Origin of the sequence: Citrobacter sp. RHB21-C05 (genome assembly GCF_013889015.1) — a bacterium.
Taxonomy (GTDB): Bacteria; Pseudomonadota; Gammaproteobacteria; order Enterobacterales; family Enterobacteriaceae; genus Citrobacter_A; species Citrobacter_A sedlakii.
Map to the genome: position 1 here is coordinate 3,672,050 of NZ_CP057611.1, position 57,671 is coordinate 3,729,720.

Genomic DNA, 57,671 nt, shown 5'->3' on the forward strand with positions numbered 1-57,671 from the left:
GCATGGACCGCTTTGCGCTGCGCTACCGCGCGCGTAAATTTCAGAGCGAGCAGTACCGCATGCCGTGGAGCGGCCTGCGCGGCCAGCGTACCAGCCTGATTCCACACCAGCTAAACATCGCCCATGACGTGGGTCGCCGCCACGCGCCACGCGTTCTGCTGGCGGATGAAGTCGGTTTAGGCAAAACCATTGAAGCCGGCATGATCCTTCATCAACAACTGCTGTCCGGCGCGGCGGAGCGCGTACTTATTATCGTTCCCGAAACCTTACAGCATCAGTGGCTGGTTGAGATGCTGCGCCGTTTCAACCTGCGCTTCGCCCTGTTCGATGATGAGCGTTACGCCGAAGCACAGCACGACGCTTACAACCCGTTTGAAACGGAACAGTTAGTGATCTGCTCGCTCGATTTCGCCCGCCGTAACAAACAGCGCCTGGAGCATCTGTGCGACGCCGAATGGGATCTCATGGTCGTTGACGAAGCGCACCATCTGGTCTGGAGCGAAGACGCGCCAAGCCGCGAGTATCTGGCGATTGAGCAACTGGCAGAACGCGTGCCTGGCGTTCTGCTGCTGACCGCCACCCCGGAGCAACTGGGGATGGAAAGCCACTTTGCCCGTTTACGTTTACTCGATCCGAGCCGCTTCCACGACTTCGCCCAATTTGTCGAAGAACAGAAGAACTACCGTCCGGTAGCCGACGCCGTCGCCATGCTGCTGGCAGGTAACAAACTCAGCAATGACGAACTGAATATTTTGGGCGAGCTTATCGGCGAGCAGGATATTGAGCCGCTGCTGCAAACGGCAAACAGCGACCGCGATGGCGCGCAAAGTGCCCGACAGGAACTGGTCTCCATGCTGATGGACCGCCACGGCACCAGCCGCGTCCTGTTCCGTAACACCCGTAACGGCGTGAAAGGCTTTCCGAAACGCGAGCTGCATACCATTAAGTTGCCGCTGCCGACGCAGTATCAGACGGCGATTAAAGTGTCCGGCATCATGGGCGCCCGCAAAAACGCGGAAGACAGAGCGCGCGACATGCTGTATCCGGAACAAATTTATCAGGAGTTTGAAGGCGATACCGGTACCTGGTGGAACTTCGACCCGCGCGTAGAATGGCTGATGGGCTATCTGACCAGCCATCGCTCGCAAAAAGTACTGGTCATCTGCGCCAAAGCGACCACCGCTCTGCAACTGGAACAGGTGCTGCGTGAACGCGAAGGCATCCGCGCCGCCGTGTTCCACGAAGGCATGTCGATTATTGAACGCGACCGCGCCGCCGCCTGGTTTGGCGAAGAAGACAGCGGCGCCCAGGTGCTGCTGTGCTCTGAAATCGGTTCTGAAGGTCGTAACTTCCAGTTTGCCAGCAACCTGGTGATGTTTGATCTACCGTTTAACCCGGACCTGCTGGAACAGCGTATTGGTCGTCTCGACCGTATTGGTCAGGCCCACGATATTCAGATCCACGTGCCTTTCCTGGAAAAAACCGCCCAGTCGGTGCTGGTACGCTGGTATCACGAAGGACTGGACGCGTTTGAACATACCTGCCCGACCGGTCGCGCCATTTACGATGCGGTTTACAACAACCTGATTGGTTACCTGGCGGCGCCGGAAGAGACGGACGGATTCGACGATCTGATCAAAACCTGTCGCGAGCAGCATGAGGCGCTAAAAGCACAGCTGGAACAGGGGCGCGACCGCCTGCTGGAGATCCATTCCAACGGTGGCGAGAAAGCGCAGCAACTTGCTGAAAGCATTGAAGAGCAGGATGACGACACCAGTCTGATCGCCTTTGCCATGAACCTGTTTGATATCGTCGGCATTAACCAGGACGATCGCGGTGAAAACCTGATTGTGCTGACGCCGTCCGACCATATGCTGGTGCCGGACTTCCCGGGCCTGCCGGAAGATGGCTGCACCATCACCTTTGAACGTGATGTGGCGCTGTCGCGGGAAGACGCGCAGTTTATTACCTGGGAGCATCCGCTGATTCGTAACGGCCTGGATCTGATCCTCTCCGGCGATACCGGCAGCAGCACCATTTCGCTGCTGAAGAACAAGGCGCTGCCGGTCGGCACGCTGTTGCTGGAACTGGTATACGTCGTCGAGGCGCAGGCACCGAAGCAGCTTCAGCTTAACCGCTTCCTGCCGCCGACGCCGGTGCGCCTGTTGCTGGATAAAAACGGTAATAACCTGGCCGCGCAGGTGGAGTTCGAAACCTTCAACCGTCAGTTGAGCGCCGTTAACCGTCACACCGGCAGCAAACTGGTTAATGCGGTGCAGCAGGATGTGCATGCGATTCTGCAACAGGGCGAAGCGCAGGTTGAGAAATCTGCCCGTGCGCTGATTGACGCCGCGCGTCATGAAGCTGATGAAAAACTGTCGGCAGAACTTTCGCGTCTGGAAGCGCTGCGCGCCGTCAATCCAAACATCCGCGACGATGAGCTGGCGGCGATTGAGAGCAACCGTCAGCAGGTGCTGGAAAGCCTGAACCAGGCCGGATGGCGACTTGATGCGTTACGTCTGATTGTCGTTACGCATCAGTAACGGAGCTGAAGATGGGAATGGAGAACTACAATCCGCCGCAGGATCCCTGGCTGGTGATTCTGTACCAGGATGAACACATTATGGTGGTCAACAAGCCGAGCGGCTTGTTGTCCGTGCCGGGGCGTCTTGACGAGCATAAAGACAGCATCATGACGCGCATCCAGCGCGACTATCCACAGGCAGAGTCGGTGCACCGACTGGATATGGCCACCAGCGGCGTGATTGTCGTTGCGTTAACCAAAGCGGCGGAACGTGAACTGAAGCGCCAGTTTCGCGAGCGCGAGCCAAAAAAACAGTACGTCGCGCGGGTGTGGGGACATCCTCAGCCCGCCGAGGGGCTGATTGATCTACCGCTTATTTGCGACTGGCCAAACCGGCCAAAGCAGAAGGTCTGCTACGAGACCGGTAAAGCGGCGCAAACCGGGTATGAAGTGGTGGACTATGCGGCGGATAACAGCGCCCGCGTGGTGCTCAAACCCATCACCGGACGCTCGCATCAGCTTCGTGTCCATATGCTGGCGCTCGGTCATCCGATCCTCGGCGATCGCTTTTACGCCACCCCGGAAGCGCTGGCAATGGCGCCGCGACTGCTGTTGCACGCCGAAACGCTCACCATTACCCATCCCGCTTACGGCAACAGCATGACGTTTAAAGCGCCTGCCGATTTTTAACTGTGCTTATGTGCTTACCGGATGGCGCAGCGCCATCCGGTAAACGACTCACTTAAATCCTTTCTGGTCTTTGATTAATTCATATGCTTTCTGAATTTCCTGCGCTTTCTGCTTCGCCATCTCCATCATTTCTGGCGGTAACCCTTTAGCGACCAGTTTGTCCGGGTGATGTTCGCTCATAAGCTTACGGTAAGCGCGTTTGATGGTGGTTGCATCATCAGAGGGCTTCACCCCCAGCACGTTACAGGCGTCCTCCAGCGTCGGACCGCGCTGCGTCTGCTGCCAGCCACCGCCGGATTGCTGCCGGTAACCACCGCCAAACTGCGCGCCGCCCTGCATCATACGCAGGAATTGCTCAAACTGAACGCGGGAAATGCCCAGCTCTTCGGCAATCACATACAGCACTTCGCGTTCGTTCGGGTGCAGCGAGCCGTCGGCAAATGCCGCCTGGATTTGAATCTCCAGAAACATACGAATCAGGTCGAAACGACCAAAACAGACGCTACGAAACTGACGCATTTTTTCACGCAGTGGGTAATTGTCTGATTTTCCGACGCGGAACGCGTTTTGCGCCGCAGATCGCGATTCGCCATGTAAATTCATTCGATCCATAAGCACATTTGCCACATGGATATCCGCTTCGGTCACCCGTCCTTTTGATTTCGTTAAGTGCCCCATCACCTCAAAGGTAGTGGCAAAAAACAGCGCCTGACGTTCACGCTGGTTGGCAAACCACGCCATTTTTCGGCTGCGGGCTTTGTCAAACATATGGCCGATTAACAGCCCGAGAACCACGCCCCAGAAGCCGCCGCCCATCATCAGAGCCACGGCCACGCCAATAATTTTTCCCCAGTACTGCATAAACTCCCCAATTTGTCTCACGCCTGGTGAGGTTATGTCCCGCAAAATAAGCCGCTTTTTACCGTTTCACGGCAACGGTCAATTGTGGGACATCGCCTATAATTTGCATTATCATACCTGTCATTCACAGCCGTGACTAACACCACAGACGCTATCCCGGCAGGATTAACACTAGCACTACGAACATGAGTAAGTTAGGCTGTGGCGGTTTGTCACGCGCGACGCTACTGATGATGGAACAATAAAATACAACGTATGAAAAAACGTATTCCCACCCTCCTGGCCACCATGATTGCCACCGCCCTGTACAGTCAGCAGGGTCTGGCAGCCAGCCTCGCCTCACAATGTATGTTGGGCGTGCCAAGCTATGACCGTCCTCTGGTACAGGGCGAGACGAATGAACTCCCTGTCACCATTAATGCCGATCATGCGAAAGGAAATTATCCCGATGACGCGGTGTTTAGCGGCAATGTGGACATCATGCAGGGCAACAGCCGACTGCAGGCCGATGAGGTGCAGTTGCATCAGAAAGCCGCGCCAGGCCAGCCAGAGCCAGTACGCACCGTCGATGCGCTCGGTAACGTCCATTACGACGACAACCAGGTGATCCTCAAAGGGCCGAAGGGCTGGGCAAACCTGAACACAAAAGATACCAACGTCTGGGAAGGTGATTACCAGATGGTGGGCCGTCAGGGCCGCGGTAAAGCCGACCTGATGAAACAGCGCGGTGAAAACCGCTATACCATCCTTGAGAACGGCAGCTTCACCTCCTGTCTGCCGGGTTCTGATACCTGGAGCGTGGTCGGTAGCGAAGTGATCCACGACCGTGAAGAACAGGTTGCGGAAATCTGGAACGCCCGCTTTAAAGTGGGTCCGGTTCCGATTTTTTACAGCCCGTACCTGCAATTGCCGGTGGGGGATAAGCGTCGCTCAGGTTTCCTGATCCCGAACGCGAAGTACACGTCGAAAAACTATTTCGAGTTCTATCTTCCTTATTACTGGAACATCGCGCCAAATATGGACGCGACGATCACGCCGCACTACATGCACCGTCGCGGCGGGATAATGTGGGAGAACGAATTCCGCTATCTGACGCAAGCGGGCGCAGGCCTGATGGAGTTCGACTATCTGAACTCTGACCGCGTCTATGACGATGAGCATCCCAAAGACGATAACTCGCGCCGCTGGCTGTTTTACTGGCAGCATTCGGGGGTGATGGATCAGGTGTGGCGCTTCAATGTCGACTACACCAAAGTCAGCGACTCCAGCTACTTTAACGATTTCGACAATAAGTACGGTTCCAGTACCGACGGTTACGCCACGCAGAAATTCAGCGTCGGTTACGCGGTAGAAAACTTCGACGCCACCGTGTCGACCAAGCAGTTCCAGGTCTTTAGCGATCAAAATAACAGTAGTTACTCCGCAGAGCCTCAGCTGGACGTTAACTACTATAAGAATGACGTCGGTCCGTTTGACACCCGTATCTACGGCCAGGCAGTGCATTTTGTCAACACCAAAGACAACATGCCGGAAGCGACGCGTTTGCACCTGGAGCCAACCATCAATCTGCCGCTGTCAAACAAGTGGGGAAGCCTCAACACCGAAGCGAAACTGATGGCGACGCACTACCAGCAAAAGAACCTCGAGAATTATCCGCAATATGATGATTCGGTGAACCGCGTTATGCCGCAGTTCAAGGTTGACGGCAAAATGGTATTCGAACGTGATATGAACATGCTCGCGCCGGGATACACCCAGACGCTGGAGCCGCGCGCGCAGTATCTGTACGTGCCGTATCGCGATCAGAGCAAAATTTACAACTACGACTCCTCTTTGCTGCAGTCTGACTATACCGGTCTGTTCCGCGATCGCACCTATGGCGGCCTGGACCGTATCGCCTCGGCGAATCAGGTCACGACCGGCGTCACATCCCGCGTATATGATGACGCGGCGGTTGAACGTTTTAACGTTTCTGTTGGTCAAATCTACTATTTCACCGAGTCTCGCACCGGCGATGACAACATTAAGTGGGAGAATGATGACCAAAAAGGCTCTCTGGTATGGGCAGGCGACACATACTGGCGTATTTCTGAGCGCTGGGGACTGCGTGGCGGTATTCAGTACGATACCCGTCTGGACAGCGTCGCGACCAGCAGTTCCAGTATCGAATACCGTCGCGACGAAGACCGCCTGGTTCAGTTGAACTACCGTTACGCCAGCCCGGAGTATATCCAGGCTACGCTGCCGAGTTACTACTCGACGGCTGAGCAGTACAAAAACGGTATCAACCAGGTGGGCGCTGTCGCCAGTTGGCCGATCGCCGACCGCTGGTCTGTCGTTGGCGCTTACTACTACGATACCAACGTGAATAAACCTGCCGACCAGATGTTAGGTCTGCAATATAACTCCTGCTGTTACGCGATCCGCGTCGGTTACGAGCGTAAGCTGAACGGCTGGGAAAACGAAAAAGAACACGCGGTATATGACAATATCATTGGATTCAACATCGAACTTCGCGGTCTGAGCTCCAACTACGGTCTCGGCACGAAAGAGATGCTGCGCTCCAACATATTGCCGTATCAAAGCACTCTGTAATAGATTGATTTACCACGTAATCCGCAGTGCGGTTAATTGAAATGGAAAAAGTATGAAGAACTGGAAAACGCTGCTTCTCGGTATCGCCATGATCGCGAATACCAGTTTCGCTGCCCCGCAGGTGGTCGATAAAGTCGCAGCCGTTGTAAATAACGGTGTGGTGCTGGAAAGCGACGTTGATGGCTTAATGCAGTCTGTCAAACTGAACGCGAGTCAGGCCGGTCAACAGCTTCCGGACGACGCCACGCTGCGTCACCAGATCCTGGAACGTCTGATTATGGACCAGATCGTCCTGCAGATGGGTCAGAAGATGGGCGTAAAAATCTCTGATGAGCAGCTTGATCAGGCGATTGCCAATATCGCCAAACAGAACAACATGACGCTGGATCAAATGCGTAGCCGCCTGGCCTACGACGGGTTGAACTATTCGACCTACCGTAACCAGATCCGTAAAGAGATGATCATTTCTGAAGTGCGCAACAACGAAGTGCGCCGTCGTGTCACTATTCTGCCGCAGGAAGTCGAGGCGCTGGCGCAGCAGGTGGGCAACCAGAACGATGCCAACACCGAGCTGAACCTCAGCCATATCCTGATCCCGCTGCCGGAAAATCCGACCTCTGACCAGGTGAATGAAGCGGAAGCGCAGGCGCGCTCGATTGTCGATCAGGCGCGTAACGGCAATGACTTCGGCAAACTGGCGATTACCTACTCTGCTGACCAGCAGGCGCTGAAAGGCGGCCAGATGGGCTGGGGTCGTATTCAGGAACTGCCAGGCATTTTCGCTCAGGCGCTGAGCACTGCGAAGAAAGGCGACGTGGTTGGCCCGATTCGCTCCGGGGTAGGTTTCCACATCCTGAAAGTGAACGATATGCGTGGTCAGAACCAGAGCATTTCGGTGACCGAAGTTCATGCCCGTCACATTCTGCTGAAACCGTCGCCAATCATGACCGATCAGCAGGCTCGCCAGAAACTTGAGCAGATTGCGGCAGACATTAAGAGCGGGAAAACGACCTTTGCCGCCGCAGCGAAAGAGTTCTCCCAGGATCCGGGTTCCGCCAACCAGGGCGGCGATTTGGGCTGGGCTGCGGCAGATATTTTCGATCCGGCCTTCCGCGATGCGTTAACCCGTCTGAACAAAGGCCAGATGAGCACGCCGGTACACTCTTCCTTCGGCTGGCATCTGATCGAACTGCTGGACACGCGTAACGTCGATAAAACCGACGCCGCGCAAAAAGATCGCGCTTACCGCATGCTGATGAACCGTAAGTTCTCGGAAGAAGCGGCAACCTGGATGCAGGAACAGCGCGCCAGCGCCTACGTTAAAATCCTGAGCAATTAATGACGGTTGCTCAACGCGTTGTCATTACTCCCGGCGAACCCGCCGGGATCGGCCCGGATCTGGTGGTTCAACTGGCGCAACGCGACTGGCCGGTTGAACTGGTTGTTTGCGCCGACGCCGCGATGTTAACAGACCGGGCAAACCAGCTCGGTCTACCGCTTTCCCTCCTCCCTTATTCTCCCGATACGCCAGCCAAAGCTCAGACCGCCGGTACGCTGACATTGCTGCCGGTGGCGTTGCGCGCGCCGGTCATCGCAGGACAGCTCACCGTGGAAAACGGTGAATATGTCGTGCAGACGTTGGCGCGCGCCTGTGACGGCTGCCTGGAGGGAGAATTCGCCGCGCTGATTACCGGCCCGGTGCACAAGGGCGTTATTAACGATGCGGGCATCCCGTTTACCGGGCACACCGAGTTTTTTGAAGCACGTTCGCAGACACAAAAAGTCGTGATGATGCTGGCCACTGAAGCGCTGCGCGTCGCGCTGGCAACCACGCATTTGCCGCTTCGCGACGTCGCCGATGCCATTACGCCTGCACTGCTTCATGAAGTGATCGGCATTTTGCATCACGATTTACGCACCAAATTCGGTGTCGCCGAGCCGCGGATCCTGGTCTGTGGCCTGAATCCACATGCCGGTGAAGGCGGCCACATGGGAACCGAAGAGATCGACACGATCGTTCCGGTGCTGGATACGCTGCGCGCTCAGGGGATGAAACTGACCGGCCCGTTGCCCGCAGATACGCTGTTTCAGCCGAAATATCTGCAACATGCGGACGCGGTGCTGGCAATGTACCACGATCAGGGTCTCCCCGTGCTAAAATACCAGGGATTTGGCCGCGGAGTGAATATCACGCTGGGCCTGCCCTTTATCCGTACGTCGGTAGACCACGGCACTGCCCTTGAACTGGCGGGCCGGGGTGATGCTGACGTCGGCAGTTTTATTACGGCGCTTAATCTCGCCATCAAAATGATTGTTAATACCCAATGAATAATCGAGTCCATCAGGGCCACTTAGCCCGTAAACGCTTCGGGCAAAACTTTCTCAACGATCAGTTTGTGATCGACAGCATTGTTTCCGCCATCAACCCGCAAAAGGGTCAGGCGATGGTTGAAATCGGCCCCGGTCTGGCCGCGCTGACGGAGCCGGTTGGCGAACGTCTTGACCAACTGACGGTTATTGAACTTGACCGCGATCTGGCAGCGCGTCTGCAAACCCATCCGTTTCTGGGGCCAAAGCTGACCATTTATCAGCAGGATGCCATGACGATGAACTTCGGCGAACTGGCGGAGAAAATGGGCCAACCGCTGCGCGTGTTCGGCAACCTGCCGTATAACATCTCCACGCCGCTGATGTTCCACCTGTTTAGCTATACTGATGCCATTGCCGATATGCACTTTATGTTGCAGAAGGAAGTGGTCAATCGTCTGGTTGCAGGACCCAACAGTAAAGCGTATGGTCGATTAAGCGTCATGGCGCAGTATTACTGCAACGTGATCCCGGTGCTTGAAGTGCCGCCGTCCGCCTTCACGCCGCCGCCTAAAGTCGATTCCGCCGTGGTGCGCCTGGTGCCGCATGCGACGATGCCGTATCCGGTCAACGATATTCGCGTGTTAAGCCGCATCACCACCGAAGCGTTTAACCAGCGCCGTAAAACGATTCGCAACAGCCTCGGCAATCTGTTCAGCGTCGAGGTTCTGACGGAGCTGGGCGTCGATCCGGCGATGCGAGCGGAAAATATCTCTGTCGCGCAGTATTGCAAGATGGCGAACTATCTGGCCGTAAACGCGCCGTCGAAGGAGAGCTAAGCATGATCAATTCGCCCCGAGTGTGTGTTCAGGTACAAAGCGTCTATATTGAGGCGCAATCTTCACCTGATGATGAACGTTACGTTTTTGCCTATACCGTAACCATCCGCAATCTGGGGCGAGCGCCAGTGCAGCTATTGGGACGCTACTGGTTAATTACCAATGGTCATGGCCGTGAAACCGAAGTCCAGGGAGAAGGCGTGGTGGGCGTTCAGCCGCACATTGATCCTGGCGAAGAATACCAGTACACCAGCGGTGCGGTGATTGAAACGCCGCTGGGCACTATGCAGGGTCATTACGAGATGATTGATGAGAACGGCGTCGCCTTTACCATCGATATTCCTGTTTTCCGACTCGCCGTTCCAACACTCATTCACTAAAACAATAGCTATGGCAACATACCTTATTGGCGACGTTCACGGTTGCTACGATGAACTGATCGCATTGTTAGACCAGGTAAAATTTACCCCCGAATCCGATACCCTCTGGCTTACCGGTGATTTAGTCGCTCGCGGCCCCGGCTCGCTGGACGTGCTGCGCTATGTGAAGTCACTCGGCGACTGCGTACGCCTGGTGCTGGGCAATCACGACCTTCATCTGTTGGCGGTGTTTGCCGGAATAAGCCGTAACAAACCCAAAGATCGGTTAGGCCCCCTGCTGGAAGCGCCCGACGCTGACGAATTGCTGAACTGGCTGCGCCGCCAGCCGCTGTTACAGATCGACGAAGAGAAAAAGCTGGTAATGGCCCATGCGGGGATTACGCCGCAGTGGGATCTGCAGACGGCGAAAGAGTGCGCGCGCGATGTCGAAGCCGTGCTGTCGAGCGACTCTTATCCTTTCTTCCTTGATGCGATGTACGGCGACATGCCGAATAACTGGTCGCCAGCGCTAACAGGACTGGCGCGTCTGCGTTTTATCACTAACGCCTTTACCCGTATGCGGTATTGCTTCCCGAACGGTCAACTGGACATGTACAGCAAAGAGTCACCCGAAGACGCGCCCGCGCCGCTAAAGCCGTGGTTCGCCATTCCCGGTCCGGTAAGTGAGGAATACAGCATCGCCTTTGGGCATTGGGCCTCGCTGGAAGGCAAAGGTACGCCGGAAGGGATTTATGCGCTGGACACCGGCTGCTGCTGGGGCGGAGAGTTGACCTGTCTGCGCTGGGAAGACAAGCGTTATTTTGTCCAGCCGTCGAATCGTCAGATGGATATGGGCGAAGGCGAAGCGGTCAACGCCTGACGATACGTGCCGGATGGCGTTGCGCTTATCCGGCCCACACGAGATTGACCGGTCGCAGGCAACCCTCCGGCATAAAGCGGATTAACGACGTTCCAGGATCTCGAAGCAATAGCTGTGAGAGTTCTGTGCATCGGCATCGTGAAATTCGCTGAACACCGATTCCCAGTCGTCCGGATCGTAATCCGGGAAGTGCGTGTCCCCTTCCACCTCCGCGTCGATATGCGTCAGGTACAGCTTGTCCGCTTTCGGCAGGAACTGCTCATACACGCGTCCACCGCCAATCACCATAATCTCTGGCGCATCGCCGCAGGCAACCAGCGCGTCATCAACGGATTTTACCCACTGAACGCGGTCGTCTGTGCCCGGCTGGCTGCTGATGACTATATTTTTACGTCCCGGCAGCGGACGTCCGATGGATTCCCAGGTATGGCGTCCCATCACTACAGGCTTATTTAAGGTATTGCGTTTAAACCAGGCGAGATCGGCAGGCAGATTCCACGGCATGGCGTTTTCCATGCCAATAACGCGATCTACCGCTAACGCAGCAATCAGACTGATCATTTATTCATTCCCGGATACAAAAAAATTGTCGCCACTATACGTAAAGAGCAATCTTTCGTCGACTGACGAAAAGAGGAAGAACACGAAAATTTTCCGTTCTGCTGGCGAGTCCACGTCTTGCGGGTGGACTCGCTGCATTACAGTAATTTAAAAACAGCGACTTAGTAGTAAAGTTTGCGGTACATCACACTTTTACCCCGGTTGGCGGTTTAACGTCCGGCTCATCGGCGATGTCGCCGGTGTGCTTGCCTTCCTCCGTTCCCTGCCAGCCGTGACGCTGTACCAACGACAAATGTTCACGGTCCTCGGTGATGATTTCGCTGAGCATCGCGCTGGTACGTTTATACACTGCCGCACGAGAAGTGGTATCGTTTTCGCCCTTCGCCATCTCCTCAACCATTCGGGTGTTGTAGCGGCGGAACAGATCGGCGCGCTCGCGTGCCTCGTAGCGTCCCAGCCCGAGATTTTCCAGCGCCAGCCGTCCGGTTTTCAACGCACCTTCAAAGGTTTCACGCTCAGGTTGCTCCACCCCGGCCTGACGCAGACGAATGTAGTGATCGACATCACGCGCGCGGGCGATAATCTGCAAATTCGGGAAATGCGCTTTGACCATTTCCGTCAGCGCCAGGCTGGTTTGCGGATCGTCAATGGCGTTGATTAGCACTTCCGCTTTCGCCGCCCCGGCGGATTCCAGCAGATCCATTCGCGTTGCGTCGCCGTAAAACACCTTCATGCCGAATTTGCGCAGCGTTTCAATATGATCCGGGTCATGGTCGAGGACCACCATTTTTACCCCGCTGGAGAGCAGCAAACGGCCGGTAATCTGCCCGAAGCGCCCAAAGCCGGCAATAATCACCCGCGGCTGTTCCTCATCAATTTCATCCGCTTCGCGTTCTTCCCCGGCGGCATTTTTCTCCAGACGGGTAAGGATGACGAGGAAGATCGGCGTCGCGGCCATAGAGAGCGCCACCGCCAGCGTCAGCGCTTTCGCCCATTCCGGATCCAACACGCCCGCCATCTGCGCCGCGCCAAACACCACAAACGCAAACTCGCTGCCCTGTCCCAGCAGCACCGCGAACCAGCGACGCTGTTTATTCGGCACCTTCAGCGGGCGGGCAATCAGCCATAACATGCCGGTCTTAATAACCAGAAAGCCCACCAGCAGAATGATAATGCGCAAAGGATTATCAATAAGCGTGCCGAAGTCTATCGACATGCCGACGCCGATAAAGAACAGCCCAAGCAGCAGGCCTTTAAACGGTTCAATATCGCTTTCCAGAGCGTGACGATACTCCGAGCTTGCCAGCAGTACACCTGCCAGAAACGCGCCCATCGCCATTGACAGCCCCACTTCTTCCAGCAACAGACCGAAGCCGAACACCAGAAACAACGCCACGGCGCTGAACACTTCGCGCAAACCAGAACGCGCGACAAAGCGCAACGCCGGACGCGTGACATAGCGCCCGAGCAAAATCACCAGCGCCAGCGCGCCGACCACCTTCAGCGCTGACAGCGCAAACGCGCCCAGCGTTGTTGACGCGCCGCTGGCTGCCAGCAGGGGGATCATCGCCACCAGCGGAATAGCCGCAATATCCTGAAACAGCAGCACCGCAAAGGCGCTGCGCCCCATCTGCGAGACGGTAAGATTTCGCTCATTCATTGCCTGCATCGCTATCGCCGTGGAGGAGAGCGCCAGGGTCAGGCCGATCAGCCCCGCCACCTGCCAACGCAGGCCGAGGAACATACAGAACAGGCCGATCAGCCCGCCGCACACGACCATCTGTAGCGCGCCGCCGCCAAACACCGAGGCCCGGAGCTTCCAGAGACGCTGGGGATCCAGCTCAAGGCCAATGACAAATAGCATCAGCACCACGCCGATTTCCGCAAAGTGCAGTATCGACTCTGCGTCAGTGACCAACCGAAGTCCCCAGGGACCAATGATGCACCCGGCAATCAGATAGCCGAGCACCGACCCCAGACCGAGCCGCACCGCAATCGGGACAATCAGTGCCGCGGAACCGAGATAAATCAGCGCCTGTATCAGCGTATGGCTATCCATTGTGCGCCTCCTGCCACTCCAGCAAACGTTGTTTGTAACGCCGTGCCTGCGCTTGCAGGGTTTCATCATCGCAGATAAACGTGCAGTGCATCGCAAACGGCGGGAGCCAGTTGAGACCACAATAAAGCGCCGTCGCCTGGAGAGGTTGTGAAAGCACCGCAAATCCCGGATGCGAGCCGATCTCGAAATGATTCTCGCCCCCGCCGGTCGTAACCGCCCACATCAACTGTTTCCCCTGCAACGCCGTGCCGCCGTGACCGTAGGCCCAGCCGTGAGAGAGCACCTTATCCATCCACAGTTTGAGCAAAGGCGGCACGCTGTACCACTGCATCGGATGCTGCCAGATAATCAGATCGGCACGGGAAAGCGCCTCCTGTTCAGCGGCGACGTCGATATTGAAGTCGGGATAAAGTTGATACAGCGAACGTACTTCAACCCCTTCCAGGGTCCTTGCCTGTTCAAGCATCCGTCTATTCGCATGCGAATGCTGCGGATAAGGATGCGCGTAAATAATGAGGATCATGTTTAGCCTGTTTTTTTAGTGCTCTGTTTTGTAACAGAGTGTAGTCACTAATCGAACAGGCTAATAGTGAATATAATTGAGCAGCCTAATGGATAAAACTGAATTAGTTATCCAGTTCGCTCATGTTTTTCACCTGGTCACGGTTAATCTGTTCCGTCTGACCGGTTTCGGCGTTTTTGTAAGATACCAGCCCGGTGTCGTCATCCACCTGCGGTTTGCCGTCGGTGACAATGGTTCTGCCGTCGGTGGTGCGTACCGCCTGGTTTGAGGAACAGCCCACGACGGTGAAGACGGTTGCTGCGGCCAAAATAGACGCGATCAGTCGATGCTTTTGCATGGTGTTCTCCCTGCTTTTCAGTCATTTTCTGTTACTTACCCGTTAACTGTAGCCTAAGGGGTTGACGCTGAACGCAAATGCAGAACACTCTGAATGGCGTCGTTAGCGCAGCGGCGACCTGCGGAGGGTCATGGTGCTGGTTTCAGCCAACGTCAGGCCACGGGTTTCAGGGGCGAAGGCAATGGAGATTAACAGCCCAACCAGCGAAATTCCGGCGCCCATCAACATGACGTGACTGATGCCGTACTTCGTAATGAAAATCGGCAGCGCCCAGGTCGAAAGAATGGTGCCAATACGGCTCAACGACATGATGACGCCGACCGCCGAGGCGCGAATATCGGTAGGAAACAGCTCATTCGGATACAACCACTGAAGGTTTCCCGGCCCGCCGGAAAAAAAGGCGTAAACCGCAAACGCCGTGACCACCAGCCCAATCCCCATTTCCGGTATCAGCCCCAACACCGCTAACGCCAGCGTCATCATCACAAAACTGCCGATCAGCAGGGGTCGTCGACCCGCGCTGTTGAGCCAGAACATGGGAGGAATGCAGCCCAGCATAAAGAACAGACTGATGACCACGTTGCCCAGCGCGGCGCTTTTCCCGGCCCCCAGTCCCAACAACCCCACAATCTGCGGGCCAAAGGTGTAAATGGCAAACATCGGGATCACCTGACAGGTCCAGATAGCCGCGACAAACAGCACAAACGGGAAGTGACGACGATTAAAAAGCTGTAAAAAGCGCGTTTCCTGCGGCGGTTCTTCTTCAAACGCTACCGGCTCGCCAAACAGCTTAATCATCATCGCTTCACACTCTTTCACTCGTCCCTTGCGCAGCAACCAGCGCGGCGACTCAGGCAGATCGAAGCGTCCGACCAGGATCAAAATACAGGGTATGGCCGCGCTACCCAGCATCCAGCGCCAGCCGCCCTCCACGTCATACAGCCAGTAACCAACCAGATCGGCACAGGTCGCGCCGACATACCACATGGCGGCAATAAAACTGATGGAGAACGCCCGCTGACGAGTGTTGGAAAACTCGGTAATCATGGAGGTGGCAATCGGATAATCCGCGCCGATCACCACACCGATCAACACCCGCATCACCAGCAGTTCCGCTGGGGTGGAAACAAACATGGTCGCCAGCGATATCACCCCAATCGCGATGATATCGATAAGAAACATTTTTCGGCGCCCGACCTTATCAGAGATATAGCCAAACAGCGAGGTTCCGACGAACAGCCCGGCCAGGGTGCCAGCGCCGAGCAGCCCCAGCCACCCGGCGTCAAGTTTGAGCGCTGGCGTAAGTTGCTCAAGCGCAACGCCAATTATCACCAGCACATACCCGTCGAGGAAGGGACCTCCGCTTCCCCACAGCATGATCCTGCGGTGAATGGATGAAAATTTTATGTCCTCAAAATTCCGTGGCTGTTGCATGAGCATATCCTGTGTAAACATCCTGCCTGATGACCCTTCGCATCGCCATCCGGCGCCCGGTTTAGCCGTAGCGAAATTCCACACCAAAGGTGCCGCGCGGATATTCCCATTTCTCCAGCGCCGTACCCAGCCCGAGGATGCGGCAGGTACCGCATTCCAGGCATCCCGCATAGTCAAAACGCACGCTGCCGTCATCCTGTTTTTTGTACAGCCCGGCAGGGCACGCCTTGACCAGTACATCCAGCACCTGCTGATTCGCATCGCTTTTCACGATGATGTGCGGATGCTCCTCATCGACATTGAATTTATTGACGCCCAGTTTGACGTCCACATTGACGGGAGAAGTCATAATGCGGTCACTCCTTTCAGACCATCTTTCATCAGATTGATGAAGCCTACGTTTTTCGCGTGACGCAGGATTTTCTTACGCAGCGGCACCGGCGCGCTGCCGTCGACGGTGAACAGGTCGCGGGCGATCCCCACCGCCATTTCCGGGTAGCGGGTAAACATCCGGGGATTATCCAGCAGCGCGGGCAAACGCTGATACATCCGCATATCCCGTAGCGGGCCGTCTTCCAGGTACTGGCGATACGTTGCCAGCCCCTGACGGCTAAAATCATTGCGCAGCCTCGCCGAGAGCACCGCTTTTGCCGCCGCTTCGCCAGCGGCAACGGCTAAATCCATACCGCGAATGGTGAATCCCAGGTTCAGGCACATTCCTGCGGCATCGCCGGCAATCAGCACACCGTCGCCTACCAGTTCAGGCTGCATGTTCATCCCGGCTTCCGGTACGACATGCGCCGCATATTCAACCAGTTTGCCCCCGGCTATCAGCGGCGCGACGGCCGGATGCTGTTTAAAATCTTCCAGCATTTGCGGAACCGATTTTTTCGCCTCCTGTAAATGATGAAGGCCACATACCAGCCCCAGCGAAAGCGTACTTTCATTGGTATAGAGGAAGCCGCCGCCCATCAGGCCATCGGTAGGCGAACCGGCGAACAGGCAGGCCGCGCCTTCGTTGCCCTGGAGCTGAAAACGATCCTCAATAACCGCTTTCGGCAGTTCGATCAGCTCTTTTACCCCCACCGCGACGTGCGCAGCGTCGACCCGTTTCGCCATACCCAGCTTTTCCGCGAGCAGGGAGTTCACCCCGTCGGCGAGGATCACCACATTTCCTTCAATGATCTCGCCGTCGGCTTCAACGCCCACCACTTTGCCATCGCGCTGTACCACGTTATCCACGCGGATCCCGGCAATCAGCTGTGCGCCCGCCGCTTCGGCCTGATCCATCAGCCAGCCGTCAAACCGGCTGCGCAGCACCGAATAAGAAACCTCTGCTGGCGAAGCGCTTTCCGCGTTGAGATAGTCCACCGTCATCGCACCGCGATCGGTCATAAAGGACAGTTTTTCATGAGTGATGACGCGCTCAACGGGAGCCTGCTGCGCAAACCCCGGGATAATGCGCTCGAGACTGTGCGCGTAAATGCGCCCGCCGGTGACATTCTTCGCGCCCGCCGAATTCCCACGTTCGATAACCAGCACTTGCGCCCCTTCCCGGGCAAGCACCAATGCCGCAACGGACCCGGCGAGCCCTGCCCCTACGATAATGGCGTCAAAGATATCTTCAGACATACATCCTCCCTGCTGGTGTGGATTAGCGCGCCAGAGCGGCGGTCAGCGCAGGAAGGATCTTCAGCGCATCGCCGACAATGCCGTAGTCCGCGTACTGAAAGATCGGCGCATTTTTGTCTTTGTTAATGGCAAAGATGGTCTGCGCGCCGTTCGCTCCAACCATGTGCTGGATCTGCCCGGAGATCCCCACCGCCAGATACAGCTCGGGTTTCAGCATCAGATTTGAGATCCCGACATAGCGCTCATGCGCCATCCACTTCTCGTTTTCCGCAACCGGACGAGAGCAGGCCAGTTCGGCGCCGATGGCCTGACATAGCGCTTGTGCCAGCGCGATATTCTCCTGGCTGCCGATGCCGCGCCCCACGCTGACCACCAGTCGCGCTTTGTCGAGGTCGACGCGCTGGCTCTGCCGCGCCTCGGTGGCGGTACGGGTTACGCTTGTCTCCGGCGCCTGCCATGCCACAACATGCGTCTCGCCGCTGCGTGACGCGTCCGGCTGCGGCGCGTCAAACGTCCCGCTATTGAGCGTGATCACCGCGAAAGGCGATGTCACGGTCTCGTTCCCTATCGCCAGGCCGCCATACACCATATGTTTGACCTGTGCATGACCGTCCTGGCAGAGTACGTCGCTGGCGTCGTTTGAGACCGCCGCGGCGAGACGATGGCCCAGCTTAGCCGCCAGTAGCTTGCCGCGACGGGTATTGGGCAGCAAAACCAGTCCGGCGTCGCCCTGCTGACGGATGGTCTGCGCAATGACGTCCGCATAATCCTCCACCATGCGGTCGTCCGGTTTCCCCTGCAACAGCCACACGCGCTCCGCACCGTACTGCAACGCCGTTGTCTCCTCGTCGGCGTGCTGCACAAACGCATTCACTTGTTCACCTAAAATCCGCGCGCCGCCGATCAGTTCCGGCAGGCGTGAAGCCATATCGCTGAAAACCCAGACGCTGGAAAACTTGCTCATAACATCCCCTTTTAATTAATCATCTTGCGCAAACTGTCGGCAAATGCGGCGATCTGCTCTTCACCATCGCCTTCAATCACTTTGCGCAGGCGTTCTCGCTGCTTCGGCGCGGCTACTGTTTGTGAGGAACGCGCTTCCCCTGCGTTAAACCCAATATCCGCCGCAGACCAGACCTGAACCGGTTTCTTCGCCGCGCCCAGAATGGCCTTCATAGACGGGATTTGCGGAGAGTTAATGTCAGTGGATACCGCCACCACGGCAGGTAGCGGGATGCAGAGGGTTTCGATTTCGTCTTCCAGCTCACGTTCAACGGTCAGCGTGCTTTCGCTCAGCGAGAGGATCTTGCTGACGCCGTTAACCGCCGGAATGTTGAGGATTTCGCCGACCAACAGACCAACCTGCTGCGCGTACAGATCGGACGATCCGTCGCCGCAAATCAGCAGATCGAACCCCCGCTTTTGCGCTGCGGCCGCCAGAGCGCTGGCCGTCTGTTGCGGGAGCGCCTGTTCAAACGGGTCGTCAATGACCACTACCAGCTCATCCGGACCGCGCGAAAGCACGTCTTTGCGTCCCTTCGCATTGGTTAGCGCTTTGCCGCCCACGCTCAGGGCGATAACCTGCGCGTCGCTGACCTGCTGTTTAAGCTGGCAGGCGGCTTCAATCGCATTCAAATCGTACTGGCTGATTTTGCTTTCGGCTTTGCTGATATCCAGGGAACCGTCAGCATTATTAATCGAAATATCCTGTTCGTCAGGTACGCTTTTATAGCAAGTCAATATCTTCATTGCATCTCCAGAAGTCATGAATATCGGCGGTGTTAATTACAGATAGCACGCACGTTAATTCCGAAATAAAACCTTAATCACCATTATTGAAAATGTCACACACTGATGATTTCAACTTTCAATATTGTTAACCGCTTCACCAATATTGAACACAAGCGAATACAACAGCTAATTTTCAATATTGTTTTACGGATCACCAATATTGAACGCCGACGGGTATAAAAAGCGCCAAACACACCATTAACTTATTGATTAAAAATAAAAATATCAATATCGACACCCCATAACAGCCCGTCTGAAAAGTGTGATGAGGGTAACAGAACACAGCCACGCGAATACCCATTATGAGTTATTCGCTCACGCGCCCCGAGGTTAAATGACCATCAACAACTATGTAATAAAAATAGAACAATTGGGAACGAATAATACATTCATTTTTAAACTGGAATTAGCGCATGAAAAATGAAAAGAGAAAGTCCGGCATTGAGCCAAAGGTTTTCTTTCCACCATTAATCATTGTCGGAATACTTTGCTGGCTAACGGTTCGCGATTTAGACGCAGCGAATATTGTTATTAATGCCGTCTTCAGTTATGTCACCAATATCTGGGGATGGGCCTTCGAATGGTATATGGTCGTCATGCTTATCGGCTGGTTCTGGCTGGTATTTGGCCCCTACGCCAAAAAGAAACTTGGCGATGAGAAACCGGAGTTCAGCACTGCCAGCTGGATCTTTATGATGTTCGCCTCCTGTACCTCTGCCGCTGTGCTGTTCTGGGGCTCGATTGAGATTTACTACTATATCTCGACCCCGCCGTTTGGCTTTGCCGCTCACTCAACCAGCGCGAAAGAACTGGGCCTCGCATACAGCCTGTTCCACTGGGGACCGCTGCCGTGGGCGACCTACAGTTTCCTTTCTGTCGCCTTCGCCTACTTCTTTTTTGTCCGCAAAATGGACGTGATCCGTCCCAGCTCCACGCTGGCGCCGCTGGTGGGGGAAAAACATGCCAAAGGGCTGCTCGGCACCATCATTGATAACTTCTATCTCGTCGCGCTGATTTTCGCGATGGGCACCAGCCTGGGCCTTGCGACGCCGCTGGTCACGGAATGTATGCAATACCTGTTCGGGATCCCGCATACCCTGGAGCTGGACGCCATTATTATCACCTGCTGGATCATCCTCAACGCGATTTGCGTGGCCTGCGGCCTGCAAAAAGGGGTGCGTATCGCCAGCGACGTGCGCAGCTATCTGAGCTTCCTGATGCTCGGCTGGGTGTTTATCGTCAGCGGCGCCAGCTTCATCATGAACTACTTCACCGATTCGGTGGGCACGCTGCTGATGTATCTGCCGCGCATGTTGTTCTATACCGATCCTATCGCCAAAGGTGGCTTCCCTCAGGGCTGGACCGTTTTTTACTGGGCGTGGTGGGTGATTTACGCCATTCAGATGAGCATCTTCCTGGCGCGCATTTCCCGTGGACGCACCGTGCGCGAACTGTGTTTTGGGATGGTGTTAGGGCTGACCGCCTCCACCTGGATCCTGTGGACCGTGCTGGGCAGCAACACCCTGTTATTGATGGATAAAAACATCATCAACATTCCGCAGTTGATAGAGCAGCACGGCGTGGCGCGCGCCATTATCGAAACCTGGGCCGCGCTGCCGTTCAGTACCGCCACCATGTGGGGATTCTTCATCCTCTGCTTTATTGCCACCGTGACGCTGATTAACGCCTGTTCGTATACCCTGGCGATGTCGACCTGTCGCGAAGTGCGCGACGGCGACGAGCCGCCGCTGCTGGTGCGGATCGGCTGGTCGGTGCTGGTGGGCGTCATCGGTATTGTGTTGCTGGCGCTTGGCGGCCTGAAGCCGATTCAAACCGCCATCATTGCCGGCGGCTGCCCGCTGTTCTTCGTCAACATTATGGTGACCCTCTCCTTTATTAAAGACGCCAAAGCGCACTGGAAAGACAACTCAATTACCCCTAACAGATCAAGAGGTTGAAAGATGGATTTTAACTTGAATGACGAGCAGGAACTGTTTGTCGCCGGTATTCGCGAACTGATGGCCAGTGAGAACTGGGAAGCCTATTTTGCCGAGTGCGACCGTGACAGCGTGTATCCGGAGCGCTTTGTTAAAGCGCTGGCGGAGATGGGTATCGACAGCCTGTTGATCCCGGAAGAACATGGCGGGCTGGAAGCGGGGTTCGTCACCGTTGCCGCTGTCTGGATGGAGCTGGGACGTCTCGGCGCGCCAACCTATGTGCTGTACCAGTTGCCGGGCGGTTTTAACACTTTCCTGCGCGAAGGCACGCAGGAGCAGATCGATAAGATCATGGCCTTCCGGGGGACAGGCAAACAGATGTGGAACTCGGCAATCACCGAACCGGGAGCGGGATCGGATGTGGGCAGCCTCAAAACCACCTATACCCGTAAAAATGGTAAGGTTTATCTCAACGGCAGTAAGTGTTTTATCACCAGCAGCGCCTACACGCCCTATATCGTGGTGATGGCCCGGGACGCCGCGTCGCCTGACAAACCCGTTTATACCGAATGGTTTGTCGATATGACGAAACCCGGCATCCAGGTGAATAAACTCGATAAGCTCGGCCTGCGGATGGACAGTTGCTGCGAAATTAACTTCGATGACGTCGAACTGGATGAAAAAGACAGGTTCGGGCGGGAAGGCAACGGCTTTAACCGCGTGAAAGAAGAGTTCGATCATGAACGGTTCCTGGTGGCGCTCACCAACTACGGTACAGCGATGTGCGCCTTTGAAGATGCAGCGCGCTACGCTAACCAGCGCGTACAGTTTGGCGAAACCATCGGTCGCTTCCAGCTGATTCAGGAAAAATTTGCTCACATGGCCATCAAGCTCAATTCGATGAAAAACATGCTGCTGGAAGCCGCGTGGAAGGCCGATAACGGCACGATTACTTCGGGAGATGCGGCGATGTGCAAATACTTCTGCGCCAACGCGGCGTTCGAGGTGGTGGACAGCGCAATGCAGGTACTGGGCGGCGTTGGAATTGCCGGTAATCATCGTATTAGCCGCTTCTGGCGAGATCTGCGCGTGGACCGCGTTTCCGGTGGGTCTGACGAAATGCAGATCCTGACCCTCGGTCGCGCGGTGCTGAAGCAATACCGTTAATCATTATCGGGTGTTTTTTCCTGGCCGGATAAGGCGTTCACGCTGTTATCCGGCCTACGGGACACCTATAACTGCCAGGAGCATAGGTATGAATCGTCTCCCCATGCCCACCTTTGGCCCGCTTGCCGGGCTGCGGGTGGTTTTTTCCGGCATCGAAATCGCCGGACCGTTCGCCGGACAATTGTTTGCTGAATGGGGCGCGGAGGTTATCTGGATTGAAAACGTGGCCTGGGCCGATACCATTCGCGTCCAGCCCCACTATCCGCAGCTTTCGCGCCGTAATCTCCACGCGCTGTCGCTGAATATTTTCAAAGATGAGGGGCGGGAAGCGTTTCTCAAATTAATGGAAACCACCGATATCTTTATTGAAGCCAGCAAAGGCCCGGCATTTGCCCGCCGCGGTATTACCGATGACGTCCTGTGGCGACATAACCCGAAGCTGGTTATCGCCCATTTATCCGGCTTTGGTCAGTACGGCAGCGAAGAGTACACCCACCTGCCAGCCTATAACACCATTGCCCAGGCGTTCAGCGGCTACCTGATCCAGAACGGCGACGTCGACCAGCCGATGCCCGCCTTCCCGTACACCGCCGACTATTTTTCCGGCATGACCGCCACCACCGCGGCGCTGGCGGCGTTGCATAAAGCGCGTGAAACCGGCAAAGGCGAAAGTATTGATGTCGCAATGTACGAAGTCATGCTGCGTATGGGTCAATATTTCATGATGGATTATTTCAACGGCGGCGAGATATGCCCGCGAATGACCAAAGGTAAAGATCCCTACTACGCTGGCTGCGGACTGTATAAGTGCGCCGACGGCTACATCGTGATGGAGCTGGTCGGTATTACGCAAATCGCCGAATGCTTTAAGGATATTGGTCTGGCGCACATTCTGGGCACACCGGAGGTTCCGGAAGGCACACAGTTGATTCACCGGATCGAATGCCCTTACGGACCGCTGGTAGAGGAAAAACTCGATGCCTGGCTGGCGACACGCACCCTCGCCGAGGCTCAGGCACGCTTCGCCGAGCTGAATATCGCCTGCGCCAAAGTGCTGACGATTCCGGAACTGGAAGGTAACCCGCAGTACATTGCCCGGGAATCCATTACCCAATGGCAAACGCTGGATGGCCGCAGTTGCAAAGGGCCAAACGTGATGCCGAAATTCAAAAATAACCCTGGAAAAATCTGGCGCGGCATGCCGTCACACGGCATGGATACCGCCGCCATTCTGCATAACATCGGCTACAGCGACGCTGAAATTCAGTCACTGGTCAGTAAAGGTCTGGCCAAAGTAGAGGATTAACCCGAACGCGCTAACCGGCATTGCCGGTTAGCGCCTGAATAAATGGACAGAGGTGCTATGGATATCGTTGGCGGACAACACTTACGCCAGATGTGGGACGATTTGGCCGAACGGCATGGCAGTAAAACGGCGCTGATTTGTGAATCCAGCGACGGGGAGATACGACAGTACAGCTACGCGTCGCTCAATGAGGAGATCAATCGCACAGCGAATCTGTTCCACGCCTCAGGCATTCGCAAAGGGGATAAGGTTGCCCTGCATCTGGATTACTGCCCGGAATTTATCTTTTGCTGGTTTGGACTGGCAAAAATCGGCGCCATCATGGTGCCGATCAACGCCCGCCTGCTGCGTGAGGAAAGCGCGTGGATCCTGCAAAACAGCCAGGCCAGGCAGATCGTCACCAGCCCCGCGTTTTTGCCGATGTACCGCGAGATCCAGCGTGAAGGCGAAACGCAGTTAACCCTTATCTGGGTGGTTGGCGAAAACGTCGGGACTGAACCCGGCGTGAGTCACTTTTCTCTGCAAAAAGATCGCCAGCCGGGCGCCTTGCAGGAAACGGTACCGCTGTCTACCGACGACACTGCAGAGATCTTATTTACCTCCGGCACCACGTCACGACCAAAGGGGGTGGTGATCACCCATTACAACCTGCGCTTTGCCGGATACTATTCCTCCTGGCAGTGCGCCCTGCGTGAAGACGATATTTACCTGACGGTGATGCCTGCGTTTCATATCGACTGTCAATGCACCGCCGCCATGGCAGCATTCTCGGCAGGCGCGACGTTTGTGCTGGTTGAAAAATACAGCGTCCGCGCCTTCTGGCAGCAGATCCGAAAATACCGCGCGACCGTCACAGAATGCATCCCAATGATGATCCGCACGCTCATGGCGCAACCCGTCACACCGCAGGACAACCAGCATTGTCTGCGGGAAGTCATGTTCTATCTCAACCTTTCGGAACAGGAGAAAGACGCCTTTGTCACCCGTTTCGGCGTGCGCCTGCTGACCTCCTATGGCATGACGGAAACCATCGTCGGCATCATTGGCGACCGACCCGGCGATAAGCGACGCTGGCCGTCGATAGGCCGTCCGGGATTTTGCTACGAAGCGGAAATTCGCGACGAGCAGAACCGTGCGCTGCCCGCTGGCGAGATTGGCGAAATCTGCATCAAGGGGGTACCGGGCAAAACACTCTTTAAAGCCTATTACGCCAGGCCCGACGCCACGGCGAAAGCGTTCGACTCCACCGGCTGGTTACACACCGGCGATTCCGGATATTGCGACGAAGACGGCTTTTTCTATTTTGTCGACCGGCGCTGCAACATGATTAAACGCGGCGGTGAAAACGTCTCCTGCGTTGAGCTGGAAAATATCATTTCCGCACATCCTAAAATTCAGGACATCGTGGTGATTGGTATTCAGGATGCGATTCGCGACGAAGCCATTAAAGCCTTCGTCGTACTTAATGAAGGCGAAACGCTGACGGAAGAAGAATTCTTCCATTTCTGCGAACAAAATATGGCGAAATTCAAAGTGCCCTCGTTTATGGAAATAAGAACTGACCTGCCCCGTAACTGTTCAGGAAAAATAATCAAAAAGAATCTGAAATAACCCTGCTGGCGGGAAATGCCCGCCAGTTACTTTATTTTCTGGAGATGAACCATGAGTGAATCTTTACGTTTGACCCGTAACGGACCTGTTCTGGAAATCATTCTGGATCGACCTAAAGCCAATGCGATCGATGCCAAAACCAGCTTTCAGATGGGGGAAGCTTTTCTGCAATTTCGTGACGATCCCGAACTGCGCGTCGCGATCGTCACCGGCGCGGGGGAGAAATTCTTTTCCGCAGGCTGGGACTTAAAAGCCGCCGCAGAAGGTGAAGCGCCGGACGCCGACTTTGGCCCCGGCGGTTTTGCCGGACTAACGGAATGCTTTGATCTCGATAAACCGGTGATTGCCGCCGTGAACGGCTATGCCTTTGGCGGCGGTTTCGAACTGGCGCTGGCGGCGGATTTTATCGTCTGCGCCGAAAACGCCAGCTTTGCGCTGCCGGAAGCGAAACTGGGCATTGTGCCAGACAGCGGCGGCGTGTTGCGTCTGCCAAAACGGTTACCCCCGGCCATCGTGAATGAAATGGTAATGACCGGCAGACGAATGGATGCCGCGGAAGCGCTGCGCTGGGGGATCGTCAACCGCGTGGTCAGCCAGCAGGAGCTGATGGACAGCGCGCGCGAACTGGCGCAAGAACTGGTCAACAGCGCGCCGCTGGCCATTGCCGCGCTGAAGGAGATCTCTCGTACCACCAGTGAAATGCCGGTCGAGGAAGGGTATCGTTTTATCCGCAGCGGCGTGCTGAAGCACTATCCGTCGGTCCTGCATTCAGAGGATGCCCTTGAAGGGCCGCAGGCATTTGCGGAAAAACGCGCCCCGGTATGGAAAGGCCGTTAACGCCTGATGACACAGCATTTATCCGGCCTGTGATGTTCGCCATCCCCAGGCCGGATACGTCGATTATACCGCCATTCGATACGGCGGATCTCCGCCTTACCGCCGCAAACTCTTTGACAGCATCATCTGCCATTTCTGCTCACGGTTCAGTTCTGACGGTGGAACCGCCGGGATCCGGGGCGCTCTGCTGGCCACCTTTTCCTGCGCGCGCTGTCCCAAACGCGCGTAAAGCTGCGGCGCGATATGGGTTACCCGCACCAGACGCTGGCACTGACAGCCCCGTCCTTCCAGTTGGTTAGGGATGGTCTTAGTCTCACAATGAATTTCCCCCACTTCCGCGAGAATATAAGAGACGGTATTAATTGCTTTGCAATGATCCATATTAAACTGCTTTGCAATCTCTTTTGCGCTGACCCAACGCTTTTCCGCCATAACCCAGTCGGCAATCATCAAATAAAGTGGTTTTTCAACATACTTTTCACACATAAGCACACCATTTCACAAATTAAAAATCGTGTTGTGTCCTGTCCATCATATTCCCGACAAGACCCTATTAAAATTGTGGATATAAGGGATAGTATGCAACTTGCCGGGTCATGAGTGTGATCCAAATCTTGCTTGTTACATTCACATTTCTGCTATTGCAGTATATTTCGCCAGGAAACGACTGATTGCATAAAAAAACGGCTCCGTTTCCGGAACCGTTTTTAAGACCGTGGAACATCAGGGTCGGTTATTTTTTAATTTGCGCGTGCATTTCCTGTACGGAGATCACTTTCTCCGTGGCGTCAGCATTAAGCGCCATCGCGGTGGCGAAACCGCCGTTCAGGGTGGTGTCGTAATGCACCTTGTACTGCAACGCGCTGCGGCGAATGACGCGGGAATCTTCAATCGCGCGACGCCCGGCGGTGGTGTTAATGATGTAGGTGTACTCGCCATTCTTGATACGGTCCTGAATGTGAGGACGGCCTTCATGCACTTTGTTTACCAGACGCGGGTTAATACCGGCTTCACCCAGTACGATCGCCGTACCGTGAGTCGCATCCAGCTCAAAGCCCTGCTTCAGCAGCTTCGCGGCAAGGTCTACCACGCGTTCTTTATCGCCTTCGCGAACGGAGAGCAGCGCACGGCCTTGTTTTTTCATCGTGGAGTTACTGCCCAACTGCGCCTTGGCGAACGCTTCCGCAAAGGTGCGTCCCACCCCCATCACTTCCCCGGTAGAGCGCATTTCCGGCCCTAACAGCGGGTCAACGCCAGGGAATTTGTTGAACGGCAGCACCACCTCTTTCACCGAGTAGTAAGGCGGAATAATCTCTTCTGTCACCCCCTGCTCGGCCAGCGATTTGCCCACCATTACGCGCGCCGCCACTTTCGCCAGCGGTACGCCGGTGGCTTTGGAGACGAACGGTACGGTACGCGCGGCACGCGGGTTCACTTCAATCAGATAGACTTCGTTGTCCTTGACCGCAAACTGGACGTTCATCAGACCGCGAACTTGCAATTCGAAGGCCAGCTTCTGCACCTGCTGGCGCATCACGTCCTGAATTTCCTGGCTCAGGGTGTAGGCTGGCAGCGAACAGGCGGAATCGCCGGAGTGAACGCCTGCCTGCTCGATGTGCTCCATGATGCCGCCAATCAGCACCCTTTCACCATCGCAAATCGCATCCACATCCACTTCAACCGCATCGTCGAGGAAGCGGTCAAGCAGCACCGGCGCGTCGTTGGAGACGCTGACCGCGGTCTGGAAGTAACGACGCAGATCCGCTTCGTCATAGACGATTTCCATCGCCCGTCCGCCAAGTACGTAAGAAGGACGCACCACCAGCGGATAGCCGATCTCTTTCGCTTTTTCTACCGCTTGTTCAATGGCGGTGACAGTCGCGTTCGCCGGCTGTTTCAGCTTCAGACGGTCAACCGCATGCTGGAAGCGTTCACGGTCTTCCGCCCGGTCGATGGCGTCAGGGCTGGTGCCGATAACCGGTACGCCCGCGGCTTCCAGCGCGCGCGCCAGCTTCAGCGGAGTCTGGCCGCCGTACTGGACGATAACCCCTTTCGGTTTTTCGATACGCACGATTTCCAGCACGTCTTCCAGGGTAACCGGCTCAAAGTACAGGCGGTCGGAGGTGTCGTAGTCGGTGGAGACCGTTTCCGGGTTACAGTTGACCATGATGGTCTCGTAACCGTCTTCGCGCAGCGCCAGCGAGGCGTGTACGCAACAGTAGTCGAACTCAATGCCCTGGCCGATACGGTTTGGACCGCCGCCCAGCACCATAATCTTGTCGCGGTCGACGGACGGGTTCGCTTCACATTCGTCTTCATAGGTCGAGTACATGTAGGCGGTGTCGGTGGCGAATTCCGCCGCGCAGGTATCCACGCGCTTGTAGACCGGGTGCAGGTCGTACTGGTCGCGCAGCTTGCGGATTTCCGCTTCGCGTACGCCCGCCAGTTTCGCCAGCCGCGCATCAGCGAAGCCTTTGCGCTTAAGCTGGCGCAGGAAGTCGGCGGTCAGGCCATTGATGCCCAGCTCCGCGACTTTTTCTTCCAGACGGACCAGCTCTTCAATTTGCACCAGGAACCAGCGGTCGATGTTGGTCAGGTTGAAGACGCCGTCTACGGAAAGTCCCGCACGGAACGCGTCAGCGATATACCAAATACGATCCGCGCCAGCGTCTTTCAGCTCGCGGCGAATTTTGGTCAGCGCTTCCGGATCGTCGAGACTGACTTTCGGGTCGAAGCCGGTCGCGCCCACTTCCAGCCCGCGCAGCGCTTTCTGCATCGATTCCTGCTGGGTGCGGCCAATCGCCATCACTTCGCCCACCGACTTCATCTGGGTAGTCAGGCGGTCATTGCTGCCAGCAAATTTTTCAAAGTTAAAGCGTGGGATTTTAGTCACCACGTAGTCGATAGACGGCTCGAACGAGGCCGGGGTACGCCCACCGGTGATGTCGTTCATCAGTTCGTCAAGGGTGTAGCCCACCGCCAGTTTCGCCGCCACTTTCGCAATCGGGAAGCCGGTGGCTTTAGAGGCCAGCGCCGACGAACGCGACACGCGCGGGTTCATCTCAATGACAATCAGGCGACCATTCTTCGGGTTCACCGCGAACTGAACGTTAGAACCGCCGGTTTCAACGCCGATTTCACGCAGCACAGCCATCGAGGCGTTACGCATGATTTGGTATTCTTTGTCGGTCAGCGTCTGGGCAGGCGCAACGGTGATCGAGTCGCCGGTGTGGATACCCATCGCGTCGAAGTTTTCGATGGAGCAGACGATGATGCAGTTGTCGTTTTTATCACGCACCACTTCCATCTCATACTCTTTCCAGCCGATCAGCGATTCATCAATCAGCAGCTCGTTGGTAGGGGAAAGATCCAGACCGCGCGTACAGATTTCTTCAAACTCTTCGCGGTTGTAGGCGATACCGCCGCCGGTGCCGCCCATAGTAAAGGACGGACGGATGATGCACGGATAACCGACGTCGGCGGCCACCGCCAGCGCTTCTTCCAGGTTATGGGCGATACCGGAACGCGCGGTGTCGAGACCGATTTTTTTCATCGCGATGTCGAAACGGCGACGGTCTTCGGCTTTATCGATCGCGTCGGCGGTTGCGCCAATCATGGTCACGCCGAACTCTTCCAGCACGCCCTGACGCTCCAGCTCCAGCGCGCAGTTCAGCGCCGTCTGGCCGCCCATCGTCGGCAGCACCGCGTCCGGACGCTCTTTTTCGATGATTTTACGCACGACTTCCCAGTGAATCGGCTCGATGTAGGTCGCATCGGCCATTTCCGGGTCGGTCATGATGGTCGCCGGGTTAGAGTTGACCAGGATAACGCGGTAACCCTCTTCACGCAGGGCTTTACACGCCTGCGCGCCGGAGTAGTCAAACTCGCACGCCTGACCGATAACAATCGGACCCGCGCCCAGAATCAGGATACTTTTTATGTCTGTACGTTTTGGCATGGCTCTCTTAACTCCTGATTATTTCGCGGACTGACGGTACTGCTCAATTAACTCGATAAAGTGGTCGAACAACGGCGCGGCGTCGTGCGGACCTGGGCTGGCTTCCGGGTGCCCCTGGAAACTAAACGCTGGCTTATCGGTGCGATGAATACCTTGCAGGGTATGGTCGAAAAGGGACTTATGGGTCACGCGCAGGTTCGCCGGCAGCGTGGCTTCATCGACGGCAAAGCCGTGATTCTGCGCCGTAATCATTACGGTATTGTTGTCGATATCTTTTACCGGGTGGTTGCCGCCGTGGTGACCGAATTTCATCTTCACGGTCTTCGCGCCGCTCGCCAGCGCCAGGAGCTGATGACCGAGGCAGATACCGAATACCGGCACATCGGTTTCGAGGAATGTCTGGATTGCGTCGATAGCATAGTCACACGGCGCCGGGTCGCCAGGGCCATTTGAAAGGAAGATGCCGTCCGGGTTCATTTTCAGAACATCTTCCGCTGAGGTTTTCGCGGGCACCACCGTCAGGCGGCAGCCTCTGTCCACCAGCATGCGCAGGATATTGCGCTTGGCGCCAAAGTCATAGGCGACCACGTGGAACGGCAGTTCGTCTTGTTGTTTTGCTTCCGGCAGGTCATTTGCCAGCGTCCAGCTTCCCTGGGTCCAGCTATACGCTTCCGCCGTGGTCACTTCTTTCGCCAAATCCATCCCGTTCAGGCCCGGGAAGGCTTTCGCTTTTTCCAGCGCCAGCTGCGCATCCGGATTATCGCCCGCGATGATGCAGCCGTTTTGCGCGCCCTTTTCACGTAACAGACGCGTCAGCTTACGAGTATCGATATCAGCAATCGCCACGATGTTATGGCGTTTCAGGTAAGACGAGAGGTCTTCGGTGTTGCGGAAGTTGCTGGCGATCAGCGGCAGGTCACGAATGACGAGGCCTTGCGCATGAACCTGAGAAGATTCTTCATCAGCAGCATTGGTGCCGACATTGCCGATATGGGGATAAGTAAGAGTAACGATTTGGCGGGAATAGGAAGGATCAGTGAGGATTTCTTGATAACCGGTCATTGAAGTATTGAAAACGACTTCCCCAACCGCCGAACCTGTTGCCCCTATGGCCCGACCGTGAAACTGGGTTCCGTCTTCCAGAACCAATAGCGCTGACTTAATCAAAACACCCTCCAGAGAATATTCACTCACTTTATTTGCATACTAATTCATTTATACGCGATGAATCAATGCAAATTTGCTTACCTTGAATTTCTGGCAAACGGCGGCATTCTGGAGATAAGGCAGCTAAAAGTCAACTTAAAGGCAGTATTTTTTATATTCTTTTGCAACCTGGAGGTAAAAAGGACGGATTAACGGGCAAAAAGAGCAACTAACCTGGTTGAGAAAACGCTTGCGCAGCAAGAAGAATATAAAAAATGGCGGTAGCGCTGGAAAAAGTGGACCATCTGGTCAAAATTTACATTTCAGCCACAATATTTAATAATAAAAAGTAGAATTTCAGGCATTACAAGAAAACTTTAAAGGTAAGGCGTTAAAATAAAAGGGCAATAAAATATTGCCCTATGTAATCAACACATTAAGATTACAATAACCACATCACGAAGGGTAATAACACATCATAAACTGTGTAAATTCAGGACATCTCGCATATCAAAAAGGCCGCTTTGCTTTGTACTGACCCAAAGCGCCGATCTTACCGCGCCGTTGGCAAAGGTCATACGGCTGGAGGCCTTATGGGTAATCTCGATACGCTCGCCAATATCGGCAAACATCGCAGTGTGTTCACCAACAATGTCGCCCGCACGCACGGTAGCAAAGCCAATGGTACCCGGCACACGCTCGCCGGTGTAACCTTCACGGCTGTACACGGCGCACGCTTTCAGATCTTTATCCAGCGCATGCGCTATTGCCTCGCCCATCGCCAGCGCGGTGCCGGACGGCGCGTCAACCTTATGGCGATGGTGCGCTTCAATAATTTCGATATCGGTATAATCGCCCATGACTTTTGCCGCCTTCTCCAGCAGCTTCAGCATGACGTTTACCCCAACGCTGAAATTTGCCGCGAAGACAATGCCGATGTCAGCTGCCGCCTCACGAATCGCCTGTTTGCCTGCGTCATCGAAACCGGTGGTGCCAATGACCATGCCTTTGCCGTGTTGACGACAAAATGCCAGATGATTCAACGTGCCTTCCGGGCGCGTAAAGTCGATGAAAACATCAAAATCGTCGGTTACCGCCTCGAGGCTGCATTGTACAGTCACTCCCGTTTTGCCGACGCCCGCCAGCTCACCGGCATCGGCGCCCAGCAATGACGATCCTTCGCGCTCCAGCGCCGCACCAAGCGCAACGCCTTCCATTTCAAGGGCTGCCTGAATCAGCTGGCGACCCATACGGCCCCCCGCGCCCGCTATCGCGACGCGGACCTGTGCATCATGCATAGTTATTCTCTTACGTTAAAATGATGTAAATCGTTTTCAGATTAACCAGCCCGAGACAAAGCCGCCATCTGAAATCGCCGATAATTAGAATTTTATGATAAACAGGAGGGAGTATCAGTAAAAGGCATGATACTCAGCGAAAACCGCATGACTCTCTGATCACCAGCGCGGGCGGCAGAATGATTCGTTTCGGCGGTTCATCGTTCCCCTGGATGCGGCTGTACAACAGCTCACCCGCTTTGCGACCAATCTCTTTTGCCGCAACCGAAACGGTTGTCAACGCGGGCTGCACCAGCGCCGCTTCGGTGATATCGTCAAATCCCACCAGCGCAAAATCGTTCCCCGGTTCCCGTCCCATTTTACGCAGCGCCTGCATAACCCCTAGCGCAACGATATCCTGATAACAGACAGCGGCGGTGATCTGCGGATAGCGGGTAAGTAATGATTCCGCCACTCTGGCGCCGTCGATCTGACTGGCTTCGGCGGCGACGATCCAGTCTGGATTCGGTGAGATCCCCCACTCCATCAACGTACTGGTGAATCCCCCCATTCGCTGCGCCCGACTGCCAGAGCTTGGGCTACCGCCGATAAAAGCGATATTCTTATGCCCCAACCTGAGTAAATGCGTCGTCGCCATCTGAGTACCGAGGAAGTTATCGGTGCCCACAAAGTCAAAATCAGGATCGCTGAGCGGGCGGACCACCATTATGGCGGGGATATTGCGTCTTTTCAGCGCGGCAAAAAACGAGACTGGCGTTTCCCGCGCTGCGCAAAGCACCATGCCGCAGGCGTTGTTTCGCATCAGGGAATCCACAAATTTTTGCTGCCGCTCGCCGGATTCTTCACTGTTCGCCAGAAACAGCAGCAAGTCATGCCGTTCCATCTCATGGCTCAGCCCGGCGGTCATCTCGCCGTAGAACGGGTTGGTGATGTCATGCAGCAACAACCCTACCTGGTTGCTACTCCGGTTGCGTAGATTCGCGGCCGTTTGATTGTAAACATAGCCAGACTCGTCCAGCGCTTTCAGCACTCGCTCACGCGTGGCCTGCGATATACGCCCCCGGTTGCGCAGTACCATCGAAACGGTCGCCGTCGACACCCCTGCGCGCTTCGCGACCTGCGCTAACGTGACTGTTGTCATGATTTCTCCTTGTGAAACGCCAGTTAATCGAATAACCCCAATCTGGCGCCTCTGGCCTGTGATACTCATCACACGGACGCCGCATGATCCCGGTTTGTTTCCGATTATGGCGGGTTAATCGCGTTAACCACGCTTTGAATTTAAGGTTAATCGATTAATCTTAATCCAGCGATTACGGAGACTCAACATGCAGACTACCTATAATAAATTCCCTGAGGTTGTCGTTCAGGGTTATGACACCCAGGCCTGGCAAGGCTGGGATTCTATTGCTTCTGTGCTCAACACCAGGGTTTCAGGTTTGACAAAACGCGTGCTGGTCGTGGATTGCTATCCGGGCGTGCGCTCAGATGAGCTGGAACAACGGCTTCTGGCCACCTTAAATGCCGCGTTGGTGGTGAATATCGAATCTGCCCGCCTCGGTAAAGAGGCATTACACGATCTTCTGGCCCGCAACCTGACCGACGACCGGGTGTTCGGCGTTCTTTCCTGCCATCAGCTTGTTGAGTTTTTTGATCCTGACAAACTCAATCAGATTCGCCAGCGCATCGCCTCGGTAGCAGAGGGCCTGGTCGTCGTATATGGTCCCGGCGCAGCGCTGGCGCATCCCGGCGATATCCTCGTCTATGCCGATCTCCCTCGCTGGGAAATCCAGCAGCGTATGCGCCATCACGGGCTGAGCAACTGGGGGGCGGAAAATCCGGACGAGGATATTCTCCGTCGCTACAAACGCGCTTTTTTCATTGAATGGCGTGTCTTTGACAGACACAAAACGCCACTGCTCAAGCGCGCCGACTTTTTGCTTGATTCCACCGTTGAAAACGCGCCTGCCATGGTCAGCGGCGATGCGCTACGCGCTGGCCTGCAGCAGACCACCACCCAGCCGTTTCGCGTTGTTCCTTTCTTTGACCCCGGCGTCTGGGGCGGTCAGTGGATGAAGCAGCAGTTTGATCTCGATCCTGCGGCACCCAATTACGCGTGGTGTTTTGATTGCGTGCCCGAGGAAAACAGCCTGTTACTGCGTTTTGGCGCCGTACGGATCGAGATCCCCTCTCAGGATTTAGTTTTGCTTTACCCTCGTCCCCTTCTCGGTGAGAAGGTCCATGCCCGCTTCGGCGCGGAATTTCCGATTCGTTTTGATTTTCTCGACACCATCGACGGGCAGAATCTCAGCTTTCAGGTTCACCCGCTGACGGAATATATCCAGCAGCAGTTCGGGATGCACTATACCCAGGATGAAAGTTATTACATTCTCGCCGCACAGCCCGGCGCGGTGGTGTATCTGGGCACCCAAACGGGCATTGAGCCGCAGGCGATGCTGGATGACCTGCGCGCCGCGGAACGTGGAGAAAGAACGTTCGACGATGCGCGTTTCGTAAATCAGATCCCAGCCCGCCAGCACGATCACTTTCTCATCCCGGCAGGCACCGTTCACTGTTCCGGCGCGGGCACCATGGTGCTGGAAATCAGTGCGACGCCGTATATCTTCACCTTCAAACTGTGGGACTGGGGACGCTTAGGTTTAGACGGTTTGCCCCGGCCTGTGCATCTTGAACACGGCGAGCGCGTTATTGACTGGCAGCGGGATACGCAGTGGGTCTACGACAATCTGGTTAACCGCATTGAACCCATTGCGCAAGGGGAAGGCTGGAGAGAAGAACGCACCGGCATGCATGAGCGAGAGTTTATCGAAACGCGTCGCCACTGGTTTACCGCGCCGGTAATCCATCACACCCAGGGTGGCGTTAACGTTCTGAATCTGGTGGAAGGGGCAGAGGCGATTGTCGACAGCCCCAGCGGTGCGTTCGCCCCATTTACCGTTCGCTACGCTGAGACATTTATCATTCCGGCGGCCGTAGGCGAATACCGGATTACGCCGTCTGGCAACAGTGTCGACCGGCCATTCGCCACCATCAAAGCCTGGGTAAGAGGATAACCGTATGATCAACATTCTTGTCGCCACCCACGGACCGCTGGCAGAAGCGCTCCTCGCCAGTGGCCGTATGGTTTACGGCGAATTACCGCACGTCCACACCGTTACGCTGAGCGACCAGGCCGGGATTGAAGGATTTAAAGAGAGCTTTGCGAAAGCCCTGGCCGATGCCGGGCAAAACGCGGATGGCGTGCTGGTACTGTGCGATATGCAAAGCGGCACGCCCTGGAATGTCGCCTGCCAGCATGCATTCTCTGCCCGGACCTTACCGCCTGTCGCCGTTGTCGCAGGCGTTAATTTTCCCATGCTGCTGCAAAGCGAAGAGATCTGCCACTTAACGGACGTGCATGCCGCCGCAGCCGAGCTGCTGGCGTTAACCGTACCGACGTTGATTAAAGCCGCCCCGGTTTTAACCGTTCAGTCAGATGATTTTTAAAGGAAACCACCATGAGTATTTCTTTTGTACGTATTGATGACCGCGTTATCCATGGGCAGCTCGTGACACGTTGGGCCAGAGAGCTGCCCTGTGACGGCATTGTCGCGATCGACGACGCCGTTGCGGCCGATCCTCTGCTCTCATCAGTCATGAAAGGCGCGGTTCAGGACACTAAAGTCTGGTTATTTGATACGGCGACCGCGATTGAGAAGTTGCCAAAGGTTATCGCCAGTGAGAAGCGTTATTTCGTGATTGGCAAATCGCCCGTCACGTTAAAGCGCCTCGAAGAGGCAGGCATCAGCCTGCAGAACAGCAATGGCAAAATCAACGTCGGCCCGATGAGCGCCCGCGCCGGCACCACCACCATCGGCCCTAACCAGTCGGTCAATCCAGACGAAATCGCCGCGTTTGACTGGCTGACGCAGCGCGGACATCAGGTGGAGTTCCGCCTGGTGCCGGATGCTGGTTTCTACAGCTGGCAGGACGCACGCCAGAAGCTGAAATAAGGAGGGGACGATGATTTTCGAAGCGACGTTAATCGGTATTCTGTGCTATCTCGGCGCCCTCAGTAGCCCCTGGCTTCTTGGGCTGACGGGCGGCTGGTATCTGATCACCCGACCGCTGATTTCCGGTATGCTGGTGGGGATCATCCTCGGCGATATGAAAACCGGCATCATCATTGGCGTTGCGGTTCAGGCCGTGTACATCGCCATGGTGACGCCCGGCGGCTCCATGCCCGCCGATCTTAACTTTGTGGCTTACCCGGCGATTGCCCTTGGGATCCTGTCCGGAAAAGGCCCTGAAGTGGCGGTCGCGCTGGCGGCAACGATCGGTATCGCCGGAACCATCCTGTTTAATGCGATGATGGTGCTTAACTCTTTCTGGAACCATCGGGCCGACGTGGCGCTGGAGCGCGGCGACGAGCGCGGCATCTACCTTAACAGCGCCATTTGGCCACAGGTGACAAATTTTATTTTACGTTTCGTTCCGACCTTTATTGCCGTTTACTTCGGCGCACAGTATATCAGCGGCTTTATGGACAGCTTACCAGGCGTCGTGCTGTCAACGATGAACGTACTGGGCGGCATTCTGCCCGCCGTGGGGATCGCCATCCTCCTCAAGCAGATCATTAAAAACTACACCATGTTGATCTATTTCCTCGTGGGTTTTGTCTGCATCGTTTTCTTAAAACTGAACATGGTCGCGCTGGTGATCGTCGGTTCGCTGCTGGCGTTGATTCACTATAACTACAAGCCGGAAGCGCCGCAGGCGGCTAATGCGGCGTCCGCCGCGACAGATGATGAGGATGAATTCTGATGGAAGAACGTTCCCTGACCCGCAAAGATCTCCGGCGCTGCTGGCGAGCATGGATGATGCATAACCTCTCCTCAATGAGCTTTGAACGTCTGGAGTCGTTTGGCTTTTGTCTGAGCATGCTGCCGGTCGCGAAAAAGCTCTATCCGGATGCCGCGCAGCGTACCGAAATGCTGCGACGCCACGCCTCGTTCTACAACACCGAACCGCAGATTGGCGCTATCGTAAACGGCATGGCGCTGGGGCTGGAAGAGAAAAAAGCCAACGGCGAACCCATTGACGGCGAGACCATTAACACCCTAAAAGTCGGCCTGATGGGCCCAATTGCCGGTATTGGCGATTCCATGATCCCAGGGATGTTGATCCCCATTCTGTTGAGTATCGGCATGGCGCTCGCCGCAGGGGGAAATATACTGGGGCCGCTTTTTTATACCGTCGCCTGGCTGGCGATCATCATTCCCGGCTCCTGGTTCCTGTTTTTGAAAGGTTACAAAATGGGTTCTGGTTCGGTTGAGATGCTGGTGAGCAGTAAATCTACCCGCCTGCGCGAAGCGTTGTCGTTACTGGGCGTGTTTGTCATGGGCGGCGTTGCGGCAAGCTACGTGAAGTTAGGCACCGGGCTGGAATTTATCACGCAGGATGGCGTAAATATTCATGTTCAACAGATGCTGGATGGCATCTTCCCTCAGCTCCTGCCGCTGGTCGTGGTGCTTGGCACCTGGTATTTGATGGCGAAGCGCGGCGTCTCGCCGGTAAAAGCGATGATACTGCTTCTGGTGCTGGCGGCGCTGGGAGTCGCAACGGGCCTGTTTGCGGGTTAAATCCGCGTGATGGCATAAAGAGCGTCAACGCAAAACGAATGGCCGGGGCGATGCCCCGGTTTTTTATGGATGAAACTGCGTCCAAAGCTCGGCGACTTTATCCGGACGGGAAATAAACTGGAAGCGCGCCGGTTCGTCAATAAACTGCTGATAGATTGGCGCGGAGCTAAGCCCAAACTCCGTATAGTGCCGGGGCGTCACGACCTGTAACCGGCCAGCGATGTAGTGCGGATTATGCTGCCAGACGACGTTTTTTCCCTGTAGCAGCGGGTACCATGCCAACCCTTTATGTGCCCTGACTGCCTCATATTCAAAGCCATATTCACGGTCACACCAGGCGCCAAAAGTGAGTGGCGAATCAGGATCGGCGGAGATCGTGGCATGACCCCAGCCTGGCGGCACCAGTACTTTCTCGCCCGGTCCGGCGAGCACCGCGAAGCAGCGGCCTGGATCGTCATCGACATACTCTTGCATATAAACGATCGCTTTTCCCTGCCAGATCTCATAGAGCTCCGGCGGCGACCAGCCGCTGTGCTGGCTGATCCGATGAACATGCCCCTGACTTCGAATCGGCTCCTCACCCAATCGTCCTGCCGCGTAGGTCACCACGCCAAACAGCAGCATCCGTTTTTTCAGCTCGTCACGATCCTGCATCCGCGCGACATCCATTGCGATAGCGTAAACATCCTCCGGCCCGCAACAGTGCGGGTCGCGCAGAGAGGCTCGAATATGTTCGAGCCGACGAATTTCCGGCATGGGTCCGGTTACTTCCTCGCCATAGCTAAACCCCAGCGGGTGATGATGCACCGCCATATCCAGCCCAAAACGTGATGAAGGTTCAGCCATTCTGCACCGTCCTCGCCAGCGGTTGCTGATTCTCTTCAAACACCCGGACATTGAAGCCTTTTGCCAGCGCCTGATAATCATGCCCCGCCAGCGTCGGCCATACGGCCAGCGCTGAGAGTACCTCGTCTCCGGTGTTGATCAACCGGTGAGCGGTATAACCTGCGATGATATGGACCGAGCCGGTAAAGACCTTTTCCAGACGTACTTCGCCCTGTTCATTTTGCAGCAGCAACAACCCGACGCCGTGTAGCCCAAAATAGACCTCACCTTGTTCGCGATGGGCATGAAAATGACCGCGGGTCATAAAATATTCGTGACCGACACGACCGGGATAAAGGTGGGTTATCCCGGTATAAAGCTCGCCTTCGGCGGGAGACGTGTTCAGCATCTCAACCTCATACACAATGTGTTCCCCGGCCAGTGACTGGCGGGCACGCTCATCGCTGAATATCCCAGTGAGATCCTGAATGCACGTTGACTTACGCAATAGCGGACCACCGGATAAATCGCCGGTAGTCCATTCCAGCCGCGGCGGCTGGCTAAAAGAAAGGTTCATATGTGTCTCCGGCCCGAGGAGAACAACATCGTCAGAGTAGCAGATTAATCGATTAACTTGCCAGTATGCGGCGAAAAAATGCCGGGTAACAAACCCGGCATTATCACGTCTGTCAGCACGAGAGAGGTTATTTGATTTCCTGCGCGTCGATGCGCAACTCTTTCGGCACCTCGAAGACAATATTCTCTTCGCGGCCTTCAAGCGGGACTGCCTCCCCGCCGCCAAGCTCCTGCAGGCGGGCGATGACGTTTTGCACCAGTATATCCGGCGCCGATGCGCCAGCAGTGACACCCACGCATTCCGCGTCTTTCACCCAGGCTTCCTGGATGTCGGCGGCATCGTCGATCAAAAACGCCATTTTTCCCATCCGCTGCGCCAGTTCAGCCAGTCGGTTGGAGTTAGAGGAGTTTTTCGACCCGACCACCAGCACCACATCCGCCTGCTCCGCCAGGGCGCGCACCGCTTCCTGACGGTTGGTGGTGGCGTAACAAATGTCGTCCTTGCGAGGACCGACGATTTTCGGGAAACGCTGGCGCAGCGCGTCTATCACGTCCGAGGTATCGTCGACGGACAGCGTGGTCTGAGTCATGAAGGAGAGTTTGCCTTCGTTTTTAACGTCAAGCGTCCAGACATCATCCGGCGACTCGACCAGGTACATGCCCCCTTCCGGGTTGCTGTACTGCCCCATCGTCCCTTCCACTTCCGGGTGCCCCGCGTGACCAATCAGGATCGACTCTTCACCGCGGCGGCTGGCGCGCGCCACTTCCATATGAACCTTAGTAACCAGCGGACAGGTGGCGTCAAAAACGGTCAGATCGCGGCTTTTGGCTTCGTTGCGTACCGCCTGAGAAACCCCGTGGGCAGAAAAAATCAGAATCGCGCCGTCCGGCACTTCGCTGATCTGTTCAATAAAGATCGCCCCACGTTCACGCAGGCTGTCGACCACGTAGCGGTTATGCACCACTTCGTGACGAACATAAATGGGCGCGCCGTAGATTGCCAGCGCGTTTTCAACAATGCTGATAGCGCGGTCTACACCTGCGCAAAAACCGCGCGGGTTGGCCAACAGGATCTGCATTTTACGCCTCCAGTGCCGGTTCGACTTCCAGCACTTCAATATCAAAATGAACGGTATGCCCGGCCAGCGGATGGTTGAAATCCACGGTGATCGAGTCGCCGTTGATCTCGCGGATCACGCCAGGCATTTCACTGCCGTCCATTGCGGTAAAGAGCATGATGGCCCCAATCTCAGGTTCGCCCGCGTCCATAAATTCACGACGAGAGAAATACTGGATCAGGTCAGGAGTCGGTACGCCAAACGCGGCATCCGGCTCCAGAGAAAAGGTGGTTTTATCGCCCGCCTTCAGGCCAAGAAGATGCTGCTCCAGTCCTTCAGACAGAGAGCCGTCACCCAGGCGAAAAAGCGCTGGCTTTCCGTTGTTACGGGTTGACTCAGCGGTGGAGCCATCGTCGAGCTTTAAAGTGAAGTGCACCAGCACCGCACTGTTACTCTGTACTGATTTAGACATGCAGGTTGCTCACTTATTGTCTTTCGCCAGGCCCGGTATGCGAAGCGTCACCGGGCCTGCTTAAACAGGCCTCTACCCAAAGGCCGGATACGGCGTTTATGCCGCCGTTTTTTGCCTGGAAGGTATAAATCCTTCCAGCACGATCAGCGCCGCGCCGATACAAATCGCGCTGTCGGCGAGGTTAAACGTGGCGAAATGCCAGTCCCCGACGTAGAAATCGATCATATCGACGACGAAGCCGTGCCACAGGCGATCAAACAAATTACCCAGCGCGCCGCCAATGATTAACGCATAGGCAATGTTATTTAGTTTCTGCGTCGCTTTTGAACGGTACATCATCACCGTCAAAATAAGGCAGATACCTATCGCAATACCGGCAAAGAACCAGCGCTGCCAGCCACCGCTGTCAGCGAGGAAACTGAACGCCGCGCCATAGTTACGCGCATAATGCAGATTAAGCGACGGGAACAGCGCCACCGTATCCCCCAGAGCAAAGTTCTGGAGGATCAGGTATTTGCTGCCCAGATCGATAATCAGCACGACCACCACCAGCCACAGCCAGCGTAGCCCTGTTGAAAAGATCGGTTTACTCATCAGGCGAACTTACGTTTTTCGCCATCACCGGCGACATTGCTGACACAGCGGCCGCAGATATCTGCATGTTCCGCCACCTTGCCGACATCTGTAGTGTAATGCCAGCAACGCGGGCATTTATCACCTTCGGCTTTACTCAACGCGACTTTCAGTCCTTTAAGCAATTCGCTCTGCTGTGCGTCGGCAGAAGCCTCCGCATAGTCCGCGACTTTCGCGCCCGAGGTCAACAGGACAAATCGTAATTCGTCGCCCAGCGCGGTCAGCATGGCAGCCAGTTCCGGTTCCGCGTACAGGGTCACTGCCGCCTCCAGAGAACCGCCCACTTTCTTGTCCGCGCGCGCCTGCTCGATCACCTTGTTCACTTCGCCACGCACTTTCAGCAGTTCGTCCCAGAAGGCATCGTTCATTGGCTCGGTTTCACCTAAGCCAAACAGACCGTCGTACCACTCGCCGGTAAAGACGTATTTCTCACGCTCGCCCGGCAGGTAGCCCCAGATTTCGTCTGCGGTGAAGGACATGATCGGCGCCATCCAGCGCACCAGCGCTTCTGCGATATGGTACAGCGCGCTCTGGCAGCTGCGACGCGCGACGCTGTCTGCCTTCGCGGTGTACTGGCGGTCTTTGATGATGTCGAGATAGAACGAGCCCATTTCAACGGAGCAGAAACGCATCAGACGCTGCACCACTTCATGGAAGTCATAGTCCTCGTAGGCTTTCAGGATGTCGTCCTGCGCGGTTTTCGCACAGCCGACCGCCCAGCGATCCAACACCACCATCTCTTCCGGTTTCACCATGTCTTTCACCGGATCGAACCCGTTCAGGTTCGCCAGCAGGAAACGCGCGGTATTACGGATACGACGATAGCTGTCGGCGGCACGTTTCAGGATCTCGTCCGACACCGCCATTTCGCCGGTGTAGTCGGTAGATGCCACCCACAGACGCAGAATGTCTGCGCCCAGTTTGTTCATCACGTCCTGCGGCGACACGGTGTTGCCGATGGACTTGGACATCTTGCGTCCCTGACCGTCAACGGTGAAGCCGTGGGTCAGAACCTGGCGGTAAGGCGCTTTGCCCTTCATGGCGGTGGAGATCATCAGGGATGACATAAACCAGCCGCGGTGTTGGTCAGACCCTTCCAGATACATGTCGGCAGCGTGACCGGCAAACTCAGGGCGCACGTCAACCACAGAGGCGTGAGTAGACCCGGAGTCAAACCACACGTCCAGGGTATCCGGGACCTTCACGTACTGGTCGGCTTCGTCGCCCAGGATCTCTTTCGGGTCGAGATCCCACCACGCCTGGATGCCGTCAACTTCAACGCGTTTGGCCACCTCTTCCATCAGTTCAACGGCGCGAGGATGCAGCTCTTCGGTATCTTTGTGAACGAACAGCGACATGGGTACGCCCCAGGTACGCTGACGTGAGATACACCAGTCTGGACGGTTAGCCACCATGGATTCGATACGCGCCTGGCCCCAGTCCGGGATCCACTGCACGCCTTTAATCTCTTTCAGCGACTGGGCGCGCAGACCTTTCTGATCCATGCTGACGAACCACTGCGGAGTGGCGCGGAAGATGATCGGCGACTTATGACGCCAGCAGCACGGATAGCTGTGCTGCATTTTGGCCACGTGCAGCAGCGCGCCTTTCTCACGCAGTAGCTCAACGATCGTGTCGTTAGCTTTGAAAACGTTAACGCCGTCCAGCCCAGGATAAGTCCCAGCCAGATACGCGCCGTCCGGCCCTACCGGGTTGGCGATTTCCAGACCGTATTTCAGGCTGATGGTATAGTCGTCAGGACCGTGACCACCAGCGGTATGTACGGCGCCGGTACCTGCATCCAGCGTTACGTGATCGCCGAGGATAGCCGGGACGTCAAATCCCATAAACGGGTGAGTGAAACGCAGCAGTTCCAGCTCCGCGCCTTTTACGGTGCCGAGGATGCGGTAGTCCGCCACGCCAATGCGCTGCATTACGCTTTCCACCAGATCTTTCGCCAGGATCAGCGCCTGACCGTCGATCTGCACCAACGCATAGTCGAAATCCGGCGCCAGAGAGATCGCGCGGTTGGCTGGCAGCGTCCACGGCGTCGTGGTCCAGATAACCAACGAGATCGGCCCGCTGACGCCCGGCAGGCCAAACTTCGCCTGCACTGCATCCTGATCAACCGCCCGAAACGCCACGTCGATCGAAGGGGACGTTTTGTCGTAATACTCGACTTCCGCTTCCGCCAGCGCGGAACGGCAATCTACGCACCAGTGCACCGGCTTGGCGCCTTTATGCAGGTGGCCGTTGCCGATGATTTTACCCAGCGCGCGAATGATGTTGGCTTCGGTTTTGAAGTCCATCGTCAGATACGGATGCGACCAGTCACCCAGCACGCCCAGGCGAATGAAGTCTTTTCGCTGACCGTCAACCTGCGTAGCGGCATATTCACGGCATTTGGCGCGGAATTCGGCGGCGGTGAATTTCTCACCCGGCTTACCGTATTCTTGCTCCACTTTCAGTTCGATCGGCAGACCGTGGCAGTCCCAGCCCGGAACATAAGGCGAGTCGAATCCCGCGAGTCCTTTGGACTTCACGATAATGTCTTTCAGAATCTTGTTAACCGAGTGACCAATATGAATGCTGCCATTCGCATAGGGAGGGCCATCATGCAGAATGAAGGTTTTTTTGCCTTTTTTGGCCGCACGAATGATGCCGTACAGATCATCATCAGTCCAACGCGCCAGCATTCCCGGTTCGCGCTTGGCGAGATCGCCGCGCATCGGGAACCCTGTTTCCGGCAAATTCAGGGTTGATTTATAGTCACTCATCAGATTCTCGGTTCCGTATTTAATACATAGGCATTTAAGCCGGGTATCGCCCAAAAAACTCGCGGGCCGTTAATTCATCTCGCGCAATCTGCGCTTTCAGTTCATCCAGCGAAGCAAACCGCTGCTCGTTGCGTATTTTTTTACGCAGCACTACATCTATATGGCGACCGTAGAGGTCCATTGCAATATCCAGCAAATGCACTTCTAACTGTTGGCGCACGCCCGACACCGTTGGCCGGGTTCCGATATTCACCACGCCGGGCAATGGCTTTTCGCCAAGCCCCCTCACTTCTACCGCATACACCCCTTTCACCGGGGAGACCTGACGGCGCAGCGGGATATTCGCCGTCGGAAAACCAATGGTGCGTCCCAGTTCATCACCGTGGACAACGCGTCCGGAGAGAGTAAACGGGTGCCCCAGTAAACTTTCCGCCAGCGCCAGATTGTCTTCCGCCAGCGCCTGACGCACGGCGGTGCTGCTGATACGCACGCCGCCTTCACAGAAGGTTTGGGTGCTGGTGACATCAAAGCCATACTCCAGGCCAGCCTTCTGTAATAACAAGAAATCGCCCGCCCGGCCAGCGCCAAAGCGGAAATCATCACCCACAGCCAGAAATTGCACCCCGAGGCGTTTGACCAGCAGATCGCTGATAAACGTCTGCGCGGTAAGCGCGGCGAAACGTCGGTCAAAACGCACGCACAGCACGTAATCGACGCCACATTCCGCCAGGTAACGCAGTTTCTCCCGCAGGCGAGTCAGCCGTGCGGGCGCTTTATCCGTCGCGAATAGCTCAAGCGGCTGCGGCTCAAAGATCATCACCATCACCGGTAAGCCACGTTTGCGCCCTTCTTCCTGCAAACCTTGCAGCAGCGCGCGGTGACCACGATGCACGCCGTCGAAATTACCAATAGTCAACACACACCCGTGCGGGGCCTGACTAAGATTATGTATGCCGCGTATCAGCTTCATGTCTGGCTCAAAACAGTGAAAATCGCCAAAGTATACCTTGTACCGCGGTCAAGGTTAACCGGCGATTGATGCGCCAAAACGAAAAGCAGATGGATTTCATCGCCATGAGGCAAACTCAGCGCCTAAACTGACAAAGCAATTCAATTTTTATCGTCGAAAAGCTGTATTCACGCCCCGCAAGCTGGTAGAATCCTGCGCCATCACTACGTAACGAGTGCCGCTAGATTAACGGCGCTTATTTGCACAAATCCATTGACAAAAGAAGGCTAAAAGGGCATATTCCTCGGCCTTTGAATTGTCCATATAGAACACATTTGGGAGTTGGACCTTGGCTAATATCAAATCAGCTAAGAAGCGCGCCGTTCAGTCTGAAAAGGCTCGTAAGCACAACGCAAGCCGTCGCTCTATGATGCGTACTTTCATCAAGAAAGTATACGCAGCTATCGAAGCTGGCGACAAAGCTGCTGCACAGAAAGCATTTAACGAAATGCAACCAATCGTGGACCGTCAGGCTGCTAAAGGTCTGATCCACAAAAACAAAGCTGCACGTCATAAAGCTAACCTGACTGCACAGATCAACAAACTGGCTTAATCGTCCGTTCGTTATCGCTTTGTGAAAAAACCCGCTAACGCGGGTTTTTTTATGTCTGCGATCGGGCGTTTGACTGTGCCGGATGGCGGCGGCGCGTTATCCGGCTAACGAGGTTTATTTCGCCACAGGCATAAACAACGCCGAATAGTTGCTGTTACAGATGCGCTGCACTGCCGGGTGTTGAATCATGCGCTCGGCAAATATCGCGTGATACTCCTCCATCACGTTCTCCACGCGTCCTATCTCAACGATTGAATCATCTGCATAAAAATCATTTGCATAGAGCGTAGGCGCGACGAAAATCGCGTTGTGCGTGGCACCAAAGGCTTTCATTAACGCCGCGTCGTCGAACTCACCTAAAATCTCGACGTTGAGCCCCTGAGAGTTAAACCAGTTCAGCAATTTGCGTCCCAGCATAGAACGCCGACCAGGCACTAACAGGCGGCGCTCCTCCAGGCAGGCCGGAAATGGCTTTTCCGGCAGCGGATTCGTGCACCAGAAGCTGACGCTGCATTCGCCAATTTTTACCGAAAACAGCCCCTCCTGCTGTGTCGAATCGATCGGGCAGTCGGAAATGATCATGTCCAGCTTATGCTGGCTTAATTGTTCCAGCAGCATTTCATGAGTGGACTCAAAGCAGCGCAGATGAATTTGTTCATCTTCCACCACCGCCGCGTCCAGTACGCTGCTGACCAGACGTTTTGACAGCGCATCCGCAACGCCCACATCAAACAGCAGGTTCGACTCTTTGCGGTAGTTAACGATATCCAGCATCTCCTGGCTGAGCGTGAACATTTTATCGGCATAGCGAAATACCAGTTCGCCAAGCTCGCTGGGTTCAAGGCCGCGCCCTTTACGCTTGAACAATTTGCCCTGCAAACGCTCCTCGAGCGCTTTGATCTGTCCGGTAATGGTTTGCGGCGTCAGATACAGCGCTTCCGCCGCGCCAACCACGGATCCCTCTTTATAAACGTGCCAGAAATAATAGAGATGGTTGTAATTGATATGGGACATACTCTCTCCCTGAAAAATGTCACAAAAAGGGGAGCTGACTGCGCTCCCCTGCGAATGCTTACGCTCAGGCCGCCGCGCTTAAACGCGCGCGTAGCCAGCTATAGCCAATTACTGCCGACAGCAGCGAACCAATCAGGATCCCCAGCTTCGCCCAGTTAATCAGTTCCGGATCAACGCTGCCAAACGCCAGGCTGGCGATAAAGATCGACATAGTAAAGCCAATGCCGCACAGAATGCCGACCGCCATGATCTGCGGGAAGGTCGTCCCCTGCGGTAATTGCGCCATTTTCAGACGCAGCGCCAACCAGCAGAACAGACTAATGCCCAGCGGTTTACCTATCAGCAGGCCGGCAATAATGCCCAACGGCAGGATGGAGGTGAGCCCATCGATCGTCACGCCCTGCAGGGAAACCCCCGCGTTGGCGAAAGCAAACAGCGGCAGGATCATGTACGCCACCCACGGGTGCAAAACATGCTCCAGACGCTTCGCCGGAGAACGCCCGTGTTTCTCCTTGAGTGGAATAAAGAACCCGACAATCACTCCCGCTAACGTTGCGTGTACGCCAGACTTGAGCACCGCTGTCCAGAGCACGACGCCCACCAGAATATAAACCCCCGTTCGTCTTACCCCGCACAGATTCAGCAGCGCCAGTACCGCAATGGCGCATGCCGCCACGCCCAGAGATACCATCGACAGATCGCTGGTATAGAACAGCGCGATAATCACAATCGCGCCCAGGTCATCAATAATCGCCAGCGCCATGAGGAAAATTTTCAACGCCAGCGGTACACGGCTGCCCAGTAACGCCAGTACGCCCAGCGCAAAAGCAATATCCGTCGCCGCCGGGATCGCCCAGCCCTCACGTGTTACCGGGTCGGCATAGTTAAACGCCAGATAGAGCACAGCCGGAACAATCATCCCGCCAATAGCGGCAATAACGGGAAACGCCGCCTGACGCAAGCTGGCAAGGGAGCCTTGCATCAGTTCCCGCTTGACTTCCAGACCAATCAACAGAAAAAACACCGCCATCAGGGCATCGTTAATCCATAACAACATGTTTTTGTTGATTTCAAGCGCGCCAACGCGCAGTTGTACAGGAGTGTCAAGAAAAGCGTGGTACCACCCACTGGTGGCGCCGCTATTCGCCATTATCATGGCCAGCGCAGCGGCGATGATCAGTATGATGCCTCCGGAGGCGTCGCTGCTAAAGAATCGATGCAGATGTTTCACTTTTTATTCTCGCTTTCAGGTGAATACTTCGTAATGACCATCTTACTCCGCATGAATCATCGTTAAAATTAGATTATTTATGATGAATGAATCGGTTTTTACGAGTATAGACCAAAATAAAAAAGCCCGAGATCTCTCAATCTCAGGCTTGTTAAGCGAAATAACCGATGTGTCTTAGCGTGTCAGATCGTCGAAGAACTTTTTCACGCCGTCGAAGAAACTCTTGGAACGTGGGCTGTTATTTTCCCCTGTCGGTCCGCCAAAGCTTTCCTGCAGATCTTTCAGCAGTTGCTTTTGCTTTTCGTTCAGGCCTACCGGCGTTTCCACCACCACGCGACATAACAGATCGCCCTGCGCGCCGCCGCGAACGGACTTCACGCCTTTTCCGCGCATACGGAACAGTTTGCCGGTCTGCGTTTCACCAGGGATTTTCAGCTTCACACGTCCGTCGAGCGTCGGAACTTCAATCTCGCCGCCGAGCGCCGCCATTGCGAAGTTGATCGGTACTTCACAGTACAGGTTATTCCCTTCACGTTCGAAGATCGGGTGCTGTTTCACCTGGACCTGAACATACAGATCGCCTGCCGGAGCGCCGTGCTCCCCTGCTTCGCCCTCGCCGGAAAGACGAATGCGATCGCCGGTATCCACACCTGCCGGGATTTTAACCGACAGCGTTTTGCTTTTCTCAACGCGACCATGACCGTGACATTTGTTGCACGGGTCTTTGATCAACGTACCCCGTCCCTGACAGTGCGGACAGGTTTGCTGAACGGCAAAAAAGCCCTGACGCATCTGCACCTGGCCGGAGCCGTGACAGGTCGGACATGTCTGCGGCTGAGTGCCCGCTTTTGCCCCGCTACCGTGACAAACATCACACTCTTCCAGCGTCGGAATACGGATCTCTTTGGTCACGCCACGTACGGCTTCTTCGAGGGTGAGATCCATGTTGTAACGTAAATCGGCCCCACGCGCGGCACGTTGACGGCCCCGGCCACCGCCGAAGATATCGCCAAAAACGTCACCAAAAATATCGCTGAAGTCAGCGCCGCCGCCAAAGCCGCCGCCACCGCCCATTCCACCCTGCTCAAACGCAGCATGCCCGTACTGATCGTAAGCGGCGCGTTTTTGCGCATCGGTCAGCACTTCGTAGGCTTCTTTGATCTCTTTGAACTTGGCTTCGGCCTCTTTATCACCCTGGTTACGGTCCGGGTGATATTTCATGGCCAGGCGCTTGTAGGCCTTTTTGATTTCACGCTCTTCCGCTGATTTGGAAACGCCCAAAATCTCGTAATAGTCTTGCTTAGCCATCTCTTTTTATCTGCCCTTAACATGCGTGCACGGGCGGAGAGGAAACCTCTTCGCCCGTGCCAGTAATTACCCGTTCAAAGGGCGATTATTTTTTGTCTTTCACTTCTTCAAACTCAGCGTCGACAACATCGTCATCTTTCGCATTGTTTGCGGAAGCGTCAGCGGAGCCTGCCTGCTGCTGTGCGTGCTGCTGCTGGGCGATCTCCATCAGTTTCTGGGAAACCTGCGCCAGTTCCTGCATCTTCGCTTCGATAGCCGCTTTGTCTTCACCTTTCAGCGCCGTTTCCAGGCCGCTCAGCGCAGACTCAATGGCCGTCTTATCGTCAGCCGGCAGCTGATCGCCTGCTTCTTCTACCTGCTTACGCGTGCTGTGCAGCAGATGGTCGCCCTGGTTGCGGGTCTGAACCAGCTCTTCGAACTTACGGTCAGATTCTGCGTTCGCTTCTGCTTCGCGAACCATTTTCTGAATCTCTTCCTCGTTCAGGCCAGAAGATGCCTTGATGGTGATCTTCTGCTCTTTACCGCTGTTTTTGTCTTTCGCGGAAACGTGCAGGATACCGTCAGCATCGATATCGAAGGTGACTTCGATCTGCGGCATGCCGCGCGGCGCTGGGTTGATGCCATCCAGGTTGAACTGACCCAGAGATTTGTTATCAGACGCGCGTTTACGCTCACCCTGCAGCACATGGATGGTTACCGCAGACTGGTTGTCTTCTGCAGTAGAGAACACCTGGCTGTGCTTGGTCGGGATGGTGGTGTTTTTGCTGATCAGCGCAGTCATGACGCCGCCCATCGTTTCGATACCCAGCGACAGCGGGGTAACGTCGAGCAACAGAACGTCTTTCACATCCCCGGTCAATACACCGCCCTGAACGGCAGCACCGATAGCCACGGCTTCGTCCGGGTTAACGTCTTTACGCGGTTCTTTACCAAAGAACTCAGCCACTTTCTTCTGCACCATTGGCATACGGGTCTGACCACCAACGAGAATAACGTCGTTGATATCAGACACGGACAGGCCAGCGTCCTGCAGCGCAACTTTCAGCGGCTCGATAGAACGGTTCACCAGATCTTCGACCAGGCTTTCCAGTTTCGCGCGCGTCACTTTGATGTTCATGTGTTTCGGACCGGTGGCATCTGCGGTGATATACGGCAGGTTCACATCGGTCTGCTGTGCGGAAGAAAGTTCGATTTTCGCTTTTTCCGCCGCTTCTTTCAGGCGCTGCATGGCCAGCGGGTCATTACGCAGGTCAATGCCCTGATCTTTCTTAAATTCTTCAACCAGATAGTTGATCATACGGCTGTCGAAGTCTTCACCACCCAGGTGGGTATCACCATTGGTTGCCAGAACTTCGAAGGTTTTTTCGCCGTCAACTTCGTCGATTTCGATAATAGAGATATCGAAGGTACCGCCACCGAGGTCGTAGACCGCGATAGTACGGTTGCCAACTTCTTTATCCAGACCGTAAGCCAGTGCCGCTGCGGTCGGTTCGTTGATGATACGTTTGACTTCCAGACCTGCGATACGGCCAGCATCTTTGGTTGCCTGACGCTGAGCATCGTTAAAGTATGCAGGTACGGTAATAACCGCTTCCGTTACCGGCTCACCCAGGTAATCTTCCGCCGTTTTCTTCATTTTTTTCAGCACTTCGGCAGAGATCTGCGGCGGCGCCATTTTCTGGCCTTTCACATCAAGCCACGCGTCGCCGTTATCGGCGCCGATGATTTTGTACGGCATGATAGAAACATCGCGCTGGACTTCTTCGTCCTGGAAGCGGCGGCCAATCAGGCGTTTGATCGCAAACAGGGTGTTTTGCGGGTTTGTCACTGCCTGACGTTTAGCCGGCTGACCAACCAGAGTTTCACCATCCTGGGTATATGCAATGATAGAAGGCGTGGTGCGATCGCCCTCAGCATTCTCCAGCACGCGTGCCTGAGTGCCGTCCATAATCGCTACACAAGAGTTGGTAGTACCCAGGTCGATACCAATAATTTTACCCATCTAAACGTCTCCACTAAAAATTCGGTCAACATGTGGTTGTGAGTCTGTAATAAGGGCGAAACGTGCGGTTTCAACTACCCCTGAATCGTTTTTTTTCAGACTCGCCATTGCGGTTGACTACTAAGTGGGGTCGTAACCCACTTCATCAAGGGGGGAATGAAAAAAATTTTTGCTTTTGATGAGAAAAAAGCCTCCGACGGCGTTGTGATGTCAATCACGTCAAAAATAACGCCGTTTCCCCTGATGAGATCATAGACAGCCACCTCGCCCCTGATTATTATGCCGCGCCCCGAACGCGGAACCGTTTTTCGGGGAAACTATTTCACCATTCAATCAATGATGATTTTTGAGGATTTATGGGCAACACTAAGTTGGCTAACCCGGCACCGCTGGGCCTGATGGGCTTCGGCATGACCACCATTCTGCTTAACCTGCATAACGCGGGTTTCTTCGCCCTTGACGGTATTATTCTCGCGATGGGAATTTTCTACGGCGGCATCGCGCAAATCTTTGCCGGTCTGCTGGAATACAAAAAAGGCAACACTTTCGGCTTAACCGCCTTCACCTCTTACGGCGCCTTCTGGCTGACGCTGGTCGCCATTCTGCTGATGCCGAAAATGGGTCTGACCGACGCGCCGAATGCGCAGTTCCTCGGGGTATTCCTCGGTCTGTGGGGCGTCTTCACACTGTTTATGTTCTTCGGTACGCTGAAAGGCGCACGCGCGCTGCAGTTCGTCTTCCTGAGCCTGACCGTTCTGTTCGCCCTGCTGGCTGTCGGCAACATCGGCGGCAGCGAAGCGGTGATCCACATCGCAGGTTGGGTCGGTCTGGTATGCGGCGCCAGCGCGATTTACCTGGCGATGGGTGAAGTGCTGAACGAGCAGTTTGGCCGCACCATTTTGCCAATCGGCGACGCGCATTAATCATTTATCCCCCCGCCTGGGGGGATACTCTCACTGCCGTTGTAGCTCTGCCTGTATGTCCGTGTTGTGATAACACCTATCCTGCCGCAACCAAATTCCCAGTCCTAGCCCTACCAGCGACAGCGCCAGCACATACCATGCCGGGGCCATTGGCGATACGTTCATTAGCAACGTCACCGCAATGGGCGTCAGGCCGCCGAAAATGGCGTAGGAAACATTGTACGAAAACGAAATGCCGGTAAAGCGAACCTCCGCAGGGAACGCGCGTACCATTACGTATGGCACAGCGCCGACCACGCCTACGCACAATCCCACCAGCCCGTATAAAAGAAATAATCGCGCCGGGTGTTCACCCGCCAGGTGATAGAAGAGCCCACTGGAACAGGCCAGCAGAACACTGCCGACAATAAAGGTTTTGCTGGCGCCGACGCGATCGACAAGGTAGCCGGAGAGCAGGCAGCCGACGCAGAGCATGATGGTCGCCACGCTGTTGGCCTGGAGCGTCAGGGCAGGAGCCAGTCCATACTGTTTTTGCAGCCAGACCGGCGACATCAGTATGACCACCACAATACCCGCAGAGAGCAGCCAGGTCAGCAGCATTGAGATGATGACGGCTTTCTGATGCCTGACCACCACCGACTTCACCGGTAACTCCTGCGCCAACGCTTTACGCTGTTGCATTTCCAGAAAGACAGGCGTTTCCTGTAACCAGCGGCGCAGGTACATCGCCACCAGGCCAAACACACCGCCGAGCAGGAAAGGAATGCGCCAGCCATAGTCGTGGACCGCCTGGGAAGAAAAATGGGTATTGACCTGTGTTGCCACCACTGAGCCGAGCAGGATACCCACCGTCAGCCCCGCCGTTAGCGTGCCGCAGGCAATGCCGATACGATGTTCCGGCACATGTTCGGCGACAAACACCCACGCGCCCGGCACTTCCCCGCCAATCGCCGCCCCTTGCAGGATGCGCATCAGCAACAATAACAGCGGCGCGGCAATGCCTATCGCGGCATAAGTCGGTAACAGACCTATCGCCAGCGTGGGCACCGCCATCAGCAGGATGCTCAGAGTGAACATTTTCTTGCGCCCGACCAGATCGCCGAAATGCGCCATGATGATGCCGCCTAACGGACGCGCCAGATAGCCTGCGGCAAAAATACCAAAGGTCTGCACCTGACGAAGCCATTCCGGAATGTCTGCCGGGAAAAACAGCTCACCAACAACGGCGGCAAAAAAGACGAAGATAATGAAGTCGTAAAACTCCAGCGCGCCGCCCAGAGCGGCCAGCGTCAGCGTTTTATAGTCCTGACGATTCAAAGATCGGGCATGTTGTGACATAGCAAACCATCATTAAGGCGTGATTGGGCGATCGCGCATCGCCCTTGTAAAGTAAACCTTACTTTAACGTAAATAAATCAACACACCAGATTTGCCGATGCTTATGTCACAAAAACATATAATTTAGCTATTTGTTTCGCGCCGCGCGCTTTTCGGACGAAATGCTGCTACAACTTCCGCTGCTGTTTCGACGTAAGGCCCGTCAAGCAACTGTATACAATACGGTACACTAGCAAAAATACCCGCGACCACCACGCTGCCATCCGCTGCTTTGACCCCTTCCAGCGTCTCTTGAATCGATTTCGGCTGGCCCGGCAAATTGAGGATCAGCGCCTGTTTGCGGATTACCCCAACCTGGCGCGAGAGAATCGCTGTCGGTACAAAGTGGAGGCTAATCTGCCGCATTTGTTCACCGAAACCGGGGATCTCGCGGTCGGCAATGGCCAGCGTCGCGTCCGGCGTGACGTCGCGACGCGCCGGACCGGTACCGCCGGTAGTCAGCACCAGGTGGCAACTCATTTCGTCGACCAGTTCGCACAGCGTCTGCTCAATAATGGCCTGCTCATCGGGAATTAAACGCGTCTGCACGTCAAACGGCGTTGTCAGCGCTTTGCCCAGCCATTCTTCCAGAGCCGGGATGCCTTTATCCTGATAAACACCGCTGGACGCGCGGTCAGAAATCGACACTAAGCCGATGCGTAAGGTATTCATATTCATTCCATTCAACTGATGCATTTAGGGAATGATACACGCAGAGGGGATTTTCAGACAGAGGACGAGAGAGGTCGCGTGACCGGGGATCCGGTCACGCGGAATGATTACAGCAGATCGCCGATCATTTTTTCCAGTTTTTCCTGGTCAACGGCAAACTTACGGATACCGTCCGCCAGTTTGTCCACCGCCATTGGATCCTGGTTGTGCTGCCACAGGAACTCAGACTCGGTAATACGTTCCGGGCGCGCTTTCACTTCGCCAGAGAAGGACAGTTTACGTTCGACAGTGCCTTCGCTTTCAGCCAGTTCTTTCAGCAGCGCAGGAGCGATCGTCAGGCGATCGCAACCTGCCAACTCAAGGATTTCGCCGATATTGCGGAAGCTTGCGCCCATTACCACCGTCTCGTAGCCGTGCTGTTTGTAGTATTCGTAGATTTCCGTTACGGAAACCACGCCCGGATCTTCTGCCGGAGCATACTCTTTCTTATCGGTATTGGCTTTGTACCAGTCCAGAATACGACCCACAAACGGGGAGATCAGGTAAACACCCGCTTCAGCACAGGCGCGCGCCTGAGCGAAGGAGAACAGCAACGTCAGGTTACAGTTGATGCCCTCTTTTTCCAACTGCTCAGCGGCACGGATGCCCTGCCAGGTGGAAGCCAGCTTAATCAGAATGCGATCGTTGCTGATGCCCGCGTCGTTATAGAGCTTAATGATGCGTTTTGCCTTAGCGATAGACGCTTCGGTGTCGTAGGACAGACGCGCATCCACTTCCGTGGAGATACGGCCCGGAACCAGTTTGAGGATTTCCAGACCGATGTTGACCGCCAGCTTATCGGTAGCGTCAACAATCTGCTGCGCGCGGTCGCTGCTCTGCTGCTTAGCCCAGGCAACAGCGTCATCAATCAACTTGCGGTATTCCGGGATCTGCGCTGCGTTAAGAATGAGAGAAGGGTTGGTTGTGGCATCCTGCGGCTGATACAGCTTCATTGCCGCGATGTCTCCGGTGTCGGCCACCACGGTGGTGAACTGACGAAGGGAGGTCAATTTGTCCGTCATGATAGTGTTTCTCTTTAAACAGCTTGTTAGGGGGATGTAACCGGTCTGCCCTGATGATAACACGACGCAGTGTCAGCGCAACCGCAGACAATGCGGTTATCCCCGTCGCGCCGCCAGGGGCAATTTTCAGCGCTTGTCTTGATGTCACGCGCGATTCGTGCGCTCAACCTCATGTATGATTGACGCCCGCTACCCGTTGTCCAGCAGCGTATATACTATTCGACAATTGGTAACGCTTACACGGGATTGTTAAAGCGTACCGGCAGCAACAAGAGGGATGTTAATGCCTGACTTCTTTTCATTTATCAACGACGTGCTCTGGGGATCGGTCATGATCTACCTGCTCTTTGGAGCAGGCTGCTGGTTTACCTGGCGCACGGGATTCGTTCAATTTCGCTATATCCGCCAGTTTGGCAGAAGTCTGAAAAACAGCGTGAACCCGCAACCGGGCGGGCTAACCTCATTTCAGGCATTATGCACCAGTCTTGCCGCGCGGATAGGGAGCGGCAACCTGTCCGGCGTCGCGCTGGCGATCACTGCCGGCGGGCCGGGCGCGGTTTTCTGGATGTGGGTCGCTGCCGTTATCGGCATGGCCACCTCCTTCGCCGAAAGCGCCCTTGCCCAACTGTATAAAGAGCGCGATCGCCACGGCCAGTTTCGCGGCGGTCCGGCGTGGTATATGGCGCGCGGTTTAGGCATGCGTTGGATGGGCGTGCTGTTCGCCCTCTTTTTGCTGATAGCGTATGGGATGATTTTCAATGGCGTTCAGGCAAACGCCGTTTCGCGCGCGCTCCATTTTTCGTTTGATTTCCCGCCCCTGGTCAGCGGCGTGGTCCTCGCCGGCGCCGCGTTGCTGGTTATCGTCAGGGGCATCCGGGGCGTGGCGCGAATGATGCAGTGGTTTGTTCCGATGATGGCGCTGCTATGGGTGGTGACCAGCCTGGTGGTCTGTGCAATCAATATCGACTTGATCCCTGACGTGGTACTGTCCATCGTGCAGAACGCGTTTGGCTGGCAGGAAGCCGCAGGCGGCGCGGCAGGGTACACGCTGAGCCAGGCCCTTACCAGCGGCTTTCAGCGCAGCATGTTTTCTAATGAAGCCGGAATGGGGTCAACGCCGAATGCCGCCGCCGCGGCAGCCTCCTGGCCGCCGCACCCCGCAGCCCAGGGCATCGTACAGATGATCGGCATTTTTATCGACACGCTGGTGGTCTGCAGCGCCACCGCCATGCTGGTTTTGCTGGCTGGCAACGGCACGACCTATGCGCCGATGGAAGGCATACAGTTGATCCAGAAAGCGATGAGCGCGCTGGTTGGCGAGTGGGGTGGCGATTTTGTCGCCATTGTGGTGACGCTGTTTGCCTTTAGTTCGATCGTGGTGAACACCATTTATGCCGAGAACAATCTGTTCTTTCTGCGAATGGATAACCGGCGGGCCATCTGGACATTGCGGTTTGCGGCCTGTTCTACGGTGATCGCCGGGACGCTGATGAGTTTCCCCGTTTTGTGGCAACTTGCCGACATCATCATGGCCTGCATGGCGATAACCAACCTGACCGCGATTCTGCTGCTGTCGCCGGTGGTGCATACCCTCGCCAGCGATTATTTACGCCAGCGTAAACTGGGCGTGCGTCCCGTCTTCGATCCGCTGCGGTACCCGGATATTGAACCGCAGCTGGCGCCGGATGCCTGGGACGATATCCCACGGAACTAATCGCAACTATCGATCAACTCTGTCGCGTTTTTTGCTAAAGTCGCAGAAAATTTCCTGCAAGGACTGGATATGCTGATTCTGATTTCACCTGCAAAAACCCTCGACTATCAAAGCCCGCTGGCGACAACGCGCTTTACGCAACCCGAGCTGCTGGATCACGCCCAGCAGCTTA

At 55.5% G+C, this 57,671-nt stretch carries 51 protein-coding genes and 1 pseudogene (2 of these 52 running past the window's edge); 22 read left to right on the top strand and 30 right to left on the bottom strand.

The features are described 5' to 3' along the window. Positions 1-2,543, top strand: the 3' portion of a protein-coding gene (gene rapA, locus HVX72_RS17495) for an RNA polymerase-associated protein RapA (RefSeq protein ID WP_181821990.1). 364 nt of this gene lie to the left of the window's left edge; only the last 2,543 of its 2,907 coding nucleotides appear in the window; its start codon lies beyond the left edge, outside the window; its stop codon occupies positions 2,541-2,543. Between the two features lie 11 nt (positions 2,544-2,554). Next, positions 2,555-3,214 (top strand): bifunctional tRNA pseudouridine(32) synthase/23S rRNA pseudouridine(746) synthase RluA, encoded by a 660-nt coding sequence (gene rluA, locus HVX72_RS17500; protein ID WP_042290127.1) that lies wholly within the window; start codon positions 2,555-2,557, stop codon positions 3,212-3,214. Positions 3,215-3,262: 48 nt separating this feature from the next. On the opposite strand, the gene djlA is transcribed toward rluA, so the two are convergent. Further along, a complete protein-coding gene (gene djlA / locus HVX72_RS17505; protein WP_181821991.1) occupies positions 3,263-4,075 on the bottom strand; it encodes a co-chaperone DjlA in 813 nt (270 codons plus the stop codon). A gap of 255 nt (positions 4,076-4,330) precedes the next feature. Here djlA and lptD point away from each other — a divergent pair, with 255 nt between their 5' ends. Genes lptD through apaH form a run of 6 tightly spaced genes read left to right on the top strand, consistent with a single transcriptional unit; the run spans position 4,331 to position 11,055 of the window. Next, positions 4,331-6,670, top strand: coding sequence for an LPS assembly protein LptD (lptD, locus tag HVX72_RS17510; RefSeq protein ID WP_042290133.1), 2,340 nt, complete (start codon positions 4,331-4,333; stop codon positions 6,668-6,670). A gap of 52 nt (positions 6,671-6,722) precedes the next feature. Further along, positions 6,723-8,009: a peptidylprolyl isomerase SurA gene (gene surA, locus HVX72_RS17515; RefSeq protein ID WP_042290135.1), complete on the top strand. Its 1,287-nt coding sequence runs from the start codon at positions 6,723-6,725 to the stop codon at positions 8,007-8,009. Further along, positions 8,009-8,998, top strand: a complete 990-nt coding sequence (gene pdxA, locus HVX72_RS17520; RefSeq protein WP_042290137.1) for a 4-hydroxythreonine-4-phosphate dehydrogenase PdxA — start codon at positions 8,009-8,011, stop codon at positions 8,996-8,998. Before surA ends, pdxA begins: the two co-directional genes overlap by 1 nt. Beyond that, entirely contained in the window at positions 8,995-9,816 is an 822-nt protein-coding gene (gene rsmA, locus HVX72_RS17525) for a 16S rRNA (adenine(1518)-N(6)/adenine(1519)-N(6))-dimethyltransferase RsmA (protein WP_181821992.1), read from the top strand. Before pdxA ends, rsmA begins: the two co-directional genes overlap by 4 nt. Before the next feature lie 2 nt (positions 9,817-9,818). Beyond that, positions 9,819-10,196 carry a Co2+/Mg2+ efflux protein ApaG gene (apaG, locus tag HVX72_RS17530; RefSeq protein WP_042290141.1) on the top strand — a complete coding sequence of 126 codons (378 nt, stop codon included), beginning with the start codon at positions 9,819-9,821 and terminating at the stop codon, positions 10,194-10,196. Positions 10,197-10,206: 10 nt separating this feature from the next. After that, entirely contained in the window at positions 10,207-11,055 is an 849-nt protein-coding gene (gene apaH / locus HVX72_RS17535) for a bis(5'-nucleosyl)-tetraphosphatase (symmetrical) ApaH (RefSeq protein WP_042290143.1), read from the top strand. 81 nt (positions 11,056-11,136) lie between these two features. On the opposite strand, the gene folA is transcribed toward apaH, so the two are convergent. From folA to HVX72_RS17580, 9 genes are all read right to left on the bottom strand, one after another. Further along, positions 11,137-11,616: a type 3 dihydrofolate reductase gene (gene folA, locus HVX72_RS17540; RefSeq protein WP_181821993.1), complete on the bottom strand. Its 480-nt coding sequence runs from the start codon at positions 11,614-11,616 to the stop codon at positions 11,137-11,139. A gap of 184 nt (positions 11,617-11,800) precedes the next feature. Next, complete coding sequence (gene kefC / locus HVX72_RS17545) at positions 11,801-13,675, bottom strand: glutathione-regulated potassium-efflux system protein KefC (RefSeq protein ID WP_181821994.1); 1,875 nt, start codon at positions 13,673-13,675, stop codon at positions 11,801-11,803. Beyond that, positions 13,668-14,198 (bottom strand): glutathione-regulated potassium-efflux system oxidoreductase KefF, encoded by a 531-nt coding sequence (gene kefF, locus HVX72_RS17550; protein WP_181821995.1) that lies wholly within the window; start codon positions 14,196-14,198, stop codon positions 13,668-13,670. The genes kefC and kefF overlap by 8 nt, the downstream gene beginning before the upstream one ends. A 103-nt stretch (positions 14,199-14,301) precedes the next feature. Next, positions 14,302-14,535 carry a YgdI/YgdR family lipoprotein gene (locus tag HVX72_RS17555; RefSeq protein WP_042290152.1) on the bottom strand — a complete coding sequence of 78 codons (234 nt, stop codon included), beginning with the start codon at positions 14,533-14,535 and terminating at the stop codon, positions 14,302-14,304. Between the two features lie 102 nt (positions 14,536-14,637). Next, on the bottom strand, positions 14,638-15,969 hold the full coding sequence (locus tag HVX72_RS17560; RefSeq protein WP_181821996.1) for an MFS transporter: 1,332 nt from the start codon (positions 15,967-15,969) through the stop codon (positions 14,638-14,640). A 61-nt stretch (positions 15,970-16,030) separates the two neighbouring features. Beyond that, positions 16,031-16,318, bottom strand: a complete 288-nt coding sequence (gene fixX, locus HVX72_RS17565) for a ferredoxin-like protein FixX (protein ID WP_042290155.1) — start codon at positions 16,316-16,318, stop codon at positions 16,031-16,033. Beyond that, positions 16,315-17,601 carry an FAD-dependent oxidoreductase FixC gene (gene fixC / locus HVX72_RS17570; protein ID WP_181821997.1) on the bottom strand — a complete coding sequence of 429 codons (1,287 nt, stop codon included), beginning with the start codon at positions 17,599-17,601 and terminating at the stop codon, positions 16,315-16,317. The genes fixX and fixC overlap by 4 nt, the downstream gene beginning before the upstream one ends. Before the next feature lie 22 nt (positions 17,602-17,623). Beyond that, positions 17,624-18,565, bottom strand: a complete 942-nt coding sequence (locus HVX72_RS17575) for an electron transfer flavoprotein subunit alpha/FixB family protein (protein WP_181821998.1) — start codon at positions 18,563-18,565, stop codon at positions 17,624-17,626. Positions 18,566-18,576: 11 nt separating this feature from the next. Beyond that, positions 18,577-19,350, bottom strand: a complete 774-nt coding sequence (locus tag HVX72_RS17580; RefSeq protein ID WP_181821999.1) for an electron transfer flavoprotein FixA — start codon at positions 19,348-19,350, stop codon at positions 18,577-18,579. Positions 19,351-19,805: 455 nt separating this feature from the next. On the opposite strand from HVX72_RS17580, the gene caiT reads away from it, so the two are divergent. From caiT to caiD, 5 genes are all read left to right on the top strand, one after another. Next, the gene (gene caiT / locus HVX72_RS17585; protein WP_042290166.1) at positions 19,806-21,350 is read left to right on the top strand and encodes an L-carnitine/gamma-butyrobetaine antiporter; all 1,545 of its coding nucleotides are present in this window, start codon (positions 19,806-19,808) and stop codon (positions 21,348-21,350) included. Positions 21,351-21,353: 3 nt separating this feature from the next. Continuing rightward, positions 21,354-22,496 carry a crotonobetainyl-CoA dehydrogenase gene (gene caiA / locus HVX72_RS17590; RefSeq protein WP_042290168.1) on the top strand — a complete coding sequence of 381 codons (1,143 nt, stop codon included), beginning with the start codon at positions 21,354-21,356 and terminating at the stop codon, positions 22,494-22,496. Between the two features lie 88 nt (positions 22,497-22,584). After that, entirely contained in the window at positions 22,585-23,802 is a 1,218-nt protein-coding gene (gene caiB, locus HVX72_RS17595; protein WP_042290171.1) for an L-carnitine CoA-transferase, read from the top strand. A gap of 57 nt (positions 23,803-23,859) precedes the next feature. Then, positions 23,860-25,413, top strand: coding sequence for a crotonobetaine/carnitine-CoA ligase (gene caiC / locus HVX72_RS17600; protein ID WP_181822000.1), 1,554 nt, complete (start codon positions 23,860-23,862; stop codon positions 25,411-25,413). Positions 25,414-25,464: 51 nt separating this feature from the next. After that, positions 25,465-26,250, top strand: coding sequence for a crotonobetainyl-CoA hydratase (gene caiD / locus HVX72_RS17605; protein ID WP_042290176.1), 786 nt, complete (start codon positions 25,465-25,467; stop codon positions 26,248-26,250). A 96-nt stretch (positions 26,251-26,346) separates the two neighbouring features. Here caiD and caiF read toward each other — a convergent pair whose 3' ends face one another. The 5 genes from caiF to HVX72_RS17630 form a co-directional block, all read right to left on the bottom strand. Further along, complete coding sequence (caiF, locus tag HVX72_RS17610) at positions 26,347-26,736, bottom strand: carnitine metabolism transcriptional regulator CaiF (RefSeq protein ID WP_181822001.1); 390 nt, start codon at positions 26,734-26,736, stop codon at positions 26,347-26,349. A 247-nt stretch (positions 26,737-26,983) separates the two neighbouring features. After that, on the bottom strand, positions 26,984-30,208 hold the full coding sequence (gene carB, locus HVX72_RS17615; protein ID WP_181822002.1) for a carbamoyl-phosphate synthase large subunit: 3,225 nt from the start codon (positions 30,206-30,208) through the stop codon (positions 26,984-26,986). Positions 30,209-30,226: 18 nt separating this feature from the next. Then, positions 30,227-31,375, bottom strand: coding sequence for a glutamine-hydrolyzing carbamoyl-phosphate synthase small subunit (gene carA, locus HVX72_RS17620; protein WP_060570759.1), 1,149 nt, complete (start codon positions 31,373-31,375; stop codon positions 30,227-30,229). 455 nt (positions 31,376-31,830) lie between these two features. Then, positions 31,831-32,652 (bottom strand): 4-hydroxy-tetrahydrodipicolinate reductase, encoded by an 822-nt coding sequence (gene dapB, locus HVX72_RS17625; RefSeq protein ID WP_181822003.1) that lies wholly within the window; start codon positions 32,650-32,652, stop codon positions 31,831-31,833. Between the two features lie 133 nt (positions 32,653-32,785). Further along, positions 32,786-33,793, bottom strand: coding sequence for a LacI family DNA-binding transcriptional regulator (locus tag HVX72_RS17630; protein WP_042290191.1), 1,008 nt, complete (start codon positions 33,791-33,793; stop codon positions 32,786-32,788). A 187-nt stretch (positions 33,794-33,980) separates the two neighbouring features. On the opposite strand from HVX72_RS17630, the gene HVX72_RS17635 reads away from it, so the two are divergent. The 5 genes from HVX72_RS17635 to HVX72_RS17655 are packed head-to-tail and all read left to right on the top strand — an operon-like array spanning position 33,981 to position 38,294. Continuing rightward, positions 33,981-35,726, top strand: coding sequence for a class I mannose-6-phosphate isomerase (locus tag HVX72_RS17635; RefSeq protein WP_181822004.1), 1,746 nt, complete (start codon positions 33,981-33,983; stop codon positions 35,724-35,726). 4 nt (positions 35,727-35,730) lie between these two features. Next, on the top strand, positions 35,731-36,159 hold the full coding sequence (locus tag HVX72_RS17640; protein WP_042290195.1) for a PTS sugar transporter subunit IIA: 429 nt from the start codon (positions 35,731-35,733) through the stop codon (positions 36,157-36,159). An 11-nt stretch (positions 36,160-36,170) separates the two neighbouring features. Then, positions 36,171-36,665, top strand: coding sequence for a PTS sugar transporter subunit IIB (locus HVX72_RS17645; protein ID WP_042290197.1), 495 nt, complete (start codon positions 36,171-36,173; stop codon positions 36,663-36,665). Positions 36,666-36,675: 10 nt separating this feature from the next. Further along, on the top strand, positions 36,676-37,476 hold the full coding sequence (locus HVX72_RS17650; protein WP_042290199.1) for a PTS sugar transporter subunit IIC: 801 nt from the start codon (positions 36,676-36,678) through the stop codon (positions 37,474-37,476). Beyond that, a complete protein-coding gene (locus tag HVX72_RS17655) occupies positions 37,476-38,294 on the top strand; it encodes a PTS system mannose/fructose/sorbose family transporter subunit IID (protein WP_042290202.1) in 819 nt (272 codons plus the stop codon). Before HVX72_RS17650 ends, HVX72_RS17655 begins: the two co-directional genes overlap by 1 nt. Before the next feature lie 63 nt (positions 38,295-38,357). Here HVX72_RS17655 and HVX72_RS17660 read toward each other — a convergent pair whose 3' ends face one another. The 8 genes and pseudogenes from HVX72_RS17660 to HVX72_RS22255 form a co-directional block, all read right to left on the bottom strand. Next, positions 38,358-39,140, bottom strand: a complete 783-nt coding sequence (locus HVX72_RS17660; RefSeq protein ID WP_181822005.1) for a glucose-6-phosphate isomerase family protein — start codon at positions 39,138-39,140, stop codon at positions 38,358-38,360. After that, positions 39,133-39,696 carry a glucose-6-phosphate isomerase family protein gene (locus tag HVX72_RS17665; RefSeq protein ID WP_181822006.1) on the bottom strand — a complete coding sequence of 188 codons (564 nt, stop codon included), beginning with the start codon at positions 39,694-39,696 and terminating at the stop codon, positions 39,133-39,135. Before HVX72_RS17665 ends, HVX72_RS17660 begins: the two co-directional genes overlap by 8 nt. A gap of 127 nt (positions 39,697-39,823) precedes the next feature. Beyond that, entirely contained in the window at positions 39,824-40,774 is a 951-nt protein-coding gene (ispH, locus tag HVX72_RS17670) for a 4-hydroxy-3-methylbut-2-enyl diphosphate reductase (RefSeq protein WP_042290209.1), read from the bottom strand. Between the two features lies 1 nt (position 40,775). Further along, complete coding sequence (gene fkpB / locus HVX72_RS17675; protein WP_042290212.1) at positions 40,776-41,225, bottom strand: FKBP-type peptidyl-prolyl cis-trans isomerase; 450 nt, start codon at positions 41,223-41,225, stop codon at positions 40,776-40,778. A 96-nt stretch (positions 41,226-41,321) separates the two neighbouring features. Next, entirely contained in the window at positions 41,322-41,819 is a 498-nt protein-coding gene (lspA, locus tag HVX72_RS17680; protein WP_042290214.1) for a signal peptidase II, read from the bottom strand. Continuing rightward, on the bottom strand, positions 41,819-44,635 hold the full coding sequence (gene ileS, locus HVX72_RS17685; protein ID WP_042290217.1) for an isoleucine--tRNA ligase: 2,817 nt from the start codon (positions 44,633-44,635) through the stop codon (positions 41,819-41,821). The genes lspA and ileS overlap by 1 nt, the downstream gene beginning before the upstream one ends. A gap of 34 nt (positions 44,636-44,669) precedes the next feature. After that, complete coding sequence (gene ribF / locus HVX72_RS17690; protein WP_181822007.1) at positions 44,670-45,605, bottom strand: bifunctional riboflavin kinase/FAD synthetase; 936 nt, start codon at positions 45,603-45,605, stop codon at positions 44,670-44,672. A gap of 7 nt (positions 45,606-45,612) precedes the next feature. Next, a pseudogene (locus tag HVX72_RS22255) lies at positions 45,613-45,831 on the bottom strand (DUF2575 domain-containing protein). Positions 45,832-45,933: 102 nt separating this feature from the next. Here HVX72_RS22255 and rpsT point away from each other — a divergent pair. Continuing rightward, positions 45,934-46,197 carry a 30S ribosomal protein S20 gene (rpsT, locus tag HVX72_RS17695; RefSeq protein WP_002887965.1) on the top strand — a complete coding sequence of 88 codons (264 nt, stop codon included), beginning with the start codon at positions 45,934-45,936 and terminating at the stop codon, positions 46,195-46,197. A gap of 114 nt (positions 46,198-46,311) precedes the next feature. Here the strand turns inward: rpsT and nhaR are convergent, their stop codons facing one another. The 4 genes from nhaR to dnaK all read right to left on the bottom strand — a co-directional run bounded on the left by nhaR (position 46,312) and on the right by dnaK (position 51,752). Further along, positions 46,312-47,211 (bottom strand): transcriptional activator NhaR, encoded by a 900-nt coding sequence (gene nhaR / locus HVX72_RS17700; protein WP_042290226.1) that lies wholly within the window; start codon positions 47,209-47,211, stop codon positions 46,312-46,314. A 64-nt stretch (positions 47,212-47,275) separates the two neighbouring features. Continuing rightward, complete coding sequence (gene nhaA, locus HVX72_RS17705; protein WP_042290227.1) at positions 47,276-48,442, bottom strand: Na+/H+ antiporter NhaA; 1,167 nt, start codon at positions 48,440-48,442, stop codon at positions 47,276-47,278. Between the two features lie 174 nt (positions 48,443-48,616). After that, positions 48,617-49,750 carry a molecular chaperone DnaJ gene (dnaJ, locus tag HVX72_RS17710; protein ID WP_042290231.1) on the bottom strand — a complete coding sequence of 378 codons (1,134 nt, stop codon included), beginning with the start codon at positions 49,748-49,750 and terminating at the stop codon, positions 48,617-48,619. A gap of 85 nt (positions 49,751-49,835) precedes the next feature. Continuing rightward, positions 49,836-51,752, bottom strand: coding sequence for a molecular chaperone DnaK (gene dnaK / locus HVX72_RS17715; RefSeq protein ID WP_042290234.1), 1,917 nt, complete (start codon positions 51,750-51,752; stop codon positions 49,836-49,838). A gap of 356 nt (positions 51,753-52,108) precedes the next feature. Here dnaK and satP point away from each other — a divergent pair, with 356 nt between their 5' ends. Further along, entirely contained in the window at positions 52,109-52,675 is a 567-nt protein-coding gene (satP, locus tag HVX72_RS17720; protein WP_060570764.1) for an acetate uptake transporter, read from the top strand. A gap of 30 nt (positions 52,676-52,705) precedes the next feature. Here satP and HVX72_RS17725 read toward each other — a convergent pair whose 3' ends face one another. From HVX72_RS17725 to tal, 3 genes are all read right to left on the bottom strand, one after another. Beyond that, a complete protein-coding gene (locus HVX72_RS17725) occupies positions 52,706-54,013 on the bottom strand; it encodes an MFS transporter (protein WP_181822008.1) in 1,308 nt (435 codons plus the stop codon). Between the two features lie 123 nt (positions 54,014-54,136). Beyond that, positions 54,137-54,724, bottom strand: coding sequence for a molybdopterin adenylyltransferase (gene mog / locus HVX72_RS17730; protein WP_181822009.1), 588 nt, complete (start codon positions 54,722-54,724; stop codon positions 54,137-54,139). Positions 54,725-54,831: 107 nt separating this feature from the next. Beyond that, a complete protein-coding gene (gene tal / locus HVX72_RS17735; protein WP_181822010.1) occupies positions 54,832-55,785 on the bottom strand; it encodes a transaldolase in 954 nt (317 codons plus the stop codon). 283 nt (positions 55,786-56,068) lie between these two features. Here tal and HVX72_RS17740 point away from each other — a divergent pair, with 283 nt between their 5' ends. Together HVX72_RS17740 and yaaA are read left to right on the top strand one after the other, a co-directional pair. Beyond that, entirely contained in the window at positions 56,069-57,499 is a 1,431-nt protein-coding gene (locus HVX72_RS17740) for a sodium:alanine symporter family protein (RefSeq protein WP_181822011.1), read from the top strand. A 69-nt stretch (positions 57,500-57,568) separates the two neighbouring features. Next, positions 57,569-57,671, top strand: partial view of a peroxide stress protein YaaA gene (yaaA, locus tag HVX72_RS17745; protein ID WP_181822012.1) — the 5' portion only. The gene runs 671 nt beyond the window's last position; only the first 103 of its 774 coding nucleotides appear in the window; it begins with the start codon at positions 57,569-57,571; its stop codon lies off the right edge, out of view.

What these genes read in the sequence shown, in the direction of transcription:
- HVX72_RS17725 (WP_181822008.1), bottom strand. Translation starts at nt 54,013, where the DNA reads ATGTCACAACATGCCCGATCTTTGAATCGTCAGGACTATAAAACGCTG.
- kefF (WP_181821995.1), bottom strand. Translation starts at nt 14,198, where the DNA reads ATGATCCTCATTATTTACGCGCATCCTTATCCGCAGCATTCGCATGCG.
- pdxA (WP_042290137.1), top strand. Translation starts at nt 8,009, where the DNA reads ATGACGGTTGCTCAACGCGTTGTCATTACTCCCGGCGAACCCGCCGGG.
- surA (WP_042290135.1), top strand. Translation starts at nt 6,723, where the DNA reads ATGAAGAACTGGAAAACGCTGCTTCTCGGTATCGCCATGATCGCGAAT.
- HVX72_RS17665 (WP_181822006.1), bottom strand. Translation starts at nt 39,696, where the DNA reads ATGAACCTTTCTTTTAGCCAGCCGCCGCGGCTGGAATGGACTACCGGC.
- HVX72_RS17650 (WP_042290199.1), top strand. Translation starts at nt 36,676, where the DNA reads ATGATTTTCGAAGCGACGTTAATCGGTATTCTGTGCTATCTCGGCGCC.
- rsmA (WP_181821992.1), top strand. Translation starts at nt 8,995, where the DNA reads ATGAATAATCGAGTCCATCAGGGCCACTTAGCCCGTAAACGCTTCGGG.
- ileS (WP_042290217.1), bottom strand. Translation starts at nt 44,635, where the DNA reads ATGAGTGACTATAAATCAACCCTGAATTTGCCGGAAACAGGGTTCCCG.
- HVX72_RS17645 (WP_042290197.1), top strand. Translation starts at nt 36,171, where the DNA reads ATGAGTATTTCTTTTGTACGTATTGATGACCGCGTTATCCATGGGCAG.
- caiA (WP_042290168.1), top strand. Translation starts at nt 21,354, where the DNA reads ATGGATTTTAACTTGAATGACGAGCAGGAACTGTTTGTCGCCGGTATT.
- fixX (WP_042290155.1), bottom strand. Translation starts at nt 16,318, where the DNA reads ATGACTTCTCCCGTCAATGTGGACGTCAAACTGGGCGTCAATAAATTC.
- HVX72_RS17630 (WP_042290191.1), bottom strand. Translation starts at nt 33,793, where the DNA reads ATGACAACAGTCACGTTAGCGCAGGTCGCGAAGCGCGCAGGGGTGTCG.
- caiT (WP_042290166.1), top strand. Translation starts at nt 19,806, where the DNA reads ATGAAAAATGAAAAGAGAAAGTCCGGCATTGAGCCAAAGGTTTTCTTT.
- fkpB (WP_042290212.1), bottom strand. Translation starts at nt 41,225, where the DNA reads ATGTCTAAATCAGTACAGAGTAACAGTGCGGTGCTGGTGCACTTCACT.
- apaG (WP_042290141.1), top strand. Translation starts at nt 9,819, where the DNA reads ATGATCAATTCGCCCCGAGTGTGTGTTCAGGTACAAAGCGTCTATATT.
- HVX72_RS17560 (WP_181821996.1), bottom strand. Translation starts at nt 15,969, where the DNA reads ATGCAACAGCCACGGAATTTTGAGGACATAAAATTTTCATCCATTCAC.
- ispH (WP_042290209.1), bottom strand. Translation starts at nt 40,774, where the DNA reads ATGCAGATCCTGTTGGCCAACCCGCGCGGTTTTTGCGCAGGTGTAGAC.
- HVX72_RS17580 (WP_181821999.1), bottom strand. Translation starts at nt 19,350, where the DNA reads ATGAAGATATTGACTTGCTATAAAAGCGTACCTGACGAACAGGATATT.
- HVX72_RS17555 (WP_042290152.1), bottom strand. Translation starts at nt 14,535, where the DNA reads ATGCAAAAGCATCGACTGATCGCGTCTATTTTGGCCGCAGCAACCGTC.
- tal (WP_181822010.1), bottom strand. Translation starts at nt 55,785, where the DNA reads ATGACGGACAAATTGACCTCCCTTCGTCAGTTCACCACCGTGGTGGCC.
- carB (WP_181822002.1), bottom strand. Translation starts at nt 30,208, where the DNA reads ATGCCAAAACGTACAGACATAAAAAGTATCCTGATTCTGGGCGCGGGT.
- folA (WP_181821993.1), bottom strand. Translation starts at nt 11,616, where the DNA reads ATGATCAGTCTGATTGCTGCGTTAGCGGTAGATCGCGTTATTGGCATG.
- rluA (WP_042290127.1), top strand. Translation starts at nt 2,555, where the DNA reads ATGGGAATGGAGAACTACAATCCGCCGCAGGATCCCTGGCTGGTGATT.
- HVX72_RS17640 (WP_042290195.1), top strand. Translation starts at nt 35,731, where the DNA reads ATGATCAACATTCTTGTCGCCACCCACGGACCGCTGGCAGAAGCGCTC.
- caiC (WP_181822000.1), top strand. Translation starts at nt 23,860, where the DNA reads ATGGATATCGTTGGCGGACAACACTTACGCCAGATGTGGGACGATTTG.
- apaH (WP_042290143.1), top strand. Translation starts at nt 10,207, where the DNA reads ATGGCAACATACCTTATTGGCGACGTTCACGGTTGCTACGATGAACTG.
- dapB (WP_181822003.1), bottom strand. Translation starts at nt 32,652, where the DNA reads ATGCATGATGCACAGGTCCGCGTCGCGATAGCGGGCGCGGGGGGCCGT.
- nhaR (WP_042290226.1), bottom strand. Translation starts at nt 47,211, where the DNA reads ATGTCCCATATCAATTACAACCATCTCTATTATTTCTGGCACGTTTAT.
- lptD (WP_042290133.1), top strand. Translation starts at nt 4,331, where the DNA reads ATGAAAAAACGTATTCCCACCCTCCTGGCCACCATGATTGCCACCGCC.
- djlA (WP_181821991.1), bottom strand. Translation starts at nt 4,075, where the DNA reads ATGCAGTACTGGGGAAAAATTATTGGCGTGGCCGTGGCTCTGATGATG.
- dnaJ (WP_042290231.1), bottom strand. Translation starts at nt 49,750, where the DNA reads ATGGCTAAGCAAGACTATTACGAGATTTTGGGCGTTTCCAAATCAGCG.
- HVX72_RS17660 (WP_181822005.1), bottom strand. Translation starts at nt 39,140, where the DNA reads ATGGCTGAACCTTCATCACGTTTTGGGCTGGATATGGCGGTGCATCAT.
- mog (WP_181822009.1), bottom strand. Translation starts at nt 54,724, where the DNA reads ATGAATACCTTACGCATCGGCTTAGTGTCGATTTCTGACCGCGCGTCC.
- satP (WP_060570764.1), top strand. Translation starts at nt 52,109, where the DNA reads ATGGGCAACACTAAGTTGGCTAACCCGGCACCGCTGGGCCTGATGGGC.
- dnaK (WP_042290234.1), bottom strand. Translation starts at nt 51,752, where the DNA reads ATGGGTAAAATTATTGGTATCGACCTGGGTACTACCAACTCTTGTGTA.
- HVX72_RS17740 (WP_181822011.1), top strand. Translation starts at nt 56,069, where the DNA reads ATGCCTGACTTCTTTTCATTTATCAACGACGTGCTCTGGGGATCGGTC.
- kefC (WP_181821994.1), bottom strand. Translation starts at nt 13,675, where the DNA reads ATGGATAGCCATACGCTGATACAGGCGCTGATTTATCTCGGTTCCGCG.
- caiD (WP_042290176.1), top strand. Translation starts at nt 25,465, where the DNA reads ATGAGTGAATCTTTACGTTTGACCCGTAACGGACCTGTTCTGGAAATC.
- lspA (WP_042290214.1), bottom strand. Translation starts at nt 41,819, where the DNA reads ATGAGTAAACCGATCTTTTCAACAGGGCTACGCTGGCTGTGGCTGGTG.
- caiB (WP_042290171.1), top strand. Translation starts at nt 22,585, where the DNA reads ATGAATCGTCTCCCCATGCCCACCTTTGGCCCGCTTGCCGGGCTGCGG.
- HVX72_RS17635 (WP_181822004.1), top strand. Translation starts at nt 33,981, where the DNA reads ATGCAGACTACCTATAATAAATTCCCTGAGGTTGTCGTTCAGGGTTAT.
- HVX72_RS17655 (WP_042290202.1), top strand. Translation starts at nt 37,476, where the DNA reads ATGGAAGAACGTTCCCTGACCCGCAAAGATCTCCGGCGCTGCTGGCGA.
- fixC (WP_181821997.1), bottom strand. Translation starts at nt 17,601, where the DNA reads ATGTCTGAAGATATCTTTGACGCCATTATCGTAGGGGCAGGGCTCGCC.
- HVX72_RS17575 (WP_181821998.1), bottom strand. Translation starts at nt 18,565, where the DNA reads ATGAGCAAGTTTTCCAGCGTCTGGGTTTTCAGCGATATGGCTTCACGC.
- caiF (WP_181822001.1), bottom strand. Translation starts at nt 26,736, where the DNA reads ATGTGTGAAAAGTATGTTGAAAAACCACTTTATTTGATGATTGCCGAC.
- ribF (WP_181822007.1), bottom strand. Translation starts at nt 45,605, where the DNA reads ATGAAGCTGATACGCGGCATACATAATCTTAGTCAGGCCCCGCACGGG.